This is a genomic window from Paracidobacterium acidisoli (genome assembly GCF_003428625.2).
GTDB lineage: Bacteria > Acidobacteriota > Terriglobia > Terriglobales > Acidobacteriaceae > Paracidobacterium > Paracidobacterium acidisoli.
Window position 1 is genome coordinate 1 of record NZ_QVQT02000009.1, and the last position, 57,671, is coordinate 57,671.

General features: G+C 58.5%; 48 protein-coding genes and 2 tRNA genes (1 of these 50 running past the window's edge). 28 read left to right on the forward strand and 22 right to left on the reverse strand.

All coding sequences use genetic code 11. From position 1 onward, the window contains the following. The 17 genes from D0Y96_RS19700 to D0Y96_RS19780 form a co-directional block, all read left to right on the forward strand. Positions 1–79, forward strand: a 79-nt coding sequence (locus D0Y96_RS19700) for an EF-Tu C-terminal domain-related protein (RefSeq protein WP_147325027.1), incomplete at its 5' end; no start/stop codon positions are given. Between the two features lie 92 nt (positions 80–171). Continuing rightward, positions 172–321 carry a 50S ribosomal protein L33 gene (gene rpmG, locus D0Y96_RS19705; RefSeq protein ID WP_117303514.1) on the forward strand — a complete coding sequence of 50 codons (150 nt, stop codon included), beginning with the start codon at positions 172–174 and terminating at the stop codon, positions 319–321. Positions 322–461: 140 nt separating this feature from the next. Then, positions 462–537, forward strand: a tRNA-Trp gene (locus D0Y96_RS19710). 91 nt (positions 538–628) lie between these two features. Then, the gene (gene secE, locus D0Y96_RS19715; protein ID WP_117303604.1) at positions 629–898 is read left to right on the forward strand and encodes a preprotein translocase subunit SecE; all 270 of its coding nucleotides are present in this window, start codon (positions 629–631) and stop codon (positions 896–898) included. Positions 899–1,035: 137 nt separating this feature from the next. Further along, positions 1,036–1,641: a transcription termination/antitermination protein NusG gene (gene nusG, locus D0Y96_RS19720; protein WP_117303516.1), complete on the forward strand. Its 606-nt coding sequence runs from the start codon at positions 1,036–1,038 to the stop codon at positions 1,639–1,641. Positions 1,642–1,785: 144 nt separating this feature from the next. Continuing rightward, a complete protein-coding gene (gene rplK, locus D0Y96_RS19725; RefSeq protein ID WP_117303518.1) occupies positions 1,786–2,226 on the forward strand; it encodes a 50S ribosomal protein L11 in 441 nt (146 codons plus the stop codon). Positions 2,227–2,358: 132 nt separating this feature from the next. After that, entirely contained in the window at positions 2,359–3,069 is a 711-nt protein-coding gene (gene rplA / locus D0Y96_RS19730; RefSeq protein ID WP_117303521.1) for a 50S ribosomal protein L1, read from the forward strand. Between the two features lie 105 nt (positions 3,070–3,174). After that, a complete protein-coding gene (gene rplJ / locus D0Y96_RS19735; RefSeq protein ID WP_117303523.1) occupies positions 3,175–3,720 on the forward strand; it encodes a 50S ribosomal protein L10 in 546 nt (181 codons plus the stop codon). 225 nt (positions 3,721–3,945) lie between these two features. Then, entirely contained in the window at positions 3,946–4,320 is a 375-nt protein-coding gene (gene rplL / locus D0Y96_RS19740) for a 50S ribosomal protein L7/L12 (protein WP_117303606.1), read from the forward strand. 806 nt (positions 4,321–5,126) lie between these two features. Further along, entirely contained in the window at positions 5,127–9,608 is a 4,482-nt protein-coding gene (gene rpoB, locus D0Y96_RS19745) for a DNA-directed RNA polymerase subunit beta (protein WP_117303525.1), read from the forward strand. Positions 9,609–9,780: 172 nt separating this feature from the next. After that, positions 9,781–13,974, forward strand: a complete 4,194-nt coding sequence (gene rpoC, locus D0Y96_RS19750) for a DNA-directed RNA polymerase subunit beta' (protein WP_117303527.1) — start codon at positions 9,781–9,783, stop codon at positions 13,972–13,974. A 115-nt stretch (positions 13,975–14,089) separates the two neighbouring features. Beyond that, positions 14,090–15,058 (forward strand): type I phosphomannose isomerase catalytic subunit, encoded by a 969-nt coding sequence (locus D0Y96_RS19755; RefSeq protein WP_252263981.1) that lies wholly within the window; start codon positions 14,090–14,092, stop codon positions 15,056–15,058. 42 nt (positions 15,059–15,100) lie between these two features. Next, positions 15,101–16,213 carry a mannose-1-phosphate guanylyltransferase gene (locus D0Y96_RS19760; RefSeq protein WP_117303529.1) on the forward strand — a complete coding sequence of 371 codons (1,113 nt, stop codon included), beginning with the start codon at positions 15,101–15,103 and terminating at the stop codon, positions 16,211–16,213. Positions 16,214–16,237: 24 nt separating this feature from the next. Next, entirely contained in the window at positions 16,238–17,671 is a 1,434-nt protein-coding gene (locus D0Y96_RS19765) for a phosphoglucomutase/phosphomannomutase family protein (protein ID WP_117303531.1), read from the forward strand. A 14-nt stretch (positions 17,672–17,685) separates the two neighbouring features. Further along, complete coding sequence (locus D0Y96_RS19770; RefSeq protein WP_117303533.1) at positions 17,686–18,648, forward strand: SDR family oxidoreductase; 963 nt, start codon at positions 17,686–17,688, stop codon at positions 18,646–18,648. A gap of 98 nt (positions 18,649–18,746) precedes the next feature. Continuing rightward, the gene (locus D0Y96_RS19775; protein WP_117303535.1) at positions 18,747–20,069 is read left to right on the forward strand and encodes a thymidine phosphorylase; all 1,323 of its coding nucleotides are present in this window, start codon (positions 18,747–18,749) and stop codon (positions 20,067–20,069) included. A 91-nt stretch (positions 20,070–20,160) separates the two neighbouring features. Next, a complete protein-coding gene (locus D0Y96_RS19780) occupies positions 20,161–22,494 on the forward strand; it encodes a GH92 family glycosyl hydrolase (protein WP_117303610.1) in 2,334 nt (777 codons plus the stop codon). 43 nt (positions 22,495–22,537) lie between these two features. Here the strand turns inward: D0Y96_RS19780 and D0Y96_RS19785 are convergent, their stop codons facing one another. The 3 genes from D0Y96_RS19785 to D0Y96_RS19795 all read right to left on the reverse strand — a co-directional run bounded on the left by D0Y96_RS19785 (position 22,538) and on the right by D0Y96_RS19795 (position 26,168). After that, positions 22,538–24,667, reverse strand: a complete 2,130-nt coding sequence (locus tag D0Y96_RS19785; protein WP_350449128.1) for a penicillin-binding protein 1A — start codon at positions 24,665–24,667, stop codon at positions 22,538–22,540. A 130-nt stretch (positions 24,668–24,797) separates the two neighbouring features. Next, a complete protein-coding gene (locus tag D0Y96_RS19790) occupies positions 24,798–25,922 on the reverse strand; it encodes a S41 family peptidase (RefSeq protein ID WP_350449129.1) in 1,125 nt (374 codons plus the stop codon). 169 nt (positions 25,923–26,091) lie between these two features. Further along, a tRNA-Met gene (locus D0Y96_RS19795) sits at positions 26,092–26,168 on the reverse strand. Between the two features lie 267 nt (positions 26,169–26,435). Here D0Y96_RS19795 and D0Y96_RS19800 point away from each other — a divergent pair. After that, the gene (locus D0Y96_RS19800) at positions 26,436–28,814 is read left to right on the forward strand and encodes a glycoside hydrolase family 31 protein (protein ID WP_117303612.1); all 2,379 of its coding nucleotides are present in this window, start codon (positions 26,436–26,438) and stop codon (positions 28,812–28,814) included. 149 nt (positions 28,815–28,963) lie between these two features. Here the strand turns inward: D0Y96_RS19800 and D0Y96_RS19805 are convergent, their stop codons facing one another. Together D0Y96_RS19805 and D0Y96_RS19810 are read right to left on the reverse strand one after the other, a co-directional pair. After that, the gene (locus D0Y96_RS19805; protein ID WP_117303541.1) at positions 28,964–30,376 is read right to left on the reverse strand and encodes an ATP-binding protein; all 1,413 of its coding nucleotides are present in this window, start codon (positions 30,374–30,376) and stop codon (positions 28,964–28,966) included. A gap of 2 nt (positions 30,377–30,378) precedes the next feature. Next, positions 30,379–31,104, reverse strand: coding sequence for a response regulator transcription factor (locus D0Y96_RS19810; RefSeq protein ID WP_117303543.1), 726 nt, complete (start codon positions 31,102–31,104; stop codon positions 30,379–30,381). A gap of 337 nt (positions 31,105–31,441) precedes the next feature. On the opposite strand from D0Y96_RS19810, the gene D0Y96_RS19815 reads away from it, so the two are divergent. After that, positions 31,442–33,262, forward strand: a complete 1,821-nt coding sequence (locus D0Y96_RS19815; RefSeq protein ID WP_252263982.1) for a phosphoenolpyruvate carboxykinase (GTP) — start codon at positions 31,442–31,444, stop codon at positions 33,260–33,262. Positions 33,263–33,282: 20 nt separating this feature from the next. Here the strand turns inward: D0Y96_RS19815 and D0Y96_RS19820 are convergent, their stop codons facing one another. The 3 genes from D0Y96_RS19820 to D0Y96_RS19830 form a co-directional block, all read right to left on the reverse strand. Continuing rightward, on the reverse strand, positions 33,283–34,035 hold the full coding sequence (locus D0Y96_RS19820; RefSeq protein ID WP_117303547.1) for a metallophosphoesterase family protein: 753 nt from the start codon (positions 34,033–34,035) through the stop codon (positions 33,283–33,285). A gap of 104 nt (positions 34,036–34,139) precedes the next feature. Further along, positions 34,140–35,015, reverse strand: coding sequence for an ABC transporter ATP-binding protein (locus tag D0Y96_RS19825; RefSeq protein ID WP_117303549.1), 876 nt, complete (start codon positions 35,013–35,015; stop codon positions 34,140–34,142). Positions 35,016–35,092: 77 nt separating this feature from the next. Next, positions 35,093–36,172 (reverse strand): VWA domain-containing protein, encoded by a 1,080-nt coding sequence (locus tag D0Y96_RS19830; protein WP_117303551.1) that lies wholly within the window; start codon positions 36,170–36,172, stop codon positions 35,093–35,095. A 225-nt stretch (positions 36,173–36,397) separates the two neighbouring features. On the opposite strand from D0Y96_RS19830, the gene D0Y96_RS19835 reads away from it, so the two are divergent. From D0Y96_RS19835 to D0Y96_RS19850, 4 genes are all read left to right on the forward strand, one after another. Further along, positions 36,398–37,639, forward strand: coding sequence for a VWA domain-containing protein (locus D0Y96_RS19835; RefSeq protein WP_158562508.1), 1,242 nt, complete (start codon positions 36,398–36,400; stop codon positions 37,637–37,639). Further along, a complete protein-coding gene (locus tag D0Y96_RS19840; protein ID WP_117303555.1) occupies positions 37,636–38,493 on the forward strand; it encodes an EamA family transporter in 858 nt (285 codons plus the stop codon). The genes D0Y96_RS19835 and D0Y96_RS19840 overlap by 4 nt, the downstream gene beginning before the upstream one ends. A gap of 78 nt (positions 38,494–38,571) precedes the next feature. Beyond that, entirely contained in the window at positions 38,572–38,805 is a 234-nt protein-coding gene (locus D0Y96_RS19845; RefSeq protein ID WP_117303557.1) for a hypothetical protein, read from the forward strand. Positions 38,806–38,892: 87 nt separating this feature from the next. After that, entirely contained in the window at positions 38,893–39,351 is a 459-nt protein-coding gene (locus D0Y96_RS19850; protein ID WP_117303559.1) for a GNAT family N-acetyltransferase, read from the forward strand. 721 nt (positions 39,352–40,072) lie between these two features. On the opposite strand, the gene D0Y96_RS19855 is transcribed toward D0Y96_RS19850, so the two are convergent. Further along, positions 40,073–40,606 carry a GNAT family N-acetyltransferase gene (locus D0Y96_RS19855; RefSeq protein ID WP_117303561.1) on the reverse strand — a complete coding sequence of 178 codons (534 nt, stop codon included), beginning with the start codon at positions 40,604–40,606 and terminating at the stop codon, positions 40,073–40,075. A gap of 109 nt (positions 40,607–40,715) precedes the next feature. Here D0Y96_RS19855 and D0Y96_RS19860 point away from each other — a divergent pair, with 109 nt between their 5' ends. The 4 genes from D0Y96_RS19860 (at position 40,716) to D0Y96_RS19875 (ending at position 46,666) form a co-directional block, all read left to right on the forward strand. Then, positions 40,716–42,827: a S9 family peptidase gene (locus tag D0Y96_RS19860; RefSeq protein ID WP_117303563.1), complete on the forward strand. Its 2,112-nt coding sequence runs from the start codon at positions 40,716–40,718 to the stop codon at positions 42,825–42,827. An 81-nt stretch (positions 42,828–42,908) separates the two neighbouring features. Beyond that, positions 42,909–43,262 (forward strand): four helix bundle protein, encoded by a 354-nt coding sequence (locus D0Y96_RS19865; protein WP_117303565.1) that lies wholly within the window; start codon positions 42,909–42,911, stop codon positions 43,260–43,262. Positions 43,263–43,401: 139 nt separating this feature from the next. Next, a complete protein-coding gene (locus D0Y96_RS19870; RefSeq protein WP_117303567.1) occupies positions 43,402–45,792 on the forward strand; it encodes a YncE family protein in 2,391 nt (796 codons plus the stop codon). Between the two features lie 391 nt (positions 45,793–46,183). Continuing rightward, the gene (locus tag D0Y96_RS19875) at positions 46,184–46,666 is read left to right on the forward strand and encodes a YraN family protein (RefSeq protein WP_117303614.1); all 483 of its coding nucleotides are present in this window, start codon (positions 46,184–46,186) and stop codon (positions 46,664–46,666) included. Between the two features lie 24 nt (positions 46,667–46,690). Here D0Y96_RS19875 and D0Y96_RS19880 read toward each other — a convergent pair whose 3' ends face one another. From D0Y96_RS19880 to D0Y96_RS19935, 12 genes are all read right to left on the reverse strand, one after another. After that, positions 46,691–47,431, reverse strand: coding sequence for an SDR family oxidoreductase (locus tag D0Y96_RS19880; protein WP_117303569.1), 741 nt, complete (start codon positions 47,429–47,431; stop codon positions 46,691–46,693). A 104-nt stretch (positions 47,432–47,535) separates the two neighbouring features. Continuing rightward, positions 47,536–47,754: a Fe-S cluster assembly protein IscX gene (iscX, locus tag D0Y96_RS19885; RefSeq protein ID WP_117303571.1), complete on the reverse strand. Its 219-nt coding sequence runs from the start codon at positions 47,752–47,754 to the stop codon at positions 47,536–47,538. Positions 47,755–47,798: 44 nt separating this feature from the next. After that, complete coding sequence (locus tag D0Y96_RS19890) at positions 47,799–48,230, reverse strand: 2Fe-2S iron-sulfur cluster-binding protein (RefSeq protein WP_117303573.1); 432 nt, start codon at positions 48,228–48,230, stop codon at positions 47,799–47,801. Beyond that, positions 48,227–50,296 (reverse strand): Fe-S protein assembly chaperone HscA, encoded by a 2,070-nt coding sequence (gene hscA, locus D0Y96_RS19895; RefSeq protein ID WP_117303575.1) that lies wholly within the window; start codon positions 50,294–50,296, stop codon positions 48,227–48,229. Before hscA ends, D0Y96_RS19890 begins: the two co-directional genes overlap by 4 nt. Further along, entirely contained in the window at positions 50,269–50,688 is a 420-nt protein-coding gene (locus tag D0Y96_RS19900; RefSeq protein ID WP_117303577.1) for a tautomerase family protein, read from the reverse strand. The genes hscA and D0Y96_RS19900 overlap by 28 nt, the downstream gene beginning before the upstream one ends. Before the next feature lie 11 nt (positions 50,689–50,699). Further along, positions 50,700–51,410, reverse strand: a complete 711-nt coding sequence (hscB, locus tag D0Y96_RS19905) for a Fe-S protein assembly co-chaperone HscB (protein WP_117303579.1) — start codon at positions 51,408–51,410, stop codon at positions 50,700–50,702. A gap of 33 nt (positions 51,411–51,443) precedes the next feature. Then, positions 51,444–51,827: a HesB/IscA family protein gene (locus D0Y96_RS19910; protein ID WP_117303581.1), complete on the reverse strand. Its 384-nt coding sequence runs from the start codon at positions 51,825–51,827 to the stop codon at positions 51,444–51,446. Further along, complete coding sequence (locus D0Y96_RS19915; RefSeq protein WP_117303584.1) at positions 51,824–52,027, reverse strand: hypothetical protein; 204 nt, start codon at positions 52,025–52,027, stop codon at positions 51,824–51,826. Before D0Y96_RS19915 ends, D0Y96_RS19910 begins: the two co-directional genes overlap by 4 nt. 29 nt (positions 52,028–52,056) lie before the next feature. Next, the gene (iscU, locus tag D0Y96_RS19920) at positions 52,057–52,479 is read right to left on the reverse strand and encodes a Fe-S cluster assembly scaffold IscU (protein WP_117303586.1); all 423 of its coding nucleotides are present in this window, start codon (positions 52,477–52,479) and stop codon (positions 52,057–52,059) included. A gap of 157 nt (positions 52,480–52,636) precedes the next feature. After that, a complete protein-coding gene (locus tag D0Y96_RS19925) occupies positions 52,637–53,911 on the reverse strand; it encodes an IscS subfamily cysteine desulfurase (RefSeq protein WP_117303588.1) in 1,275 nt (424 codons plus the stop codon). A 45-nt stretch (positions 53,912–53,956) separates the two neighbouring features. Next, complete coding sequence (locus tag D0Y96_RS19930) at positions 53,957–54,415, reverse strand: RrF2 family transcriptional regulator (protein ID WP_117303590.1); 459 nt, start codon at positions 54,413–54,415, stop codon at positions 53,957–53,959. 206 nt (positions 54,416–54,621) lie between these two features. Beyond that, a complete protein-coding gene (locus D0Y96_RS19935; protein ID WP_117303592.1) occupies positions 54,622–56,553 on the reverse strand; it encodes an FG-GAP-like repeat-containing protein in 1,932 nt (643 codons plus the stop codon). A 479-nt stretch (positions 56,554–57,032) separates the two neighbouring features. Between D0Y96_RS19935 and D0Y96_RS20620 the strand changes: the two genes are divergently transcribed. Next, the gene (locus tag D0Y96_RS20620; RefSeq protein WP_286676456.1) at positions 57,033–57,155 is read left to right on the forward strand and encodes a hypothetical protein; all 123 of its coding nucleotides are present in this window, start codon (positions 57,033–57,035) and stop codon (positions 57,153–57,155) included. A 6-nt stretch (positions 57,156–57,161) separates the two neighbouring features. Here the strand turns inward: D0Y96_RS20620 and D0Y96_RS19940 are convergent, their stop codons facing one another. Further along, positions 57,162–57,671: the 3' portion of a CDP-alcohol phosphatidyltransferase family protein gene (locus tag D0Y96_RS19940; RefSeq protein ID WP_117303594.1), read on the reverse strand. 57 nt of this gene lie beyond the right edge of the window; only the last 510 of its 567 coding nucleotides appear in the window; its start codon lies off the right edge, out of view; the stop codon is at positions 57,162–57,164.

Sequence of the window (57,671 nt, forward strand, 5' to 3'; positions counted from 1 at the left end):
GGAGAAGGGTCTTCGGTTCGCGATCCGCGAAGGCGGACGCACCGTAGGCGCCGGCACCATCACCGAAATTATTCAGTAAACGAGGGGTGGCAGCGCTGGTCTTCGGATCCGCGTTACGCTCCGGTTGAAAAACACAAGGAAAAGCCGAGTAAAATCGGTTAGGATAAAAAGATGCGCGAAATTGTGACATTGCAGTGTGGAGTGTGCAGGGAGCGGAATTACTCGACGACAAAGAACAAGAAGACGACCACGGGCCGCCTCGAGTTCGCGAAGTTCTGTAAGCGCTGCCGCAAGCACACCGACCACAAGGAAACAAAGTAGAAACTGGCCGGGCGGACGCATACTGCTGTGCCGTTCGGGTGATAGTGGAGAGCGCTGGATAGGCGCGAGCAGGACCGGAAGACTTTGCCGAGTGCTGGGGTGGTGAGCCGCAGGCGCGAAGACAAAATCCCCCGGAATGCAGGGGCGTAAGCTCAACGGTTAAACTGTCGGTCTCCAAAACCGAACTTGGGGGTTCGAATCCCTCCGCCCCTGCCAGGTTTACGAAAATGAAGATGCGGATACTCCGGAAGGCTGACGGATACCGCGAAAGTGGGGCAGGATGCCCGTCACGGAAGAGAAGAAGGTTATGCCCAAGGCAGTTACAGCAATCACGAATGAAACCGGCGGCGAGAATCGCATTGTGGGGTTCTTTAATCGCAGCCGTGATTTTCTGAAGGAAGTGCGCAGTGAAATGCGTAAAGTGGTCACGCCGACGCGCGCGGATGTGCAGTCGACGACCATCATCGTGATTGTGGCAGTATTTGCCTTTGCCGGCTTTTTCTATGTGATTGATACGGTGCTGGGACGGGCGCTGCAGATGTTGTTGCATGCGTTAGGTGCGGGCCCGGTAGGATGACCATCCTGGCTGCGCGCGATATTGCGCCGGCAAAAGGGTGTGATGATCTCGCGATGCGGGCGCTACTGGTGTGAGCAGCACGAGGGGATCTGATTCGAGCGAAAGGCGAGAAATCGGAGCCTCAGGACAGAGGAATCATGGCGGAAGAAATTCAACAGGTGACTCACGAGGAGGGCGCAGCAGAGCAGCAGCTCCAGCCTCCTGCAAATGAGCGCTTTAAGTGGTACATCATTCATGCGTATTCGGGATTTGAGCGCAAGGTACGCGAATCTCTCGAAAGCCGTGTGCAGGCCTTCGGTCTGCAGAACAAAATTGGTCGAGTGATGATTCCAACTGAACCAGTTACGGAAATTATCAATGGCAAGAAGCGGACAGTGGAGCGAGTCTTCCTGCCGGGGTACGTGCTGGTCGAGATGGATCTCGACAATGACCTGTGGCATGTCATCAAGAACACGCCCCGGGTGACCGGCTTTCTGGGTACCGGTGACAAGCCCGTAGCATTGAGCGAAGCGGAGGTCAGTTCGATTCTGTTTCGGACGGATGTATCCAAGGATAAGCCCAGGCTCAGGATCAAGTTCGAGAAGAATGAATCGGTGCGGATCACGGAGGGGCCCTTTGCCAATTTCAATGGCGTGGTCGATGAGGTGAACGAAGACCGCGAGACGCTAAAGGTCATGGTGACGATCTTCGGGCGCTCCACGCCGGTTGAGCTCGATTTCAGCAAGGTCGAGAAGATTGAGTAAAGACAGCCGTTAGCTCCCGGCTTTCAGCTGGGGCATTGGCTGTATAGCGGTTTGCGATTGCGCCGCATGGTTTGGGCTTAAAGAAATCCGGCTAAGGACCAGTAGCTAAAGGCTAATGGCTGCCGTTAAAGAGGTTCAAAGGAAATGGCTGCACCGACAAAGAAAGTACAGACGCAGGTTAAGCTTCAGATTGAGGCAGGCAAGGCGACGCCTGCACCGCCGGTAGGTCCGGCCCTGGGCCAGGCTCAGGTCAATATCATGGAGTTCTGCAAGCAGTTTAACGCGCGTACACAGAACAAGGAGATGGCCGGCCTGATTATCCCGGTCGTCATCACCGTTTACGTGGACCGCAGCTTCACATTCGTCACCAAGACGCCTCCGGCAGCCATTCTGCTGAAGAAGGCGGCGGGTCTGGCGAAGGGATCGGGCGTTCCGAACAAGACCAAGGTTGGGACAGTTACCGAAGCGCAGGTTCTGGATATCGCGAAGCAGAAGATGCCTGACCTGAATGCCGCATCGGTCGAAGCGGCGGTGAAGAGCATTAAGGGCACGGCGCGCTCCATGGGAATTGACGTCACCGCGTAAGACAGCGCGGGTTTTGAATACCCCGTGAAGTTGTGGCATACTTAAAGATGCGTCTGCAGTGAGTTTCGGGCGCATGTCAACAGGACCACGGCCGGCAGGCAGCATCGACCGAGCGGTGGGAGACGAGGAAGAATGTCGAGAAAAGTCAGTAAGAATGTCGCGAAGGCGCGCGCGCTGGTCGAAAATCGCCCTTACGCGCTGCAGGAAGCGGTTCCGCTTCTGCAAAAAGCAAAGTTTGCAAAGTTTGACGAGACGGTTGATCTGACGCTGCGTCTGGGCGTCGATCCTCGCCATGCGGATCAGATGGTGCGCGGCACTGTCGTTCTGCCGCACGGCCTGGGCAAGACCAAGAAGGTCGCGGTGATCACTTCGGGCGATAAGTTGCGTGAAGCCGAAGCGGCCGGAGCGGATATCGTCGGCGGCGAGGATCTCGTCGAGAAGATTCAGAAGGAAAGCTGGACGGATTTCGATGCGCTGATCGCCACGCCGGACATGATGCGTTCGGTCGGACGTCTGGGCAAGGTGCTCGGGCCCCGCGGTCTGATGCCGAACCCTAAGACGGGTACGGTGACCGCTGATGTTGCGTCTGCGATTAAAGAAATCAAGGCCGGCAAGATCGAGTTCCGCACCGACAAGACGGCTCTGATCCACGTTCCGGTGGGCAAGATCTCGTTTACGCCGGACAAGCTGGTCGAGAACGCGATGACGGTCATTACCAGCATCGTGCGCGCCAAGCCTTCGGCAGCCAAGGGCAAGTACATCAAGGGCATTACGCTCAGCTCGACGATGGGCCCAGGCATTGCACTGGACAACTCGCTGGCGGATACCGCCGCAAAGGCGTAAAAAATCAGCTTCCAGCTGCCAGCTTCTAGCCACTGGCCAGCCAAGCGGAGCGACTTTACGGGTTTTTCAGCTAAGGGCTAGTAGCTAGAACCCAGAGGCTTTCTTATGGCATTAAGCAGGGAAAAAAAAGCGGAAAAAGTCGGTCAGCTCGCGAAAGAGCTGGAGACCTCGACGAGCGCCATTATCGGTACGTTCGCAAAGCTGACGGTCTCACAGGATTTTGAGCTGCGCAAAACGGTCCGTGCGGCGGGCGGGCGTTATCGCGTTCTGAAGAACAAGCTGGCGGCGCGCGCGGCGAAGGGCACCAAAATCGAAGAGGCGCTGCAGGGGCTGAAGGGCGTTTCGTCGGTGGCCTACACCAGCGGTGATCCGGTCGCGCTGGCGAAGGCGCTTTCGACCTGGGTATCGGACAACGCGGAGTTCACCTTCAAGCTGGGCATTGTCGACGGCAAGGTGATTAACGTCGAGGAGGTAAAGGCTCTGGCCACCATGCCGGGCAGGGAAGAGATCTTTGCAAAGCTGCTCTTCCTCATTAACTCCCCGGCGCAGCGTCTGGCCACGGTGATCAATGCGACTGGCCGCGATCTGGCGGTCGTGATCAACCAGGCGGTCGAGAAGAGCAAGTTTGGCGGCGAACAGGCCTCGGCCTAGTTCGCGCGTGGGTGAATCGCGGAGCGAGCGCTGAGATCGCGCGAGCAAAGCGAGAGGGCGAGAGTGGAATTACTGCGAAGCCCTCGAACATAGAATTCGCCGCTTTCCCGGCATGAGGGGTGCCAGTCTGGGCACATCGGAAACCTCAGGATCGGCGGGCGGCAACCGGGCGGAGAAATCCTTCCCGGCAGGCAAAATAAATTTTAGTTTCAGATGGAGAACATCATGGCAGATTTGCAGCAGTTGGAAGATCAGATCGTTGGCCTGAGCCTGCTCGATGCAGCGGCTCTTGTGAAGAAACTTGAAGAGCGTCTCGGCGTTTCGGCCGCGGCAGCAGCCCCGGTAGTTGTGGCGGGCGGCGGTGCGGCGGCAGCTCCGGAAGTAGTCGAGCAGACCGAGTTCACTGTCATCCTGAAGGATGCCGGCGCGAACAAGATCGGCACCATCAAGGCAGTGCGCGAAGTCACCTCGCTGGGTCTGAAAGAAGCCAAGGATTTGGTGGACGGCGCTCCCAAGCCTCTGAAGGAAAACATCAGCAAGGAAGACGCCGAGGCGATCAAGAAGAAGTTTGAAGGCGTCGCCACGGTCGAAATCAAGTAATTGCGGGACGATCTTCGGATCGGATTTGTCCTAAAAGCAAGTTGCATGCCAAAGCGGAACGCGCTATCATAATTTTTGTGCGTTCCGCTCGGTTTTCTTCTGGCAATCCGGTCTGGAGCGCGACCTCTGTCTTTCACACACAGAAAAGCCGTGAGGGCCATCTTCATCTGCAGGGGCGGATGAGAGGCTGATGCGCGGCGTTCAGTCGTTTGGGGCGCAGAGGGGCGGCAAGGGATCGATCCGGCAGTGATGCCGGCATGTCAATGGGTTCAGCGGCGGACTCGGAGATATGAGAGAAGTATCGGCAGCGGGCGGCGCAAAAGCAGTCAGGAAGCGGCGGGAATCGGACATTCTGTTACAGTTCAGTGCACAATTCGGTTGTGGCGCTCGTGAGACTCGCTGTCTCTGCGGGCCTTTTGCGTTTTATCGGCATTTTTTGATTCCGGCTTCTGCTTTTCGCGGTCCTCTTTTTTCTGTTCCCCGCCGTACACGTCCTGCGATCGCCTTTTCGTGATTGCGGGCATAGCGGCATCCGGTGTGACGAACGACTGACACCTTCGGGTTGCCCTGAGCAAAGCGGAAGATTACGCCCCCTGAGGCTTCCGCGCAACAGGAAACGGTCCACGCACTCCGGTTCGTGCTGCCGTAACAAATTGTGGAGCGCCGTGTTTGGCCCGCGCGAGGCGGACTGAACATGAGCGTGGCAGCGGAGTGAGCATCGCTGCAAACGATACAGGGAGCACCGTTCGATCCGGGCGGACCGCTCTTCGTTCTACCTCGCGTTTCCGGGTCCTGAGGAGTGAAGCATGTCAAACGAGAACCGCGCGATCCGCAGCCGTCTCGATTTTTCCAAAATTCCCACATCGATCAAGATTCCCAACCTGATTGAAGTGCAGCGCCGCTCCTATGAGCGTTTTCTGCAGATGGACAAGCTGCCCTCGGAGCGCGAAGACAACGGTCTGCAGTCCGTTTTTGTTTCCGTATTTCCGATTACCGATTTCCGCAATATCTCCCAGCTCGACTTCGTCGATTTTTCCATCGGCAACTGGGAGTGCAAGTGCGGACACCTGAAGGGCCTGCATCACCTGCGTACCGCCTGTTCGCATTGCGGCGCGATGGTGATTACCGATCCGTTTCATCCCGGCGATGTGCTTTGCCACAAGTGCGGAACGTACAACAAGAACACCCCCGACTTTTGCAACAAGTGCGGCGACCCGGTTGGTCTGCAGCTGAAATATGACCAGGCAGAGTGTGAAGAGCGCGGCATGACGTATTCCGCCCCGCTCAAGGTCACGGTCCGGCTGACTATCTACGACAAGGATGCCGAGACTGGCGCGAAGACCATTCGCGACATTAAAGAGCAGGAAGTCTTCTTCGGCGATATTCCGCTGATGACGCAGAACGGCACGTTCATCGTCAACGGTACCGAGCGCGTGATCGTTTCGCAGCTGCACCGCTCGCCTGGCGTCTTCTTCGAGACGGCGAACAACCGCACCTATTTCCTCGGCAAGATCATTCCCTATCGCGGATCGTGGGTGGAGTTCGAGTACGACCAGAAGAACACGCTGTATGTCCGCATCGACCGCAAGCGCAAGTTCCTCGGCACGATCTTCCTGCGCGCTCTGGGTCTGAAGTCGGACGAAGAGATTCTCAAGACCTTCTACACCGTCGATAAGATCGCGGTGAAGGACGGCAAGCTCTTCTGGACTCTCGATGAGACTGGCGAGAAGGCCACGCATCTGCTGGGCGCAAAGCCCGCGCACGCGGTCATCGTGAAGGGTGAGGAGATCGCGCACAGCGGCCGCAAGGTCACTCCGTCGATCCTGAAGGCGCTGCGCGCCGCGAAGATCTCTGAAGTCGAGATTGAGTCTGCTGAGCTGGATGGCGCGGTGACGGCTGCCGATGTGGTCGACACCACCACGGGCGAGGTCCTGCTCGAGGCCAACCACGAGCTGACCAGCGACAAGCTGCACAAGATCATCGAAAGCGGTGTCACCTCCATTGAGCTCTTCTTTCCCGAACGCGACGATGTGGGCAACATTATCACCAACACGCTGCGTCGCGACTCGGTCCGCAAGCCGGAAGAGGCGCTGATCGAGATCTACCGCAAGCTGCGTCCGGGCGATCCGCCGACGCTCGACACGGCGACTGCGCTCTTCGAAGGCATGTTCTTCGACGCGCGCAAGTACGACTTCTCGCGCGTGGGCCGTCTGAAGTTCAACATCAAGCTGTACGAGAACCAGGACGCCAGCCAGCTCGATCACCGCACGCTGACGCCGGAAGACTTTTACGCGACCATCCGCTACCTGCTCAAGCTGCGCCGCAACATCGGCGTGGTCGATGACATCGATCACCTCGGCAACCGCCGCGTGCGCGCAGTCGGCGAGCTGATGGAGAACCAGTTCCGCATCGGCCTTGTGCGTATGGAGCGCGCCATTAAGGAAAAGATGAGCGTGTATCAGGAGATGTCGACGGCTATGCCGCACGACCTGATCAACGCCAAGCCGGTGATGGCGGCGATCCGCGAGTTTTTCGGCTCTTCGCAGCTCTCGCAGTTCATGGACCAGACCAACCCGCTGTCGGAGATCACGCACAAGCGTCGTCTCTCCGCACTTGGGCCGGGCGGTCTGTCACGCGAGCGCGCCGGATTTGAAGTCCGCGACGTTCACCCCACGCACTACGGCCGTATCTGCCCGATTGAGACGCCGGAAGGTCCGAACATTGGTCTGATCAGCTCGCTGTCGTGCTTCGCGCGTATCAACGAGTACGGCTTTATCGAGTCGCCGTATCGCCGCGTGCGCGATCACCGCGTGCAGGATTACGTACAGATCACCAACGCCGGTGAGAGCGGTCTGCGTGTCGGCGATCCGCTGGAGAAGCAGGAAGCCCTCAAACTGAATGCCCAGCTGAAGAAGGACAAGAAGCGGCCAGTCGAGTACGAGCCGTATTCGTTCTATCTCTCCGCATGGGAAGAGGATCGCTACACCATCGCCCAGGCGAACATCGAGCTCGACGAGAACGGGAACATCGTCGAAGAGCTGGTGAACGCGCGGCGTCAGGGCAACTTCGTACTCGTCAACCGCTCGGAGGTCGACTACGTCGACGTCAGCCCGAAGCAGCTCGTTTCGGTCGCCGCATCGCTGGTGCCGTTCCTCGAGCATGACGATGCGAACCGCGCTCTGATGGGCGCGAACATGCAGAGGCAGTCGGTGCCGCTGCTCGTTTCGGAAGCGCCGTTCGTCGGCACTGGAATGGAAGGCGTCACCGCGCGCGACTCGGGCGCAGTCATCATTGCCCGCCGCAACGGTATCGTCGATTCGGTCGATTCGGAGCGCATCATCATCCGTGTGGAAGGCGAGCATCATCCCACGCAGCTTTCGCGTGAGGTGGGTTCGGATATCTACACGCTGATCAAGTTCAAGCGGTCGAACCAGAACACCTGCATCAACCAGAAGCCGATTGTCCGTCAGGGCGACCGCGTGATTAAGGGGCAGGTGATCGCGGACGGTCCGTGCACCGAGCAGGGCGAGCTCGGCCTCGGCCGCAACGTGCTGGTGGCCTTCATGCCGTGGCGCGGTTACAACTTCGAGGACGCGATCCTGATCTCGGAAAAGCTGGTGCGAGAGGACTATTACACCTCGGTGCACATTGAAGAGTTCGAGATCGAGGCGCGCGACACGAAGCTGGGGCCGGAAGAGATCACGCGCGACATTCCCAACGTGAGCGAGCATGCGCTGCGCGATCTGGACGAAAGCGGCGTGATCCGCATCGGCGCCAAGATCAAGCACAATGACATCCTCGTCGGTAAGGTCACGCCCAAGGGCGAGACCCAGCTGACGCCGGAAGAGAAGCTGCTGCGCGCGATCTTTGGTGAAAAAGCCGGCGACGTTCGCGACGCTTCGCTGACCTGCCCTCCGGGTATCGAGGGAACGGTCGTCGACGTTCGCATCTTCTCGCGCAAGGGACAGGAAAAGGACGAGCGCGCCAAGCTGATCGAAGCCGAACAGGTGGCGAAGCTCGAAAAGAACCTGGCGGACGAGATCCGAATCCTGACCGATGAGCGCCTCAAACGTCTCGAAGGGATTCTGGGCGGCAAAGAAGTGCTGGCCGATCTGCACGACGAGCGCACCAACAAGCGTCTGCTAGTGAAGGGAGCCATTCTCGACCGCGACACTATCGAGCGGATTTCGACGAGAAACCTGAAGCGCATCCGCTACAACGACAAGGATCCGCGGGTGAACGAGCAGATCGACGAGATCGAGGAAATGACCTCGCGTCAGATCGATGTGCTGCGCAAGATCACCAACGAGAAGATCGGCAAGCTGCAGAAGGGCGACGAACTCTCTCCGGGCGTCATCAAGCTGGTCAAGGTCTACATCGCCATGAAGCGCAAGCTCTCTGTCGGTGACAAGATGGCCGGACGCCACGGCAACAAGGGTGTGATCGCACGCATTCTTCCTGAGGAAGACATGCCGTATCTGCCCGATGGAACTCCGGTGGAGATCGTTCTCAATCCGCTCGGCGTGCCTTCGCGTATGAACGTCGGTCAGATTCTCGAGACGCATCTTGGATGGGCGGCGCACGAGCTGGGCAGGCAGGTTGCCGAGATCGTGAAGCAGCACCAGGAGGCGGGTGCCATTCGCGAAGTGTTCAGGGAGCGCTTTGCGAACACGGCGACGCTGCGTCAGCTGCTTGAGCTCGACGACGAGCAGGTGGTTCGCGTCGGCCTCGGCATGAAGCGCGGCATCTGGTTCGGCACGGCGGTCTTTGACGGTGCGAGAGAGACTGAGATCAAGGCGCTGCTTGCAGCGGCTGGTCTGCCCTCCTCGGGCAAGACGCACCTCTTCGACGGCATGACGGGCGAGCAGTTCGAGCAGCCGGCAACGGTGGGCTACATCTATATGCTCAAGCTCTCGCATCTGGTCGATGACAAGATCCACGCTCGCTCGATCGGACCGTACTCGCTGATCACCCAGCAGCCGCTGGGCGGCAAGGCGCAGTTCGGCGGACAGCGCTTCGGTGAGATGGAAGTGTGGGCGCTGGAAGCATACGGCGCTGCTTACATCCTGCAGGAACTGCTCACCGCCAAGTCCGATGACGTCTATGGCCGTACGAAGATCTACGAGGCCATCGTCAAAGGCGAAGCAGCGATCGAGCCGGGTGTGCCGGAATCGTTCAACGTGCTGATCCGCGAGCTGCAGTCGCTCTGCCTCGATGTGGAACTGATCAAGCAGATCGGACACGACGCGAAGAAGCAGCCGGCCCCGGTATTTGCGGCAGCCGATTAAGAGCAGCTTTCAGCCGTCAGCCCTTGGCTTTTAGCTAAGGGCTGCGGCTGGAAGCGGTGCCAGGTTTTGAAGCGGTTCTTGTTTCGATGAGAGCCGCGAGCAGAAATAGCAGGAAACAAGGCTAAGGCTAATAGCCAAGAGCTAATAGCTGGCAAAGCCGAGGAGGAACACCTTGTACCGTTCCAGTCCATTTGAACTGACGAGCCCGATTACCGATTTCGACGCAATCCGCATCCAGCTTGCGTCCCCGGAAAAAATCCGCAGCTGGTCTCACGGTGAAGTGACCAAACCGGAGACCATCAACTACCGCACCTTCAAGCCGGAGCGCGATGGTCTTTTCTGCGCCCGCATCTTTGGTCCGGTCACCGACTGGGAGTGCCTCTGCGGCAAGTACAAGCGCATGAAGCACCGCGGTGTGATCTGCGACAAGTGCGGTGTGGAAGTCACCGTATCGAAGGTTCGCCGCGAGCGCCTCGGTCATATCGAGCTGGCCTCGCCCTGCTCGCATGTGTGGTTCTTTAAGGGGCTGCCGTCGCGTATCGGCCACCTGCTCGACATCTCGCTGCGCGACCTCGAGAGTGTGCTGTACTTCGAGAGCTATGTCGTTGTCGATCCTGGCGACTCGCCCACTCGTGAGCGCGAGATCATCAAGGACGAGACGAAGTTCCGCGAGCTCGACCAGCAGTACCGCCCCACCGGCTTCAAGGCCATGATGGGGGCCGAGGCCATTAAGGAACTGCTGAAGCGCGTCAATGTCGACGAGCTGTCGATCGAGCTGCGCGAGCGCATGAAGGCCGAAACTTCATTGCAGAAGCGCCTTAAGTATTCAAAGCGCCTCAAAGTTGTCGAAGCCTTCCGCAAGTCCGGTAATAAGCCTCAGTGGATGATCCTCGACGTGATCCCGGTCATTCCGCCTGAGCTGCGCCCGCTGGTGCCGCTCGATGGCGGCCGCTTTGCGACCTCCGATCTGAACGATCTGTACCGCCGCGTGATCAACCGCAACAACCGCCTCAAGAAGCTCATGGATCTTCATGCGCCTGAGGTGATCGTTCGCAACGAGAAGCGCATGCTGCAGGAAGCTGTCGATGCGCTCTTTGACAACGGCCGCCGCGGCCGCGTTCTGCGTGGCGCAAATAACCGCCCGCTGAAGTCGCTTTCCGATACGCTGAAGGGCAAGCAGGGCCGCTTCCGCCAGAACCTGTTGGGCAAACGCGTGGACTACTCGGGCCGTTCGGTCATCGTGGTAGGTCCGGAGCTGAAGCTGCACCAGTGCGGTCTGCCCAAGAAGATGGCGCTCGAGCTCTTCAAGCCGTTCATTTATCACCGCCTCGAGCAGACAGGCCACTGCACGACCATCAAGCAGGCAAAAGAAATGGTCGAGCTGCAGGAGCCGATCGTGTGGGACATCCTTGAGGAAGTCATCAAGGACCACCCGGTGCTGCTGAACCGCGCTCCTACGCTGCATCGTCTGGGCATCCAGGCGTTCGAGCCGGTGCTGGTCGAAGGCAAGGCCATCAAGATACATCCGCTGGTCTGCACCGCGTTCAACGCGGACTTCGACGGTGACCAGATGGCGGTGCACATTCCGCTGTCGCCTGAAGCGCAGGTGGAAGCCAGTGTGCTGATGCTTGCTTCGCATAACATCCTCTCGCCGGCCTCGGGCCAGCCGATCACCGTGCCGACGCAGGACATGGTGCTTGGTCTTTACTACCTGACCAAGGCGAAGAAGGGTGCGAAGGGGGAAGGCCGCGTTTTTGCCAATATTGAAGAAGTGCTGATGGCACTTGACGCGAAGGAAGTTGAGACGCTGAGCCCGATCCGTCTGCGCTACTCCGGTCCTGTCCTCGACATGACTACGGCGTATGACGATCAGGACATCACGCACACAGAGCCGGTACAGTACGAGCGTCAGTACATCTCCACTACGGTGGGCCGTGCCATTCTGAACGATGCACTCCCTGCGGATATGCCTTATGTCAACGGATTGCTGAAGAAGAAGGGCATCGGGCAGCTGGTGAATTATTGCTATCTGAATCTCGGTCTTGAGACGACGGTTCGCATGCTGGACCGCATCAAGGAGCTGGGCTTCCAGTTTGCGACTCGTTCGGGTCTTTCGGTCGGTCTGGATGACATGGTCATCCCCGATTCGAAGTACACGACGGTGCGCGATGCGGAAAAGCAGGCGATCGTGGTGCAGCAGCAGTACCTGGACGGTGCGATCACCAACGGCGAGCGCAATAACAAAGTCATTCAGATCTGGTCGGCGGTGACGGAAAAGGTTGCCGACGAGATGTTCGACAACATGAAGCAGGCCGACAAGGCCGGCACCATGAACCCGATTTACATCATGGCCGACTCCGGCGCTCGTGGATCGAAGCAGCAGATTCGCCAGCTCTCCGGCATGCGCGGATTGATGGCGAAGCCCTCGGGCGAAATCATCGAAACCCCCATCACGGCGAACTTCCGTGAAGGGCTGACGGTGCTCGAGTACTTCATCTCGACCCACGGTGCGCGTAAGGGCCTTGCGGATACCGCACTCAAGACGGCAGATTCAGGCTATCTGACCCGCCGTCTGGTGGACGTGGCGCAGGATGTGATTGTGACCGAGAAGGACTGCAAAACGGTCGAAGGCATCTACGTTGGTCCTATCGTCGAATCAGGCGAAATTATCGAACCGCTCCGTGATCGTATTGTCGGCCGCGTATCGCTCGAAAAGATCAAGGACTACGAAGGCAATGTAATCGTCGACGTAAACCAGGAGATCACCGAAGACCTTGCTTCGGCCATTCAGGCTGCGGGCATTGAAAAGGTCAGGATTCGCTCGGTGCTTACCTGCGAGTCTCGCCGCGGCGTCTGCGTACTTTGCTACGGCCGCAACCTCGGTTCCGGTCGCATGGTGGAGCTGGGTGAGGCAGTCGGCGTGATCGGCGCTCAGTCGATCGGCGAGCCCGGAACGCAGCTTACGATGCGTACCTTCCACATCGGCGGCACGGCTTCGCGCGTTTCCGAACAGTCGCGTCTCGACGCCCGAAACAACGGTACAGTGCGCTTCATCAACCTTGCCACGGTTCGCAGCAAGGCAGGCGATCTGGTTGCCATGAACCGCTCAGGCTCGATTGCTGTAGTGGATGATCGCGGCCGCGAGAAGGAGCGTTATCAGGTTGTCTACGGTGCCAGACTGAAGGTGGAAGACGGCGCCCAGGTGCAGCTTGGTCAGGTCATGGTGGAATGGGATCCGTATACCTTCGCCATCCTTACCGAAATCGGCGGTCCGGTTCAGTTCAAGGATCTGCAGGAAGGCATCACGCTGCATGAGGAAGTAGACGAGGTTACAGGACTGTCACGTCTTGTGGTCGGTGAGGCTGCTGATGAAAAGCGTCAGCCGGCGATCATCATCAAGGGAGCAAAGGCCAATAAACGGTACCTGATGCCGAGCCGCGCTCACCTGATGGTGCAGGATGGCGATGAAGTGCATCCGGGCGATATCCTTGCCAAGATTCCACGCGAAACCACGCGTACCAAGGACATCACGGGTGGTCTGCCTCGTGTGCAGGAGCTCTTTGAGGCGCGTAAGCCGCGCGAGACCGCTATCATTTCCGAGATCGACGGCGTGGTGCGGTTTGGCGAAGTCTCGAAGGGGCAGCGTCGTATTTATGTCACCGCTGATAACGGCGAGGAGAAGGAATACTCCGTGCCGCGCGGTGTGCACATCAACGTGCAGGAAGGTGAGCGCCTGCGCGCTGGTGAACCGCTGATGGACGGTCCTCTCAACCCGCACGACATTCTGGCCGTGCTGGGCGAAAAGGAGCTGCAGGCCTATCTGGTGAACGAAATCCAGGAAGTCTACCGGCTCCAGGGTGTGGCCATCTCAGACAAGCACATCGAGACCATCGTGCGTCAGATGCTGCGCTGGGTGAAGATCGAGGAAGTCGGTGACACGACCTTCCTGCTGGAACAGCAGGTGGACAAGTTCCGCTTCCGCGAAGAAAACGACCGTGTGATCGCCAACGGTGGCCGTCCGGCAATTGGCCGTCCTCTGCTGCTCGGCATCACGAAAGCTTCGCTTTCGACAGACAGCTTTATCTCCGCGGCATCGTTCCAGGAGACCACGCGTGTGCTGACGGAGGCGTCAATCAATGGCGCAATCGACAATCTGCGCGGGCTGAAGGAGAACGTCATCGTGGGCCGTCTGATTCCGGCAGGTACGGGCATGGAGTACTACCGCAACATTCAGCTCTCACCAGAGCTGGAGGAAGCGGCAGCTCGTGTGCAGCAGGAAGTGCAGACCGCTTACGAAGAGGCTGAGCGCGAGCTGGAGATGATGCGCCAGGAGGGCGAAGCCGAAGAAATGGCTGCATCAGAGTAAGATCTGATCGGAAAAGAGCCTCAAATCAATCCAGTCACTCAAAGCCCGGCAGCTGTGCCGGGCTTTTCTTTCTCTGACAGGGCTTCCAGAAGAACGCATTCATGATGAGCGACAAATGCGGCATACTAAGGACAAGATGCCAATTTGTCCCCCTTTCCGTCTTGCGCCATATTTTCGAACTCGAGTCTGGGGTTTTCACGATCTTTCTCCCTGGTATCAATACAAAACCGATGGAGAGCCAATCGGGGAAGTCTGGCTGACAGGAGAAATGTGTAATGTCTCTACGGGCCCGCTTGCTGGCCTGTCGTTGACAGATGCAACACGGCAGCACTCGGCTGATATTTTAGGATCGGCCCTCGCGGGTCAGGAGTTTCCGCTCCTGATTAAGATATTGTTTCCAAAAGAAAAGTTAAGCGTGCAGGTACATCCCGATGATGTACTGGCGCAGAAGTATGGCGAACCGCGCGGCAAAACGGAATGTTGGTATGCCCTGGACGCGCAGCCGGGAGCAGAGGTAGCGCTGGGCATTCGATCAGGAGTAACTCCGGAGCAGGTTCGCAGATCTATCTATGATGCGACTCTTGAGAACATGCTGGAAATGATGCCCGTGCACAAAGGAGACATGCTTTTTGTGGATGCGGGCACGGTGCATGCGATGGGGCCGGGAGTTGTCATCCTGGAGACGCAGCAGACAAGCGATCTGACCTATCGCATGTATGATTATGGCCGCCCCCGTGAGCTTCATCTCGAGAAGTCTTTCGAAGCAATGCAGTTTTCCACCAGAGCGGGTAAGATCGCCTCTCAGATCGCCAGTGATCATTCTGTGCTGATCGATCAGCACTATTTCCATATTGAGAAATGGAAGATAACTACCGGGAAGATTCCGTCTGCTCTGACAGCGCCGTTTGATCATGTGCAGATTCTGTTCATCTCTGAAGGCGATGTTGTGATTTCGGGAGATAGCTTCGAGTCATTTTCTGTGGCCCGGCTTCAGGTTGTGGTTGTCCCGGTTCATTCTCCTTACTGGAATATGGAAACGAATGGTCCGGCAGAGATCATTCGTATCTGGCCTCCCGCGGTTTAGTTTTTTACCCATTCAATACATTATTCTGTAGTTCTGGACAGCATGGCTCCCGAGACAGACTTTCGCCCCATCATTCTTGCAGGCGGCAGCGGCACACGATTCTGGCCGCGCAGCCGTCGCGCTCGCGCCAAGCAGGTACTCGCTCTTGATGGCGAACGTACAATGATTCAACGCACGGTGGACAGGCTGGCTCCATTGGCAGGACCCGAGCGGGTTTGGGTAATCACCAATGATCTGCTTTCTGGAACCATCTGTGGGCAGCTCGATTGTGTGCCGGAAAAGCAGATTGTATGTGAGCCTGCTGCGCGCAACACAGCGCCAGCCGCCGGTCTTGCCGCGTTTCTTCTTGAGCGAATTGCGCCGAACTCCGTGCTTGGAATCTTTCCTTCCGATCACGTCATTGCGAATGAATCGGCCTTTCTTTCGACCATCCGGCAAGCGGTTGAACTGGCTGCCGCTGGTGAGAATATGGTAGTGCTCGGTATTGCACCCACAAGAGCCGAGACTGGCTATGGCTACATTGAGACTGGTGATGCATTCGGCGAAAATGCACTGCGTGTCCGGCGTTTCACGGAGAAGCCAAATCAGGAGCGTGCAGAAGAATTCATCGCCGCAGGCAATTATTTCTGGAACAGCGGCATGTTTATCTGGAGCGCCAGAACACTCGCCAATGCTGTACGCGAGCATCTTCCGGAAACAGCGCCGCTGCTGGAAAAGATAGCCGCTTCATGGGAAACGCCTGATTTTCGTCGCGTCTTTACGGAGTTATATCCAAAGTGCGAGAACATCAGCGTGGACTACGCGGTTCTTGAACCACGTTCTTCCAAAGGTGAGCACCACTCAAACCTCTTCTGCCTGCCGGCAAATTTTGGCTGGAATGATCTGGGCTCCTGGGCCGCGCTTTATGAACATCATCTCGATCAGGGCAATGCAGACTCCAGCAAAAACGTAACAGAAAGCAATGGCGGCCTGGCATATCACGCAGGCGGAAATTATGTCTTCAGCCCGAAGAAGTTCGTCGCACTGGTCGGTGTCGAAGATATTGTTGTGGTAGAGACCGAAGATGCGCTGCTGATCACCACACGTCATCATTCGCAGGACGTGGGCAAGGTCGTAAAGGAATTGGCAGCGAAACACCGTGAAGACCTGATCTGAAGCGATTTCACAATCAAGGATGACATGGGCTCAGCAACCAGAATCAAGTTTGGTACCGATGGCTGGCGTGGAGTAATCGCCGACGACTTTACTTTCGATAATGTGCGAACCGCTGCGGCAGCAATTGCCAGCTATGTGCTGGCGAAAGAAGACCCTGCGAAGGGAGTTTGCATCGGTTATGACACGCGTTTTGGATCTCCTGCATTTGCCGCCGCTGTGGCGGAGGTTATCGCTTCAGCAGGAATACCAGTCGATCTGGCCACTGGTATCACGCCTACTCCTGCGCTCTCCTTCGGCGTGAAAGAACGTGGGGCTGCGGGCGGAATCATGATTACATCAAGCCATAATCCGGCACAGTGGAATGGCGTGAAATATAAAGCCTGGTACGGCGGGTCAGGCAAGCCCTCGATTATGGCGGATATCGAGAGCCGGCTCGAGCAGTCACTGCCTGTGGCGGCACCTGCGACGATCCGGAAAGTCGACTTCCTGCCAGCTTACATTGAGGCCATCAAGCGCTTTGTCGATCTTGATCTGATTGCGAAGTCCGGCTACAAATTCGGTATTGACTGCATGTATGGAGCGGGACGCGGCATACTGGCCGGAATTTTCCGGGAGATCGGTGTTGATTTTATCGAGATCCGCGCAAATCACGATCCGCTTTTTCCGGGCATCAATCCTGAGCCTATAGAGCCGCATATTCGCGCAATGCAGGAGACTGTCATTTCAGAGAAATGCCAGGCCGGCCTGATTACAGATGGTGATGCCGATCGCATCGGTGCCGTGGATGAAAATGGCAACTTTGTGGATCCGCACAAAATATATTCGGTATTGCTGCAGTGGCTGCTGGAGCGAAAGAAGTGGCCGGGAGACGTGACGCGCGCTTTTAATACCACCTGCATGCTGGATCGTATCTGCGCGCGCTATGGGCGCACACTGCACGAGCATGGCATCGGTTTTAAGTATGTCTGCGATCTGATGCTGGACAAAGACATCCTGATAGGCGGTGAAGAGTCGGGAGGAATCGGTATCAGCCGCCACCTTCCCGAGCGCGATGGTTTGCTGAATTCACTGCTTCTGGCGAATGTAATGGCCGAAGAGAAAAAAACGCTCGGCGAACTCGTGGAATGGCTGCAGAAAGAATACGGTGAACATCAGTACGGTCGAATTGATCTGCACATTCCCGATGCGCTTAAGAATGCTGCTATTGCTCGAGCCAGAGCCGGCGTAAAGGAATTCGCTGGTATGCCGGTTGTAAAAGTGGAAACGCTCGATGGCATTAAGTTTTTCCTCGACAATCCCGAGGCAAAAAGCAAACCCAATGCCGCCAGGACCTGGCTTCTTCTGCGCGCTTCGGGGACTGAGCCGTTAATGCGGATTTATTCCGAATCATGCTCGAAGGAATCGGTAAAAAGATTGCTCGATGCAGCGCGTGAGTTCGCAATGAGCAGCCTTAACTGAGGTAACGGACGTTTATGGCTCAATATCTGGTGACAGGCTGTGCGGGATTTATTGGCTCGTGGGTAACAGAGACCCTGATCGGGCGTGGAGAATGTGTTCGCGGTCTGGATAACTTTGAGACCGGGCGCAGAGAAAATCTGGCACATCTGGCGGGAAAATTCGAATTTGTCGAATGTGACCTGCGCGATGCTGACGGTGTCGCGAAAGCCTGCGAGGGCATGGACTATATCCTGCATCAGGGAGCATTGCCGAGCGTACCTCGCTCCGTGAGGGAGCCCCGGACGAGCCACACTGCAAATATTGATGGGACATTCAATCTGCTTGAAGGAGCGCGAGCCGCTAAAGTCAAGCGCATCATATATGCTGCATCGTCCTCAGCTTATGGGAATCAGCCTGGTTTCCCGCGTGTTGAGAGCATGGTGCCCATGCCAATCGCGCCATACCCGGTGCAGAAGCTGGCCGGTGAGCTGTATATGAAAAGCTACTGGCAGGTATATGGGCTGGAGACGGTCTGTCTGCGCTACTTCAATATTTTTGGGCCGCGTCAGGTGCCGGATTCTCCGTACAGCGGAGTAATGGCAAAATTCACTCTGCAGATGATGAATAGTGAAAGGCCGACGATCTTCGGCGATGGAGAGCAGGGGCGCGATTTTACCTACATTGAAAACGCTGTATCGGCAAATTTGCTGGCTCTGGAGGCCCCTGCGGAAAAGGTGGCTGGGCAAACTTTCAACGTCGCCTGCGGGGAACGGCATACACTGAACAAAACCTTTCGCATTCTGGCAGAATTGCTCGATTTTAAAAGTCCGCCAATCTACGGTCCGCCGCGAATGGGAGATATTCAGGATTCGCTTGCGGATATTTCTGCCGCAGGAAAGGCTTTCGGCTACGAGCCACAGGTGAGTTTTGAAGAAGGTTTGCGCCGGACGGTGGCATGGTACCGGAAAGAGTGGGTGAAACAGCGAACGGTCTCTTAATCCGGACCAAAGCATGAAGACAAAGGCGTGCCTGAGCACGCCTTTTGTAGTCTGAGTAATATTATGACTGCCGAAGTCTAAAAGGTGAGTTCGAACAGATGCTGATGCCAGAGTTAATTGCGCGCAAAAAAGCCGGATTGGCTCTAAGTGATGAAGAAATCGCATGGTGGGTTAATAGTTATGTAAAGGGAGTAATCCCTGATTACCAGGTTGCTGCGCTGCTGATGGCGATCTGTTTTCGCGGCATGTCTTCCAGGGAAACGACAGCGTTAACGATGGCGATGGCGCACTCCGGTGATATGGTCGATCTCAGTACGATTGAAGGCTTTAAGGTCGATAAACATTCCACTGGTGGTGTAGCGGATACGACAACGCTGATTGCGACTCCAATTGCTGCAGCATGTGGGGTGAAAGTTGCGAAGATGTCCGGCCGCGGTCTTGGGCATACAGGTGGCACAGTCGATAAGCTGGAATCAATCCCCGGATTTGATGCTGCTCTTTCGCCGGAAAGATTTGTAGGGATTGTCAACCGTGTCGGACTTGCGGTCACGGGACAGTCTGGCAATCTGGTACCTGCAGACAAGGCATTGTATGCTCTGCGGGATGTCACTGCGACAGTGGATTCGATTCCTTTAATTGCTTCCAGCGTGATGAGCAAAAAAATTGCTGCAGGAGCCGACGCTATTGTGCTGGACGTCAAAACTGGTGATGGTGCATTCATGCGTGATCTGCAGGATGCTTTTGAGCTGGCAAGGGTGATGGTAGAGATTGGGAGCGCGGTCGGAAAGAGAACAGTCGCACTTGTAACGGATATGGATCAGCCATTAGGAATGGCCGTTGGCAACAGCCTCGAAGTACAGGAAGCTCTGGAAGTACTAAAGGGAAAAACTGGCGGCGCGTTACGTGATCTGTCTATATTGCTGGCCGCGGAGATGCTCGCAGTCAGTATGTATCCTGATCGTCCAAAGGCTCGGCGAGCAGCAGAAGATGCTTTGATTTCAGGCAGGGCTCTGGAGCGTTTTCGCATGATGATTGAAGCGCAGGGAGGCAACTCTGCAATCATGGATGATCCGGAACTGCTGCCCCAGCCAAAGAAAAAAATCCTCGTTTTAAGCAACCGGGATGGATTTGTAACCGGCTTTGATACGGAAGCAGTGGGCCGTGCCGCAGTGTACCTTGGAGCAGGCCGAGCTGCAAAAGAAGATGAGCTTGATTATGCGGCAGGCATCATGCTGAACAAGCGTGCCGGAGACCGGGTCATTCATGGTGAAATGCTCGCTGTCATGCACGCGGGAGATCGATCGGATGTCGCAGAAGCGGAGCACACTCTGCGAAGCGCCATTCATATCGGTTCCGAAGCCGTTATGCAAAGGCCTCTGGTATTTGGAAGGGTAACGTCCACAGAAACAGAGATTTTCTGATCCAGTGGCTGGGTTGATCGTCTTCCAGCTTAAGGGAGAAGGCCTGAAGGTATCGGCATCGAGATACCCTGTGCAGTACGATGGGGGCAGGATGATTACTCGCCGCCGCTTTCTGGAAACACTCTCCGCGCTTTCTGCCAGCAGCCTGCTTCCCTCACGCGCGAAAGCTGAATCGACAGGCACATCTGCACTGTCTGCTCCTGTAAGCAAGTCACCTGACGATTTAACGCAACACGTCAATATTGCCATCGGCACCGGCGGCCATGGGCATACCTATCCTGGAGCGACGATGCCTTTTGGCATGGTTCAGCTCAGTCCTGACACGTATAACGATGGATGGGACTGGTGCTCGGGATATCACTATTCCGATACCTCGATTATGGGTTTCAGTCACACGCATCTGAGCGGTACCGGTTGTGGCGATTTGCTCGATTTTTTATTGATGCCCGGCACAGGACAAGTAAAGCTCGATCCGGGAAGCCGTGAAAATCCGGAAGAAGGTTATCGTTCGCGTTTCTCACACGACGATGAGATCGCGCATCCTGGATACTATTCGGTCCTTCTGAAGGATTATGGAATTCACGCTGAATTGAGCGCGACGGAGCGCGCTGGAATTCACAAATATACATTCCCGGAGAGCGATTCAGCCCATTTCATTCTTGATCTTGCACATGTTGATCAGAAAGATCCCGGGGTCCTTTGGTCTGAACTGAAGTTGTTAAACGATACGACAATTATCGGTGGTCGAAGCACATCGCTGTGGGCCAATGGTCGTCAGGTATATTTCGCGATGCAGTTCTCGAAACCATTCACTTCTGCAGAAATATTTTCTGAAGGAAAATCACTTGGCGAAACTTGGCAGGCCTCACAAAGCAAGTCGCTGAAATGCGTGCTGCATCATAAAGCAACGGCCGGTGAAGTGATTCTGGTCAAAGTGGGAATCTCTGGTGTCAGCGCTGACGGCGCTTTGAAAAATCTTCGCGCGGAGATTCCGGGCTGGGATTTTTGCAAGGTAAGCGAAGATGCGAAAGCGGCGTGGCAAAAGCATCTTGCAAAGATTCGCATCGAAACCGGCAATAATGCACACAAGACGATCTTCTACACCGCGCTGTATCACATGATGGTCGCGCCGACGCTCTTCGATGATGTGGACGGCCAGTATCGTGGCATGGACGGTCAGATTCATCAGCTTCCTGCGGGTATGCACAACTACAGCACCTATTCGCTGTGGGACACCTATCGCGCAGTCCATCCGATGTACACGTTGTTTCTGCCAGAGCGGGTTCCGGATCTTGTAAACTGTCTGATCCGTATGGCAAATGAGAGCCCTGCCGGAATGCCGGTCTGGCCGCTTTATGCGAAAGAAACAGGCACGATGACGGGTTATCATTCCGCTGCGGTCATTGCCGAGGCTGCAATAAAAGGCTTTCCAGGGTTGAATCTCAGCGATGCATGGAAGCCAATGAATCAGCGCGCCATGGTCGATGATTACCGCGGACTGGGTTACTATCGCAGTCTTGGTTATATTCCGTGCGACAAAGTGGATGAATCGGTCAGCAAGACCCTGGAATACACCTATGATGACTGGGCTGTCGGGCATGTAGCTCGTTTGCTGAACAGGCCGAAAGAGGCGCAGGCGCTCTTTAAACGATCACGGAACTATCGAAACGTTTTTGATGCCGAGGATCGTTTTATGCGTCCGCGGCTTGAGAGCGGAGACTGGGCAGAGCCATTCGATCCGATCGAGATGGGGCACTCGAAGCAGTGGCGCGACTTCACTGAGTCCAACTCATGGCAGACCACCTTTGCGATTCAGCATGATCCAAAGGGGTATATCAACATTTTTGGCGGGCGTGAGGCATTCGTGACGAAGCTTGATGCACTGTTTAACCAGAGTTCGAAGCTGCCTCCGGATGCACCGCCCGACATTGCAGGGCTTGTGGGACAGTATGCACACGGCAATGAGCCCAGTCATCACATCGCATATCTCTATAACTACGCCGGTGCTCCCTGGAAGACCCAGGCGCGGGTGCGCAGTCTGCTGGAGACGATGTATCGCAATGATCCGGACGGGATGGCTGGCAATGAAGACTGCGGGCAGATGTCTGCCTGGTATGTAATCAGCGCGCTGGGCTTTTATGCTGTCGATCCGGTGAGTGGCAATTACGTTTTTGGCACGCCGCTTTTCGATCACGCGACGATTCAGCTCGCTGATGATAAGAAACTGGTGATTGAGGTAAAGCGTGAGTCACCGGAGCAGCAATATATTCAGTCGATCCTGTTTAATGGGAAGAATTACGAAAAGACATGGTTCTCCCATGCTGATATCCGTGAAGGCGGCACGATCGTGTTCACGATGGGGGGCCAGCCGAATCGGGAGTTTGGTGTGACCGAATCAGCCGCTCCGCCATCGCTGACGGACTAATGGTCCTGAATTCACTTTCAGGCGTGCTCTTTGTATCGATAATTCAGGGAAGACGCGGTGTTCCTGTAGGCCCTGTGGAAGAAGCATCGCCAGGAAAGCTTTCGTTCGGTTTGTCGGCGATGGCGACTTTCATGAAGTCTGTCCAGATGGGCAGAGCGGCTTTTGCGCCTGTTTCCCGGTCTCCCAGAGAGCGTCGATCATCATAACCTGTCCAGACGCCACAGGTAATCGAGGGAGAAAAGCCGATAAACCAGGCATCCGTAAAATCATTGGTTGTGCCTGTTTTGCCGCCCAGTGGATGATGGAGTGCTGCTGCGGCGGCTCCTGTGCCGGAATGCGTTACATCGCGAAGCATAATCATCATCGTACGTGCTGTTTTCGCAGAGACAACTTCGGAAACTTCAGGAGCATCCTCAAACAGCGGCAGACCTTCGGCACTGGTGACACGGCGGATGAGATGTGGTGCGATGCGGAGCCCGTCATTGGGGAAAACCGAATAGGCAGCCACTTGCTGCTCAAGCGTCACTTCAGCAGATCCGAGGGCTATGGGCAGATATGGTGGGATGTTGGTTGTAATGCCAAATTTATGGGCGATCGCGATAACGTTTCGGATACCGGCATGTTCCGCCAGCCTGATGGCGGGGATGTTCCGTGAATCAGCGAAAGCTTCGAGTAGCGAGATGCGCCCCTTGAACTGGCCATCGTAGTTATGCGGCGTCCAGGAGCCAAAGGAAACAGGAGTGTCCTCGACCGTATCTGAAGGGGTCAATCCCTGTTCAACGGCTGCTGTGTAGACGTAGGCTTTGAACGATGAACCTGTTTGACGCTCAGCCTGGGTGGCGCGGTCGAACTGTGAGAGATTGAAATCACGTCCGCCGACCAGAGCAAGCACGTCTCCGGTTGTGTTGTCCATGGCCAGCAACGCTGCCTGAGTACCGGAATCTTCTTCAAGGGTGCCGCGCAACAGGCTACCCGCCTGACCGGTGATCCTTACATAAATGAGATCACCAGGGTGCAGAAACTGATCTGCGGTATGAAAACCGGTCCATGCCCAGTCTTCGGGAGTGAGCAGGAGCTGGTGCTCACCGACTCGCGCTGTGACCTGGTAGGGCAGCACTCCAGTGACCAGCGCGTGAATATACGTGCCGGGAGAAGTGGCCATCGACCAGTCCGGATGTTTGAAAGTATTGACGTCGAGTCCGCCGGCGATGACGTTGAGCAGGCCGCCTCGCCAGCCGTGTCGATGTTCATAGGCGGCCAGTCCGTCGAGAACTGCCTGGCTGGCCGTGTGCTGAAGGTCAAGGTCGAGCGTCGTATAAACGCGAAGGCCGGCTTCATGTACCTCTGTCGTGCCAAATCTGCGTTCGAGTTCACGCCGAACCTCTTCGATAAACCATGGCGCAACGCTGTTGGGTGGTGTCTCAGGATGCAGGCCCAGAGGTGCAGAGCGCGCGGCCGAAGCCTGCGCGGCGGTGATGACTCCGTCTTCGAGCATGGCATTAATTACTGTGTTGCGCCGGCGCAGGGCTCGATCGGGGTTGAGAACAGGTGAGAATTCTACGGGGCCTTTAGGCAGGCCTGCTAGCAGAGCAGCTTCGGGCAGTGTGAGGTCATCGGCATGCTTCGAGAAGTAATATTCAGCACCGGCCTCGAAGCCATATACGCCACTGCCAAGATAGATCTGGTTGCCGTAGAGGGTAAAGATTTGCTGCTTGGTAAAAGCATGTTCAATCTGCAGAGAGAGGAATATTTCCTGCAGCTTACGGCTCAGCGTGCGCGCGTCGGAAAGGAAGAGATTGCGCGCCAGCTGCATCGTCAGTGTCGAAGCTCCTTGTGCACGGCCCTTCGACGTCAGATCATGCCAGGCTGCACCGAAAACACGAAAAAGATTAATGCCCCAGTGACTTTCAAAATTCTTGTCTTCAATCGAGATGACAGCTTGGCGCAGAAGAGGCGAAAAGCCGCTATAGCCGACGACAACCCTGCGTTCGAGGGCAAAAGAGCCGAAGCTGCGTCCGTGAATATCATAGAGTTCTGTGGTAGTCATGGGCTGGTAATGTTCCAGATCATTGATCTGGGGCAGGTTTACGGAGTAAACCAGCATCAGCCCGCCCAGCGAGCCAACAGCACCAGCAAGTAAGATGAGGGCCAGTAACGCGACATTTCCGGCCACTTTCCGCCGACCGGAAGCTGGTCGAAAACCAGTAGCCGGACGCACCGGAGTGGGAGAGTTTTCAGGCGGTGCCCATGGGCCGCGTGCATTCAATCGCGTTTCCCGGTGTTTCGTTCAGATCGTGTGAAATTCAGGCGCTCTTCTGTTTCAGAATATCAAGAGCCTTGTTGAGCTGATCGTCAGTATGTCCGGCAGCCTTCTCTTCAGCCGGAGTGCTCTCGCCCTCTTCTGCCAGGATCTCATCGATGCTTTCAGCGACGACTACGTTCGGCACAATCGCCTGATCTTCGATTTTCTTGCCTGACGGAGACTCATAATTCGCCACCGTAAGCAGCAGGGCTGCTCCGTCCGGCAGATTGATGGTCTTCTGCACTGCGCCTTCACCAAACGTCCGGTCGCCAACCAGATCGCCGCGCTTGTTATCGAGAATAGCGCCGGCTACCAGCTCAGCCGGACCAGCTGTGCCATGATTGACCAATACGACGAGGGGAGCAGATGTAATGTATTTCGAAGGATCGGCAGTGAATTTCTGTTCCGGTATGGTTTGTCCCTGCAGAGTCGCAATGGTTCCGGATTGCAGAAAAGCATTGGCCAGGCGGAAGGCCTGATGGTCATCGCCTCCGGCAACATCGCGAAGATCAAGCAGGACCTTCTTATTGCCGTCCTTCTGCATCTCTTTCAGCCGGGCAATGATGGCGTCAACCCGCTCATGGGTGAGCACGATCGGCTTCAGATAAAGGATCGTTGAGTTCTCGTATTGCTCTTCATCCATTGCTGGAGGAAGGACAGCTGTGCGTGTAAGCGTAATCTGATCGGGCTCCTGCCTCTGAGGGCGTACCACGCCGATGGTCACGCTGGTGCCGGGCTTACCTTCAAGCATCAGTCGCAACATCGCCACGGAAATCTCGCGGGTAGATTGCCCCTCGATCGACTCGATGATGTCCCCGTCATGAATACTTTCGTGGTCCGCCGGACTGCCGGGGACAACAGAAATGACGCTGGCGTATCCGAAGCGCTTGGAAACATTCAGCCCTACCTGTGAAACGCCTTCATGCTGATGAGCAAGATACAAAGCATATTCAGAAGGAGTCAGATAAGCGGAATCTGTATCGAGTGACTCAAGCAGGCCGTGCAGTGCGCCGGTGGTCACTTTCTGAACATTCGGCTCAGTCACATAATCGCTCTGGATCTTGTGCAGAACCTCCTCATAGACACCCATCTGACGATACGCGCCGTCGGTCTGGGTGGCGCTCACTCCGGCAGGACCAAAACCGCCGAGAAAGACAATGAGGATTAAGGCAACAGATATGCCAAGGACTGAGTGCTTAAAACTTTTCGACATGATGGAGACCGGCCGACAAAGATGAATAGGACCATGATACTCCAGCCAGAGCAGGAAGGTGCGAATTGTCCGCTTTGACGTCTGGTGGCGGCGGGTGGGATCGAACCACCGACCTTAGGGTTATGAATCCTACGCTCTAACCATCTGAGCTACGCCGCCATATGCAGAGGAGAGGCTGTACCGAACGATACAGCCACTTTTCATCATACGGAGCCTTGCCATATGGGTCAAACAATGGCGAAACCGGTCTTCGCGGGACGGATTCGGTATTTGAGCCGAAGTGCCCTATCTGAGCTGAAGTCGATGCCATCTGGAGATGATTTTCCGCCTGCATGCAGTAGCGCTGAAGAATACTTTCATTGCAGCTAAAATGTTTTAGCTCATGACAGGAAGCAGTGGAAGTGAGCAGGAGCGGAATAACAGATGATGCGGAAATTTTCTCTGGCAGTCGGCATTCTTTTTTTCTCACTTCTCCCGGTCAGCGGCCAGGCGCAGCAGTCCGGATCGCAGGTGGTTCTTCATCGTGGCGACGCCACGGTGGTGCTTGAACCGTATGCGCCCAATATCATTCGCGTCACGCTGAGCATGCAGAAGGATGAGGCGCTTGCCCCTCCCGGATACGGTATTACCGCTCAACCCGCCGCAGAGGGGTGGAGCTATGAACATACGGACAGCGACGATACATACCGTTCTTCTCAGATGGTAGTGGTGCTGCCGATTCCGCACTCAACCGGCAAAAAGCCGATGCAGACTCAGGAAGACATCAGTAAGTATTTCAATGGCTCGACGCCCTGGGTGCGTGTAAAAGTTTCCACCCCGGACGGGACGGCTCTTTCCGATCTTGAGGGCTGGTCGCAGTCGGTATTGAATCATAAAGATGGCAATGCTCAACTCGTCCACGACGAGCGGCCGTCGGACGAGACGTTCTATCAGGTGGGAGCGACCTTTGCCTCACCGGATGATGAGCATTATTACGGCTTGGGCGAAAATCAGGAAGGCTATCTCGATCATCGCGGTCACGCCATCAATTGCTGGAACAACTACACAGCTCCGGCCGGTCCCACCTTCTGTGTTCCGTTCCTTGTTACCAATAAAGGCTATGGCCTGTTGTGGGATAACCCATCACAAACCACCATCGAACCAGGCTTTAACGAGCACACCCGGTGGACTTCGCAGGTTGGCAATCGAGTTTCATATTTTGTGGTTGCCGGAAAAAATACGGACGAGATTTATTCAGGCTATAAGCTGCTGACCGGATCGACGCCGATGTTGCCTAAAGCTGCTTATGGTTATATCCAGTGCAAGCAGCGCTACAGTTCTCAGGCTGAAGTGATGGCGGTTGCCGATGGTTACCGGGAAAGGCATTTGCCAGCAGACGTAATCGTTGTGGACTGGTTTTATTACACGAAGATGGGACAGATGGATTTCGTCCCGAGCCTGTGGCCCGATCCGGCGGAGATGAACAAAAAGCTGCACCAGATGGGCTTTCAAACAATGATCAGCGTCTGGCCGCGCTTCGTCCCGGGCTCGCGTTATTACGACACGCTGCTGAAAAATGGCTGGTTCGAGCACCTGGAGGATGGCACTCCGACAAATGGGCTTCCCTATGACCGTGCAGGATCGGATATTGATACCACCAATCCCGCGGCAGCACGCTGGTACTGGGATACGATCCGGGACAATATCATCAGCAAGGGTTTCAACTCCATCTGGGCCGATGAAACCGAACCGGATCTCCCTCCCAACGGCAGCTATTTTCATATCGGACCCGGAACACGTTACTTCAATGTGTACCCGCTCTTCCATACTGCCTCGATCTATGACGGATTCCGGCGTGATGAAAAAGATCGTGCGCTGATCCTTTCGCGCGATGGCTACCTTGGGGTTCAGCACAACGGCACCATCGTCTGGTCATCGGATATCGCTCCGACCTGGGATACTCTGCGGCGACAGATTCCGACCGGTCTGGATGTGACAGCCTCGGGCCTTGCCTATTGGAGCAACGACACCGGGGGCTGGCAATATCTGCCTGCAGTGCATCATCCGAAACACACCCCTCTCCTTGATCCCTCGGACGCGCGCGCCAATGTAGGCGGCTATGACGACTATCCGGAGCTGTACACGAGGTGGTTTGAATACGCGACGTTTGAGCCCGTTTTTCGCACGCATGGTAGCCGCCGCTACAACGAGGTCTGGAGTTATGGCAGGCAGGCTGAGCCGATTCTCGAGAAGTATCTGCGGCTGCGCTACCAGTTGATGCCATACATCTATTCGCTTGGCTACTTCACACACCAGACGGGCGCACCCTTTATGCGGGCCCTGTTTATGGACTTTCCCGACGATCCCACGGTGGCAGAAATCGGGGATGAATATATGTTCGGTCCGGCCTTTCTGGTAGCTCCGGTGACGTCGCAGGGAATGACCACGAAGCAGGTTTATCTGCCTGCCGGAACGGACTGGTACAACTACTGGACAAATGAGCGAGTAAAAGGCGGTCAGACGATCACGGTGCAGGCTCCGATAGACAGGATTCCGCTGTTTATCCGTGCAGGATCAATTATTCCCATAGGGGGGCCTGTCGAGAGCACGATGCAAAAGCAGAAAATCGCGAAAGTGCTGATCTATCCGGGACGCGATGCCGATTTCACGTTATACCAGGACGACGGTGTGACGTATGACTACGAAAAGGGCAATTCCGAAATTACGCATCTGCACTGGGACGACGCTTCTCGCAGTCTGACACATACGGGAGCCGAAGCCTGGACCGTTCCTGATTCGGAAATAATTGAGATTAAGGGCCGATAGACAACATCCCGGAGATGCGTTGTATGCAGAGTGCAACGCTTCTCCGCGCCGCCTGCATTCCGGTAATTGTTACAGCCCCTGCACTGTTCGTCAGAGGGCAGACGGATAGCTGGTTAGTAGTGGCTACGCAGAATAGCCGCGCCTGATGTCTAAAAATGACTCGTCACAACATTGCAGGCATGCACAGAAGCTGCAGGCAGACGCATCTGAATCATCGCGCCGCCTTCAGCTCGATTGGAAGCTCTGAGTTCGCCGTGGTGGAGCTTCACTGCACGATCGGCTATGGCCAGACCCACTCCAAACCCACCTGTATCGCGGCTGCGCGCGTGGTCGACTCGGTAGAAAGGTCGAAAAATGGTCTTGAGTTGTTCCTCGGGTATGCCCGGGCCGTTATCGTGAATTTCCAGGAGTGCAATTTCGCCTGTCGCATTGGATTCAGTAGTCAGTCTGATGTCGACGGGGCAGCCCGCTTCGGTGTAACGGATTGCGTTGCGGACGATATTTTCCACTGCCCGATAGATCAGTTCCGGATTGCCGCGAATCATGCATTCGCATTCGAGCGAAGCCCGTATCTCGCAGTTACGCTGTCGTGCTTCATATTCTGCATCGGGAATGACCTGCTCGATGACATCGTTTAAAGAAAAAGGCTCTGGCTTTTCCGAGCTTTCCATGGACTCCATGGAAGAAAGTGTAAGAAGCTGCCCGATGAGTGAATTGAGCCGTGCCGCCTCGCGTTCGATACGCTCCAGATGCGTTGCCATGCGTGGCTGATTTTCTTCTCTTGCCAGCTCCAGAGCTACGCTGAGCCGCGCCAGCGGGGATCGCAGCTCGTGCGATACATCGCGCAAAAGCATTTGCTGGGCATCCACAAGCGATTCGAGCCTTTCAGCCATGTGGTTGAAATCGTGGACCAGCGCCTGAATTTCGTCTTCCTGAAAGATGCGGCCCTTCGGCCCCGGCCATGCCACACGGGCTTTCAGGTTCCCAAGAGCCAGTTCGCTGGCGGCGGCGCGGAGTCGCGCGATAGGGCGCGTAAGCAGGAGTACCAGAATAAAAGTGGTAATGCCGCAGACCACAATAGCGACAGGAAGCTGCGGAGATGAAAAATGAAGGAGATCGCGATACCAGCTGATGTGGTCGGGCCTGTGGGGTCTGCTGATGAAAAAATAGAAGCGAGTGCCTTTGGAGGATGTAACCGGAACGCTCCAGACATACTTATTCCCCACCTGCTTGCCGGTAATCCTCCCCGGATTGACGGCATAGATTGTTCTTGCTGTGGCAGCATCGACTCCGTCTGCTCCGCACACAGGCTGAAAAGACGCATCGTTGAGCTGAACATCCTGTTGCAGCGTTTCAACGTAAAAATGAAGCGATTTACAGCCGCTGAGATCGTAAGCATCAGCGGCTCCGAGAGCCTCATTTCGCAGCGAATGATACAGAGTGTCAAAGAAAACATCCGGTCCGACGTAACGATGACTCAGAATAAGCGCCGTGGAGATAACAAAGATAAAGCTCTGCGCGATCCAGAAGATGACGAATATTTTGAGAAACAGACCACGCATGGTTATTCTCCGGCGATCTTTTGCATAGTGCGAACTGCAAGCTGATAGCCCACGCCGCGGATGGTCTTCACCTGATCCCCCGGCCTGCCGGAGTCGTCGAGCTTGCGGCGCAGGCGGCTTACATGCATGTCCAGACTGCGATCAAAGGGATGAAACTTTCGACCGAGAACAGAGACAGCCAGCTCTTCGCGTGTCACCACATCGCCCGGCGAACGCATCAGTGCTTCCAGAAGGGAAAATTCTATATCCGTGAGTTCCAGATCAGCTCCGTCGCAGCAAACACTGCGTGCCGCGGTATCGAGTTCTATACCATCCACACGCAGCAGCTTTCCCGAAGTCCCCGATTTGGCCGATGAGTTTTCCGCAGTCGAGCTTCTGCGGAGAATGGCGCGAATGCGAGCCAGCAGCTCGCGCGGATTGAATGGTTTTGCGAGATAGTCATCGGCTCCTGTTTCGAGCCCGACAATTCGGTCATCATCTTCTCCGCGAGCAGTGAGCAGAAGCACACTGACCGTCGATACGGCGCGCAGCCGTCGGAGGACCTCAAAGCCATTGATGCCCGGCAGCATTACATCGAGCAGGACAAGTGAAGCAGACTTCTCTATTGCTACACGCAGCCCCGTTTCCCCATGGTGTACTGCTATCGCCCGAAACCCATGCCTGTTCAGATAGTCCGTAAGCATCGCACAAAGTTCAACATCGTCGTCGATAAGCAGGATGGTTTCCATGTAGCGTCTGCTGCTTTGAGAGTAAGACGTTTCCGGCCGGATAAAGCGCACGAAGTGTAACAAATTGTCACCTCGTTATCATCACGCCGCTTCGTTGACCCGGTTTCGTCAACTGGCATATCGCGTGTTATGAATCCGTTTTCACTTGCATGCCATTGTTTACCGCCACAGAGAAGTGGACTCCGTCGCGTAAAATTGATACTGGTTCGGCAAATAGTGCATATGTCTGCCCTCCTGCCGGACAGATTTACGTGATGGAAGCCAGGCATAATCCATGTTGGTGTGCTGGCTGGTCTTTGGTACGCGAGACTCTCGTATTCGGTGTCTGGAGGCATTCTTGAAAAAGCAATCATCCACTCAGGTTCCGACGAGCAATAAGCACCTTATCCGCTGGGTTGAGAAGATGGCAGATCTGACCCAGCCGGACTTTATCCATTGGGTAGACGGATCGAAGGCGGAATACGATTTTCTCTGCGATCAGTTGGTCAGTGCGAGTACTTTTACCCGTCTCAATCAGGAACTGTGGCCAGGCTGCTTTTATGCCCGCTCCGATGCCCGTGATGTGGCCAGGGTCGAGGAGCGAACGTTTATCTGTTCATTGTCAAAAGACAATGCCGGGCCGACAAATAACTGGGAAGATCCGTTTGTGATGCGGCGCAGGCTGAAGCAGCTGTTCCGTGGCTGCATGCGCGGCAGAACCATGTATGTGCTTCCCTTCAGCATGGGACCGATCGGCTCTCCCATGTCACAGATAGGCGTGCAGCTCACTGACTCGCCATATGTGGTCGTCAATATGCGTATCATGGCGCGCATCGGGCGCCAGGTTTTTGCCGAAATCGATAAGGATGAGAAGCGCGTCGTGCCCTGCATGCATTCCGTAGGCATGCCGCTTGCAGCGGGCCAGAAGGATGTTCCCTGGCCCTGCAATGACGAGAAGTACATCGTGCATTTTCCGGAGACACGGGAAATCTGGAGTTATGGCTCGGGATACGGGGGCAATGCACTGTTGGGAAAGAAGTGCTTTGCCTTGCGTATCGCTTCGAATATAGCCCGGGACGAAGGCTGGATGGCCGAACACATGCTGATCGTGGGTGTGGAGAGCCCAAAGGGCGAAAAGACCTACGTCGCAGCAGCGTTCCCCTCGGCCTGCGGTAAAACCAATTTCGCGATGATGATTCCGCCGGCCGGTTTTGAGGGCTGGAAGGTCTGGACAGTCGGTGACGACATCGCATGGATTCGCCCGGATGCAGGCGGTCAGCTGCGAGCTATTAATCCTGAAGCAGGTTTCTTTGGCGTGGCACCCGGTACATCTGCGAAAACAAATCCAAATGCGATGGCCACGCTCGCAAAAAACAGCATTTTTACTAACGTCGCGCTCACGCCGGAAGGCGGAGTGTGGTGGGAGGGGATGACCGACGAACCACCGGCTGAGTGTCTGGACTGGCGCGGGCAGAAGTGGACTCCCGAAATCGGTAAAAAGACCGGTGCTCCGGCGGCACATCCAAATGGCAGATTCACGGCTCCGGCATCGCAGTGCCCAACGATCGATTCAGATTGGGAATCGCCGGAAGGCGTTCCTGTCGCGGCTATCATCTTCGGCGGTCGCAGATCTTCGACGATTCCACTGGTCTATCAGGCCTTCAACTGGAGCGCCGGAGTTTATATGGGCGCAACCATGGGCTCGGAGACCACTGCTGCGGCTGCGGGAGCAACCGGCAAAGTGCGTCGTGATCCCATGGCCATGCTGCCTTTCTGCGGCTACCACATGGGCGACTACTTCCGCCACTGGATCAAAATGCAGCGGACGCTCTCAGTCACGCCCCGGATTTTTCATGTGAACTGGTTCCGCAGAGACGAAAACGGTAAATTTCTCTGGCCGGGCTTCGGCGAGAACATGCGCGTGTTGAAGTGGATCGTGGATCGGGTACATGGACGGGCGCAGGGGAAAGAGTCGCCGATTGGCTGGACCCCTCATTATGAGGACATTAACTGGAAGGGGTTGGACTTTCCGCGCGAGAAGTTTGAAGAACTGCAGAAAGTCGATCGTCTGGCCTGGCGGCGTGAAGTGATTGACCATGAGGAGCTTTTCATTGCACTCCATGATCATCTGCCGCCGGAGATGATTTATGAGCGGGAACTGCTGATCTGCCGGCTTTAGTTTGAATCGTGCCGCGCTGTCTAACGTCCTTCGCGAAGCCTTGAGGCGAGCCGGTCAGGAAGTCCGGCTCGCAGAATCCTGGCCTGTGCCTCGCGCAGGTTATAGGGAACACGGTGAAAGGTGATGGTCTTTGCATCCTCATCGTAGAGAGCAAAGGCCGCCCGCCAGTCTCCATCGCGCGGCTGTCCTGCCGATCCTGGATTGAGCAGATAACGTGCGCCGTCCCGCAGCAAAATCTCGTACTCTTCGGCTTCGTCGCGTGTTTCATACTGCGGCGTAAGCCGGAACCATTCGTCTCCATTGGTTGCAAAGCCGCCCTGCACGTGTGTGTGACCGAAGAACGTCAAACGCGTCGGAGCTTCCTGCAAAGGGCGCCAGGCATCACGAACGGTGAGTATGTACTGGTCTTCATCCAGAAGTGAGCCATGTACGCAGCTCACCTGGGGGCCGTTCGGCATAATCGGGCCCGAAGCAAGTTGCCGCAGCCAGCCAGTGTGTTCGTCAGTCAGGACGCACTGCGTCCAGCGCGCAGCGCGCCCGGCGATGGGGTTGAAATCCTCGATTCCGGTAAGCCCGCTGCAGGCACGGTCATGGTTGCCGCGCACGAAGGTTTTGCCCAGTTCCCGCGCCCGGTCAATTACCTCATTGGGGTTGGCGCCGTATCCGACCACATCGCCAAGATTCCACACCACGTCATATGACGGAGCGGCAGCAATGACGGCGTCCAGTGCTTCGAGGTTGGCGTGAATATCAGAAAGGATGAGTGCGCGCATGAGCAGGGGCCGATTCCCAATGTATCGCCCGATTCATTGGATGAAAAGCATGCCCGGTTTGATTCCTGCCGCATTCGGGTTGCCGGATGCATTCACGCGAGTGATCAGGAACCGATGCGGGCCCAATGCCGCGGTTCACACTCCCGCAGAGGAATAGAGGAATCTTCGGCCGAGCGAGAGAGGGTTGCAAGCGGTTTGTTGATCTCGGTCTGCATGGTTGGAACCGCGCCCAGCAAACTGCGTGTATAGGGGTGCAGTGGATTATGGAACAATGACTCCCGCGAAGCGACTTCCAGCAGCAGGCCATGACGCATGACAGCGACTCGGTCCGTGACTTGCGAAACGACAGCCAGATCATGGGAGATGAAGAGCATGGCAAGCCCGAACCGTTCGCGCAGATCGGCGAGCAGTTCAAGAATCTGCGCCTGTACTGTGACATCAAGGGCAGTCGTCGGTTCGTCGGCAATCAGCAGACGAGGCTGGTTGACGATGGCCATGGCAATCAGAATGCGTTGCCGCTGGCCTCCGGAAAACTGATGCGGATAATCACCATACCGTGCGACCGGGTCAGGCAGTGCGACGGAGTTCATCGCCTCCAGTACAGTTTCCCGAACCTGCCGTCGGGATAATTCGTGGTGATGAACACGCACTGATTCGGCGATCTGCTCGCCGACGGTCATGACAGGATTGAGTGCTGTCATAGGTTCCTGGAAGATCATGGCGATCTCCCTGCCACGCAGACGCCGCATGGGGTCCGGAGCAAGGTCCAGGAGATTCTGCCCGTCGAACCGAATCACGCCATGCAGCCGTGCGATGGGGTCGAGCAGGCCCAGGACTGCGAGTGCCGTTACCGACTTGCCGGAGCCGGACTCGCCAACAAGGCCAAGCGATTCGCCCGGAGCGATTTCCAGAGAAAGCTCACGGACCGCAGGGGTCGAACCGAAAGCAATCTCAAGATTTTCAATGGAGAGTAAAGCCACGTGTTCAGGTTATCGAAAGAAAGCTCTTCAGGATCATCTGTCACTGGTCAAATGAAAGACGTTGTCTGGAGCAGGTGCTATTGCGCGTCATCCTCGGTGTTGCCCACGGCATAGTAGCCCTTGCGTGACTGCACCTTCAGCCCGTCGCCTTTACAGAAGATGTCGACCTTGCGGTAGCTGCCGTCGAGGGCCTTATTGGTCGGCGTATAGCTGGCAAGGTACTGAGTGCGAAGCTCTTCTTCTATCTGGGCGAAAGCATCTTCCATCTTTTTGCCGTTGTTTCCTACGTTGATCACCCGCCCGCCGGTATCTTCGGCCAGTTTGCGCATCTGCGCATCCCCGGTATAGAAGCCGCCGTAATTGAAGTAGGCGCCGCGGTCGGCTATGAGGAGCACATATACGATGGCGTTCGATTTCTGTGCGGCCTCAATTGCCTTGCCGGGCTTTGTTTCGCTTCCCTGATCCTCGCCATCAGTTAACAGAATCAGTGCTTTGCGTCCGGTTTCTGAGCGAAGTTTGTCGTTTGAAGCCAGATCAACAGCATCGTACAGCAGGGTTCCCTTGGGGGTGCCGTGCACTGGAACAGGCCCTGTACCGATTCCGGGAACTCCGGCGGCGCCATTCCCTCCGGCCGTATTGATCTCCGTATGATCAATCGCTCTGGCCAGGAGGCTGGGGCTGTTGGTGAAGTCCTGCTCAAGATTCACGTTTACGTCGAAGGTAACGAGAAAGGCTTCGTCCTTTTTCCGCAGAACCTGTTTCAGGAAATTGTCCGCAGCCTGCTGCTCCATCTGCAGGACATTCTGCTGGCTGCCGCTGGTATCAAGCAGGATGCCGAGCGTCAGCGGGAGGTCTGTCTCGGCGGTGAAGTTCTTAACGGTCTGGGGCTGCTTATCCTCGAAGATGTTGCAGTCGTCCTTGATCAGGTTGGCGACCAGCCCATTATGTTTGTCGCGGACAGTGAAGTATAAGCTCACCAGGTTGACGTTCACCTTCAGGGTTTCGCTGGGATTTGCCTCCTGATCGGTGCTGGTATTCGGAAAGTTGCTGACCGGGGGCGCATCGGGCGATGGGGGAAGCTGGCCAAATGCTGCAGGGACGGCGAGACCTGTCAGCAGAGGGAGCACGAGCGCAAAACATGGCCAGCGAAAAGACATATGCAATTAGACGTAAAGCTTTCCGGAAAGGTCAGTCTCGCATAAGAGGCTGCTTGAAATGAGATGCTGCTGTGGATTCTGGTATCCTCGGGAGTACGCAGCGGGGGTTCCGGTTGGGACGTTAGCTGCATCTAAACATGTATTTGCAGCGGCTTCTCTCACTGACAGATGGAGAAAGATGCCGGCAGTAAGTGGTTCGGGGGTTTGAAGTCGATGCAAGGTGCCTTGCCATTCGCACTTGCGCTTTTGATGATGGGCGCTCAGGCGCAGGCGCAGCAACAGCCGCAGCAGACAATTCCGGATGCTCCTGCTCCGCAGCAGTCTTCCGGGCTGGGGGATCTGACAAAGCAGGTAACCCCGGGCAGGGGTACCGCACCCGAGACCCAGCAGCAGACGACGACCGCTCCACCGGTGCAGCTGCCGCCCGATAACTTCCAAAAGCAGGCTCCCGAGATGGCCCCGCAGGGGCAGGGAAATACGCTCGTGATCCACGTGCCGGTGAATTACGTGGATGTTCCGGTGACGGTTCGCGACAAGAAGGGGCAACTGGTGGCGGGATTGCGCTGGCAGCAGTTCCGTATCTATGAAGACGGGCAGCGGCAGAGGATCGTGACGTTCAGCGCCGATGCTTATCCGCTCTCAGTCGCTTTTGTGATCGACGATACTCTGCCGGCCGACATCATGCAGCGGGTGAACCAGAGCCTTGCGGCTGTAACCGGGGCCTTTACGCCCTCCGACAGCATCGCGGTCGTTACGTACAACAGCTCTCCGGAGCTCATCACGGACTTTACCGGCGCGCAGGGCGCACGGCTGCCGGCGGCGCTGGAGATGGCCAAAAAGCCGGGCCGCGAGATGGGTGTTCCGATCGTCAGCGGCCCTCTTGCGGAGGGGCCGGTGATCAATGGCCAGCAGGTCGATCCCAATCTCTCCCCGCAGCGCGGGAATACCGGCGTTCTGTTCGTGCCGCGGGAGGTGCATCCGCTGAATGACGCTATTCTCTATGCCGCGGAGCAGCTTGCCGCACAGCCGAAGGGCCGCCGGCGTGTGATTTACGTGATCAGCGACGGCAAGAACGTGCGCAGCAAAGCTTCCTACAAGGAAGTCGTTCAGTATCTGCTTACCAACAACATCTCGGTGTTCGGCACCATGGTCGGCGATTCCTCGGTCTGGGGAATCGGCTATCTGGACAAGATGAAGCTGCCGCTGCTGCAGCCCGAGAACCTGCTGCCGCGTTACGCGATGGCGACAGGCGGATCGGTGGACTCCGAGTTCAGCGAAAACGGCATCCAGGCAAGCTTTGCCCGCCTGGCCGATTCGGTGCGCACGCAGTACACACTGGGCTACATCAGCCATCAGCCGGTCATCAGCGGCAAATACCACGGAATCGAAGTGCGTATCGAGGGAGTCTCCGGGCTGGATATCAACTCCAAGGCCGGATATTACCCGACTGCCAACAACCTCCAGTGATCCTGAGCTCGACTGCTGAGGCCGTAACGCTCGGCCTCAGCGCTGCCGCCGTCTGGGGTGCTTCGGACTTCTCCGGCGGCTTTGTCACGCGGCGCAGCTCTCCTGCCTATATCGTCGCCATTGCGCACGGCGTCAGCCTGCTGTTCATTCTGGCGCTGGTGCCGCTGCTGCATCCGGCGATGCCCAACCGGCTGACGGTGGTTTCCGCACTGGTGGGCGGAGGCGCGGGCGGCATCGGTCTGCTGCTGCTCTACGAGGCGCTTTCCGTGGGCTCGATGGGGCTGACTTCCTCGGTGGCGGGAGTGGTGACGGCGATTCTGCCGGTGATCGCATCCTTCTTCCGTGATGGACGGCCGACGCCTTTGCGCCTGGCGGGCTTCGCCGTGGCGATGACGGCAATCTGGCTGATCTCCTGGAGTCCGGGGAGTAAGAGCCATCCGCGCGGCATCGGACTGGCGGTGCTGGCGGGGATCGGGTTCGGCGTGCTGCTGATTCTGCTGCGCACGGCCGGTTCGGGCAGCGTGCTGTGGGCGATGGCGTTCTCCCGCTGCGGGGGCGTGGGGTGCGCTCTGGTGGCCAGTGTGTTCGTGCGGCTGCGTCCGGGAGCGGTGAGGATTCCGTGGCGCGGGATTGTGCCGCTGGCCATACTGGCGGGCGCGCTCGATACGCTGGGGAATCTGCTCTACACGCTTTCGGCGCTGTACGGGCGGCTGGATGTGGCGGCCGTACTCTCCTCGCTTTACCCGGCGGGGACGATTCTGCTGGCGGTGTGGCTGCTGCGGGAGCGGGCGACGCGCACGCAGACGGCGGGCATGGCGCTGGCGCTGGCGGCGGTGGTGCTGATCTCGCTGTAAGCGGTCTTCTTTCTCCTCGTGTACATCACTTCTTCACATTGCCTGGATAGGCTGTGTCCTCCTGAGGGGGAAAGCACGATGGGAACGACTACATCCGATCTTGATGAACTGCAGAGCGAATACAGGACAGCGGTTGAGGCGTGGATCGCCGCGATTCGCGAGGAAGAGGCGCTGGCCTCAGTGAACCATACGGTGGCGGAGATCGATCTGTGGGAGCAGGCCGATCTGCGTGAGGACGAGGCGCGCAGCCGGGCCAAGGCTGCCAAGAAGGCCTACGAGGATGCGCTGCGCGAGAAGTTCTTCCAGTTCTGACCGGCAGGATCTGCTTCTGACTGACAGGATCTGCCGCCGGGTCCGGCATGCGGGGCTTTGAGAAGATAGGGTCACGGAGTGCGTGCCATGCGTGACCTGACGATTCGCGAAGCCTCGGAAGAGGATGTTGCGGCGATTCTCGAACTGTATGCGGCGAGCGGCGTGGAGAGCGCGGCTCCGGGGGCGGAGCGCTTTACGCCCGAGGAGGCTCGCAAGCATCTGGCGCTGCTGCGGCGGTATCCGTCGTACCGGGTCTTTGTGGCCGTGCTTGATGGCAGGATCGCCGGTACCTATGAGCTGCTCATCATGGACAACCTGGCCAAGCGGGGCAGGCGGTCCGGGGTGGTGGAGGACGTGGCCGTCGCTCCCGAGTGCCAGGGGCAGGGCATAGGGCGGGCGATGATGCTGCATGCGCGCGAGGCGTGCCGCGCGGCCGGCTGCTATAAACTGACGCTCTCAAGCAATCTGCGGCGCGAGGAGGCGCACCGGTTTTACGAGTCGGTGGGCTTCGAGCGTCACGGGTACAGCTTCCGGATCGATCTCTGATCCGTACCGGAGAGCGGTACGCTCCGGCCGTCTGACGTCTTCAAAAAAAGTGCGATCTGTTAAATGCCCTGTTTTCAATACGCCGCTGGTGGATTCTCGGCCGTGATGGGTGTATGTGAGTGAAAACAGAGCACCTGCGATACGTCCGTCTGTGCGGCATCCCGTCCGTCATTGCTGCATACCCGGCTGTCTTTGCCGCATACGTGGCCATGTATTCCTGCAAGCCGCTGAAAATGAGGTATTTCACTGACGGCCATCATTGCCGCATTCGCGGCCGTATGCGAAGCGATTTGCGGGAAAAATCACCCTCAGGGGCTGAAGCCCCTTGTTTCCGGATTCTTTTCGGCACAGCTGAAGCCGTGCCCTGATACAAAACATGACTATACGGGCCGAACAGACGGATCGGCCTCCCACCTTAGCTGCCAACCACAGGCGGCGAAGGTGGGCACCGGGGGTTTATTCTCTCTCTCACTTCAAACGGACCGGCTCTTCTGTTGTTCAGAATCTGCCGTTCTGAATCTGTCGTTCAGATTCCTTGTTTGGGGAGCTGTTCCAGTCCTTTCCCTCTTTCCCGATGGGATCGTCTGCTTTTATCGTAGCCGGGCCGGGGAAATTTCATGCCAGAAGGTATGTGTTGTAAGCGCTGTACTGTCTGTCAGTCAGAGCGCGTCATGACAGGCCGGGGATTGACAGGCAGGGGCAGCCCTGACGGCCCTGACCGCTACGAGGCGAGCAGATCGAGGCGCAGATAAGCCACTCCGGGCCCGCCGGCGGTTTCGCGCAGGACCGGGTTGCGGGTATACCGCTCGACGGGGACGAATCCAAGGGCGATGTAGAGCGCGCTGGCGGCCTGCATGGTGGAGGGCATGGTGTCGAGGTACATGGCGGTGTATTCGGCAGAGCGGGCGCGGCGGATGGCCTCTGTGGCGAGGAGACGGCCCAGCCCCTGGCCCTGAAATGCGGGGCGGACCCAGAGGCGCTTCATCTCGCAGGCCCGTTCGCCGGTAAGGATGGGCTGCAGAGGTTTGAGGGCGACGCATCCGGCTGGCCGGTCCTCGACAAAGGCGAGCAGGATGAGGCCGTCGGGCTCAGCGTATGGGCCGGGAAGGCCCTCGAGCTCGGCTTCGAGGCTGTCGATGCAGATGTGCTCGTCGCCGACGGAGCGATTGAGGTAAGCGGCGTATTCGCGCATCAGCGTGCGGCAGAGCGGAAGATCGTCTTCGGGACGCGCCGCACGCACGAGGGCATGTGCCATGCGAAGAGGGTAGCAGTACAGGGCGCAGGGCGCAGGTGAGTAAGATGCAGATCGCGAAGGCAAAGAGAAAAGTCGTGTCCGGAATGCGAAACAGGGTATAACAACCTCCATGAAAACCCTCCGCTCCCGGTGCTTTCACAGGCTGGCAGGGCTGTTTGTATCCGGTCTTGCTCTCACCCTCTTCGGGTCTCCTTTTACCTTTGCCGCAGCGGGCGCTGCTGCCGCCGCCGGATCGGGTCCGGAAGCGACTCCGAAAGCAGCAGTGGAGAAGACGGTTCAGGTACATGATCCGAGAATCGGCACGCTGATCCAGGCGCTGGGCGAGGCGCGCGCGGTGCGCGAGACGGCGATTTCGCCGGACGGGCAGCAGATTGTCTGGACGGTGAGTGGGAGGCAGGGCGGCGAGGAGATCGAGCTGGCGCCGGTGGCGAACCCTTCGGAAAGCCGGAGGATCACGGCGTGCGGCGAGGCTGTGGGCAGCGAGCACGATGCCGCGTGGTCGCCGGATTCGCAGCATATCGCCTTCTTTTCGACGTGCGAGGCCGGGCAGGGGATGGCGATCTATGTGGCCGAGGCGTCGGGCGGCGCGGCTCCGCGGCTGCTGGCGAAGCTGAACGGGTATGCGAAGAGCCTGGAGTGGTCGCCGGACGGGAAGCTGCTGAGCCTGCTTTACGTGGAGGGCGCGACGCGGCCCTCGGGCGCGCTGGCGGCGATGAAGCCGCCCTCCGGAGTGATTGGCGTGGAGGGGCTGGAGGTGCAGCGGATTGCGGTGGTGGATGCGGCGAGCGGGGAGCTGCGCCAGGTTTCGCCGGCCGGGCTGCACGTGTATGAGTTCGACTGGTCGCCGGATGCGCGGAGGCTGGCATATGTGGCTGCTCCGCCGCCGGGAGAGAACAACTGGTGGGTGGCGAAGCTGTATACCCAGGACGTGGACGGGCAGCCGGCGGCGATTCTGGACCCGCCGACGGTGGAGGGATCGCTGCACGGGCTGCAGATTGCGGTGCCGCGCTGGTCGCCGGACGGGAAGCAGATCGCTTTCATCGGCGGGCTGATGAGCGATCAGGGGTCGACGGGTGGGGATATTTATGTGATTCCGGCTGCGGGCGGCGCGCCCAGGGACATTACGCCGGAGACGAAGGTGACGAACGCGTGGATTCGCTGGATCAGCGACAGCGAGCTGGGCGCGTCTCAGGTCGTAAGCGGTGCGATGGTCTACCGAACGGTTCGGGCGGACGGCTCCCAGGGCGATACGCTGAGCCCGGCGCTGCTGCGGGTTCCGGCTTCGGCGGGGGACGGACGGCTGGAGCTGAGCCTTTCCTTCGCCTCAAATGGTTATGTCGCTTTTACCTCCAGCTCGTTTGCGTCCGCTCCGGAGGTGTATGTGGCGAAGCCGGGGGAAGAGCCGCGTGCGGTGACCCACTACAACGACGGGCTGAAGCCGTCGTGGGGCCGGGCGGAGTCGATGGAGTGGACCAATGAGGGCTTCCATGTGCAGGGCTGGCTGCTGCTGCCGGCGAACTACGATCCGGCGAAGACGTATCCGATGATCGTGATGGTGCACGGGGGGCCGTCTTCGGCGGTTCTGCCGCGGTGGCCGGGCGCGGGGTATGGCGGCGTGCCGTTTTCCGCGCTGGGGTATTTTGTGCTGATGCCGAATCCGCGAGGCAGCTACGGAGAGGGCGAAAAGTTTACCCAGGCCAACCGGAAGGACTTCGGCTACGGCGATCTGCGCGACATTCTGGCCGGGGTGGATGCGGTCGAGAAGAGGTATCCGGTGGACGATAAGCGGATCGGGCTGACGGGATGGAGCTACGGCGGCTTTATGACCATGTTTGCGGTGACGCAGACGCGCCGCTTCCACGCCGCTGTCGCGGGGGCGGGGATTTCGAACTGGCAGAGCTATTACGGGGAGAACTCGATCGACCAGTGGATGATTCCGTTCTTCGGAGCGTCGGTGTATGACGATCCGGCGGTGTATGCGAAGAGCTCGGCGATCGACTTTATCAAAAACGTGAAGACGCCGACGCTGGAGGTGGTGGGCGACCGAGACGGGGAGTGTCCGGCGCCGCAGTCGTTCGAGTTCTGGCACGCTCTGCATGATCTGGGCGATACGACGGAGCTGGTGGTGTATCCCAACGAAGGGCATGGATTCGTGAATCCCGATCACCGGAGGGATGTGCTGGAGCGGGCGCTGGCGTGGTTCGAGGAGTACATGCCGTAAACAGGGTGCAGGGTGCAGGGTGCAGGGCACAGGGCACAGGGCGCAGGGCGCCGACTGAAGTCCAGGATAAGATGGCCGGCTATGGGCGATTCTTCTTTTCGCGATTTGAAGGTATGGCAGCGCGCGATTGAACTCAGCGTTGCCATCTACAGGATGACGGGCGCCTTTCCGCGTGAAGAAATGTATGGTTTGACGGCGCAGTTGCGACGCGCAGATGTGTCGATTGCCAGCAATATTGCGGAAGGATATGGGCGAATGTCGGCGAAAGAGTACACATATTTTCTCGGAATCGCCCGCGGATCGACACTGGAGGTACAGACTCACCTTGTGATTGCGAAGGAACTCGGCTTTGCGGATGAGGCGAATCTCCAGAGAACAGAAGGTCTGGCGCACGAGGTTGGCAAAATGCTGTGGGCCATGCTGAACAAGCTCTGATCGGACGATGCGTTGCGGGGCCGGCGCCTGTGCCCTGCGACCTGTGACCTTCGGCCTGTTCCCTGTTATCCTGAAGGGCAATCACGATTTTCGGGTGTAAGGACCGTCCGGGCGGGTGAAGCGCGGACGGGGAGGTTGCATGCAGCGGTTTTTTGCCCTTGTAGTGTTATTTGCGTTTTCCATTCCGGTCGGCATGTCCATCGCGGGATGCGGCCACAATCAGAACAACTACTGCACCAAGAATGGACACGCTTACGGCGTGACGACCAGTCAGGTGGTTTACGTGTCGCTGCAGCCGCAGGCCACGGGCATCTCCCTGACATGGGGACAGACTCAGCAGCTGGGGACTCCGTCCGCCTTTAACTGCAACGGCGACACCGAGAGCGTGAGCAGCTACACATACGGCACCAGCAATAAGTTTCTTGCCGATGTCTCGCCCACGGGTCTGGTATGCGGCGGTACGTGGAACCGGAACAGTCCGGGCGGAATTGCCGATTACACGATCTGCACGCCACCCTCCGGGGCCTCGGTCACGAGCTTTTCCACGACGGGCTGCACGGCGAGCACGTGCGGGGTGTCGCAGCTGACGGCGACGGGCGCGGCGGTGACCAGTAATCCGGTGAATGTCTACGTGCACCCCCCTGTCACCGCGATTACCCTGAATTCGAATATCGAGCCGAGCGGCTGCGTTTCGCAGGGGACGACGCTGCCGTCGTCGCTGCTGAGCTCGACCCAGGTCTTCGGGCCGGATGGGGCGGCGCTTCCGATCAGCGATGTGGGAACGATCCAGTACACCGCGGTGAATGCCAGCGTGGTGAACATCAACAACACGGAGAATCCCACCAATACGAATCCGGTGACGGGGACGACGACGCTGACGAACCCGAACGGCATTGCGACGGCCAACCTGCCGGGATCGACGGTGATCAACGCGACAGCATCGGCGACGGCAACCTCTTCGGCGGCCGGCTACTTCTACACCTGCCCGCCGGCGAGCATCGTGAACAGGATCAACAACTCGACCACGGCGACGGTGACGACGAGCTCTCCGCAGACGATTACGTCGACGGTGAAGGATACGAACGGGGTCTCGATCAACGGAATTGCGCTCGATTACGAGTCGACGGAGCCGCAGAACCTGACCGTGAGCAGCGCGGGCGTGATTTCGACGACCTTTCCGAGCCAGGCGACGATTACGGCCATCTGCCAGCCCGGGACGTGTAATCCGGCGCCGATCGAGAAGCTGGGCGTTTACGGGAACGGCACGCCGATCACGGCGAACAACCTGAAGGTGACTTCGGGCGGACGCAGCAGCAACCTGCTGTGGATGTCCTCGTCGCAGTCGCAGTACTTCAGCGAGGTGGATCTGACGACGGGGGCGATCGGCGCTCCGATCAAGCTGCCGTATATGCCGAACTCGATGGTGGTGGACGGCACGGGCAGCTCGATCTACTTCGGAAGCTGGCGGGAGCTGATGGTCTACAACACCAGCAACAACAGCCTGGCCAAGGAGAATCCGGCGGTTCCTGGCGTGGTGCTGGCGGCGGCGCCGGATAACTCGTCGTTGATCATCAACGATCAGATTCGCCATGCGATTTACTTTTACTCGACCTCGGCGGGCACGTACGTGAGCACGAACGGGGTGGCGACGCGCGCGATGTACTCGCCGGATGGCAAGAATGTGTATGTGGTAGGGCCGGACGCGCTCTACGTGCACAACCTCACCACGGGCTGGAGCACGTACAACATTTCCAGCCAGCCGAGCTACAGCTGCACGCTGAACAACAATACAACGGGCTCAACGGGGTACGATCCGTTCTGCGGTCCGGATCTGACGCTTACGGTGCCGAGCGTGGCGGCGTTCCTTTCGGGCAATACGACGGACGCGTACGGATTCTGCCCGGATACCTCGGTCGATCCGGTGGTTTATTACCCGAAGTCGGGCAGCGCGGGCGCGGTCACGAACCGCGTGACGGCGACGGCGGACGGCAACCACATTCTGGGCGCGACGACGACGGACCTGTCCGATATCTGGCTGACTTCGGCCAGCGGCGCGAACGGCAGCACGGGTGTTCCGACGGGCGGATGTCCGCTGACGAACAACAACACGGTTTCGCTGCCGCTGACGATCGACAACGAGGTGGCTCCGGCGGTTCCGCTGACCGGGTTGACTCCGTCGGAGATTACAGCGGTGGTCGCGTCGCCGGATTCGTCGGTGGCGTTCGTCACGTATCGAGCGGCGTCGGCCAGCGGCCTGCTGCCGGCGTATACCTTCTCGGACTCGGCAGGCGCGGCGGGAACGCTGGCCAACGTGCAGCTTTCCGGCAGCGCGGGGGCGCCGATCTCGGGCATCTTCAGCCCGGACGGCACGATCTTCTTTGTCGGAACCGGCGGAGACAGTTTGGTGCACGAGGTGAGCCCGTCGAGCCTGACCGATACGGGGACGACGATCAACCCGAAGCTCACGGACACGAACGGCAATCCCGTGGCTCCGGAGTTTCTGGCGGTCAAGTCGCGGTCGACGACCTAAACAAAGACCGCGATTGCGGAACGAGAAAAAGCCCGTCCGATTCGGACGGGCTTTTCTTTATCAGAAGCGCTGCAGTCCCCCACTCCAGAGCTTCCGATCCTTTAAAAACCTGTGTCAGGTTGCCGGTACAGACTTCCATCATTCGGCGGCGCCTGTTGTTTTTCAGCTCGCTCCTGACAGTCAAAGAATCTCGCATTTCCGGTTTGAGTTGAATAGCACTTCCTGCCAGGCGGAAGCTCCAGGCGTGGGAGCCGCTCTGCCCCAACCGTGTTATCCGGACGGGGGCCCGGCCGAGGACGGCTTTTTCGCGGCTGCCACGGAAGCGGAGGCTGCAACGCAGGTGACGGAAGTGCGTTGGCAGCGCCGAGGCGGGGGAGAGAGAATCGCAGCCATGGCACTGCTCTCCTCCATTCGCCTGCGGCTGTTTGAATCGTTCGTGAACGCCGCGGCGGGACGGCGAAGCAGAGGCGCTGCGCACCTGGATACGGGCGAGCGCGGCGAGCGAGCTGCATACTTCCGGCTGCGGCGGATGGGATACACCGTGGTGGCGCGAGGGTGGCGCACGGGACGCGCTCCGGGCGACCTGGACCTGATTGCGTGGGAGGGTGAGACGCTCTGCTTTATCGAGGTGAAGACGCGCACGACGCGGGAGGTGGCCACGGCGGAGTCCGCGGTGGATGAGCATAAACGCAAAACGCTGCGCAGGCTGGCGAGGCATTATCTGCGGCGGCTGCCCGGAGAAGAGATGCGGGAGGAGACGCCGGTGCGCTTCGATGTTCTGTCGATTTACTTCGAAGAGGGAAAGACGGCGGAGTTCGAGCTGTTTCGCGGGGCCTTCGGATGGGAAGAGCACCGGGCGCGCCGGTGGGAGTGAAGGCGCGGCTGAATGAAAAAACGATCAGCCGCGGCCGATGAAAGGCATCTTCGTGGCCATGACCGTCATGAACTGGACGTTGGCGCTGAGCGGCAGACCGGCCATGTAGAGCACCGCGCCGGCGACGTCCTGGACATCCATTTTCGGCTCCTGGCCGGGAACCAGAGCCTTCGACTGATCGGCGAGGCCGGTGTTGGCGTTGCCGATGTCGATCTGGCCGCAGGCGATGTCGTATTCGCGGCCGTCTAGCGAGATGGATCTGGTAAGGCCGGTGATGGCGTGCTTGGTCGCCGTATACGGAGCCGAGTGCGGGCGGGGCGCGTGCGCGGAGATGGAGCCGTTATTGATGATGCGGCCGCCGCGGGGCTGCTGCTGCTTCATGAGCCGGACGGCGTGCTGCGCGCAGAGAAAGGCTCCGGTAAGGTTGACGCCGACGATGCGGTTCCAGAGCTCGAAGGTGACGTCTTCGAGAGGCACCGCCGGAATATTGATGCCGGCATTGTTGAAGAGCAGATCGAGGCGGCCGTATTCGCCGCGGATGCGGCCGAAGAGATGCTCCACGCTCTCAGGCCGGCTGACATCGGTGGAAACCGGCAGCATGGGGTGAGAGGATGCGCCGCCGAGAGAGGCGGTTTGCTCGAGATCCGCAGCGCGGCGGCCTGCGAGGACCACGCGCCAGCCCGCGCCGTGCAAAGCAAGGCTGACCGCGCGGCCGATGCCGCTGCCGGCTCCGGTGACGAGAGCGATCTTCGGCGTTTCCGTCATGCGTGCGCCTCCTTTAGCGAGCGGCGGCATAATTTGTAACAGGTACGGTGACGATCAGCAGAAAGGAGCGGCGGAACGGCGAAAAGAGCGGCCGGACGCAGGCTTTATCCGTTGGCGTCCTTGTGTTCTTCGTACCAGGCCATCTGAATGGCTTCGAGCTTCGACTCATTCGACTTCGCGGCGTCGTCGGAGAAGCCTTCGAGCTCAGTGACATAACGGTGCAGATCGGTGAAGCGGACGGTCAGCGGGTCAGTGTCGGGGAACTTCTCCTGCAGCAGGATGCCGATCTCCTCGGCATCATTCCAGGTGATTTCGCGGGCCATGTGTTCTCTCTCTGCTTTCTGTATCTGTTGCCGTTACTTTTACGCTATTTGTCTTCGGCGAGAGACAGGGGCTTGCCCTCGGAGACGTAGTTGCGATTCCATTTGGGGATCTCGACGACGTAGGTCCCGGGGCCGGTGATGACGGCCTGGCAGCCGAGACGCGAGTTGAGCTGAAGATCGGCGGCCATGTCGAGGCGGTCGAGCTCGTCGTCGTCGGCTTCGCTCAGCCCCGAAGCGCCCTCTTTGATCCAGAGATGGCAGGTGGTGCAGGCGCAGGAGCCGCCGCAGGCGTGATCGAGGAAGATGCCGTAGTTCTCCGCGACATCGAGGAAGGACATCGGCTTGCCGTGATGGTCGTACGGCATGGAGCCGTATTCAAATTCGACGGTGCGCCCTTCGGGCATGAAGGTGATGCGCACCATGTTGGGCGCGGGCGGTTGGCTGAGATCGATTTCCTGCTGCTTTGTGTCGCTCATCGTGACTGTCTTTCGTCCCTGTCTGCCGAAGTTCTTTCGTTCGTTTCTGCCGAATCGTTTCCTTCGGTTCCTGTTGCTCTTCCGTTGTTGATCTCCGCGGGCGCGAAGGGATGCGGCGCGGTGGGGCCCTGTCCCAGTTTCTCACCGGCGGTGGCCATGGTTTCTCCGTGCAGCGCGGAGGAGACGGCGGCGTCCATCATGAGCTCGGCGAGGCGGTGCGTGGCCTTGTCGAGGGATTCGATGGCGGCGCGGACGGCCTTTGCGTCATCGCCCTGCTTTGCACTCTGCAGCTCCTGCTCGCGGAGAGCGATCTGCGCGCGCTCGTCTTCGGTGAGCCGCTGCCAGGCGGGGTTCTTCGCGGCCTTTTCGACTTTATCGAGGATGTTTTCGGCCTCGTTGCGGGCTTCGATGAGCAGACGCTGATGGAAGTCAGCCTCGGCGTAGTCGAAGGACTCGAGGATCATCGATTCCACCTGCTCGTCGGTGAGGCCGTAGGTGGGTTTGACCTCGATCTCGGCCTCTTTGCCGGAGCGCTGCTCGCGCGCCGAGACATGCAGGATGCCGTTGGCGTCGATGAGGAAGCGGACCTCGATGCGCGGCAGACCGGCGGTCATGGGCGGGATGCCTTTGAGGTCGAAGCGGGCGAGGGAGCGGCAGTCTTTTGCCAGCTCGCGCTCGCCCTGCACGACGTGGATGGCGACACTGGTCTGGCCGTCGACGCCGGTGGTGAAGTGCTCGGTGGCGGAGGCGGGGATGGTGGAGTTGCGCTGGATGATCTTCGCCACGACTCCGCCGAGGGCCTCGATGCCGAGGGAGAGGGGCGTGACGTCGAGCAGCAGCATGTCTTCCGTGGCTTTGCTGCCGCCTTCGAGAATGTGCGCCTGCACCGCCGCGCCGAGGGCGACGACTTCGTCGGGGTTGAGATCGGTGTGGGGCTTTTTGCCGCGCGCGCTGAGGTGAAAGACCTGATCGGTGAGGCGGCGTACGGCGGGAATGCGCGTGGAGCCGCCGACGAGCACGGCCTCGTCGATCTGCCCGGGAGCGATGCCGGCATCTTTCATGGCCTGCAGGCAGGGGCCGAGGGTGCGCTGGAGGATGGGCTGGATAATCTGCTCGAACTGCTCGCGGGTGATCTCGCGGCGGTAGGACCGGCCATCGGGCAGGGTTACGTCGAGGCGCGCCGCGTCGGAGGCAGAGAGCGCGATCTTGGCTTCGATGACGGCTTTGCGGATGGCCTGAATGGCCTCGGCGCTGGTGGTGAGGTCTCCACTTTGAAAATCAGGGCCCAGCTCGCCGCGGATATCGTCGAGCGCGATGGCGATGAGGAGATTGTCGATGTCATCGCCGCCGAGATGCGTGTCGCCGTTGGTGGCGATGACCTCGAAGATGCCCTCGTGCAGCTTGAGGATGGAGATATCGAAGGTGCCGCCGCCGAGATCGTAGACGGCGACGATGCCGGCCTTTTCGCGGTCGAGGCCGTAGGCGAGCGCCGCTGCGGTGGGCTCGTTGACGAGGCGCAGGACTTCGAGTCCGGCCATGCGTCCGGCGTCTTTGGTGGCCTGGCGCTGCGCGTCGTTGAAGTACGCGGGAACGGTGATGACGGCCTTTGTAACCGGTGTGCCGAAGTAGCGCTCGGCGTTCTTTTTAAGCTGGCGCAGGACGTAGGCGGAGATTTCGGGCGGGGTGAACTGCTGGCCACCCAGATCGAGACGGAGGACTTCGCCGGGCTGAATGCCGGAGGCGAGGTGGAAGGGGAAGAGCTTCAGCTCCTCCTGCACATCTTCGACGCCGCGGCCCATGAGGCGCTTGGCCGAGTAGATGACGCGGCCGGGCGTGCTGACGAGCCAGGCGCGGGCGGGGTTGCCGACGATGACCCTGCGCTGCTCCTGCCCGGCTTCGGGGATGGCGACGACGGAGGGCACGAGGTTCGAGCCGTCTTCTCCGGGGATGACGACGGGATGATCGCCCTGCATGAACGCGACGAGCGAGTTGGTGGTGCCGAGGTCGATGCCGACGATGCGGTCCTGTTTTGCTTCGCTCACTGAGAGTCCTGCTTCCGCGCCCATGCCGGAGGGTTGAGCACATACTGCGCTTCGCCTTTACCGAAGGACCAGTCGTCGAATCCGTTTTCAGACAGCACGACCATCACGTCGTCGGAGGCGATCTTTGCCCGCTCGCCGAGGAGACGGGCGAGCTCGGCATAGAGCGCCTGCTTTTTCTCGGTGGTGCGGCCTTTGCTGAGGGTGATGTGCACGAGCACGTAGTCGTCGCTGCGCTGCATGCCCATAAAGCCCGGGTCGACGATCAGCTCTTCTTCGGTGTGCGTGCTGAGCACGATAAAACGGTCGCCTTCAGGGATGCCGACGGTAGCGCGCATGGCGTCGTAGACGGCCGTGGCAATGGCCTTGCGGCGCTCGGTGGTGGTTCTGTTGCGCAGGGAGATGCGAACCAGGGGCATTGTCTTTCCTCTCAGTTGCCCAGCGCGTCGTTGACGTCGCGGACGAGGTTGCGGAGATAGCGGCGGCGGTCGAGCAGGGCGACCATGCTGTCTTTGACCGGCTTCGTCTCGGCCGCGGGAGCGTGGTTGTCGAGGGCCGCGTCCCAGGCGGACCAGAGCGACTGCAGATCGGCGTCGACGGCGGCGAGCTGCGCTTCGAACTGCGTCTTCGCCTTTTCGAGGTCGGCGCGCAGGGCGGGATCGTCGTCGCCCATTTTGCGGTTCATGCGCATCTCTTCAAGCTGCATGTTCAGCTCGAAGACCTCTTCGAGGAGGTCGGCGGGAACGCGGGACTCCTTCGCTTTGCCGTCTTCGGCGCGCTCGCTCTCTACTTGTACACCCTCAACCCTGAGGAGATATTCGGTGCGGCTGACGGGGTTCTTCAGCGTGCGCCAGGCGTCGTTGAGCAGCGAGGTCTGATCGAGGCTCCACTGCTGCTCGTTTGCCGAGGCGCGGGCGTAGACATCGGGGTGCAGTTTGCGGCTGAGCCTGTAGAAGACGCGCTCGAGGGCGGCGGTGTCGATGGCGAGGCGGCGGGGAAGGCCGAAGACGGTGAAGTAGTCGGCGTCGGGCGAAGGCGGCTGGACCTTGCCGCAGGCGTCGCAGAAGGCTCTGGCGCCGGCCAGCGGCGCCCCGCACGACCAGCAGGCCGTGGAAACGGATTGGTGCTCAGCAGTCTGCATCGTTCAGGGTGAAACCGCCCGCGGGCGCGGACGTCAGGAAGAGAATGACGAGCCGCAGCCGCAGGATTTGCTCGAATTGGGATTGATGAAGTTGAAGCCCTGCCGCATCAGCGTTTCCTCGTAGTCGAGCACCATGCCGCTGAGATAGAGGAACGATTTCGGATCGACGAAGACGCGCACATCGTCGAAGGTAAAGATACGGTCGCGCTCGCGAGGCTGCGTGTCGAAGCGGATGTTGTAGGACAGACCGGAGCAGCCGCCGCCCATCACGCCGAGGCGCAGTCCGCCTTCGGCGGGCGAGATGCCTTCCTTCGCCATCGCGACGCGGATGCGCTTCACGGCGCGCTCCGTCACCTCAATGCCCTTGGGCTGAGGCGCGGCGCTTTCCGTATTCAGCACGGCCAATCTGGTCGTCATACAAACTCCAAATCGTTCTCTTGCTTGCCGATACGAGCCTCGAGATGAGAGACACGGTCGGTGAGCTCGATCACTTTCCCTGTGAGCATGTCGATCCTTCCCCCTAAATCAGAGCGAATCGCGCTCGCATCCTGTCGGTTCATCAAAATCCCCACGAGAATAACCAGCACAGGGATTCCAATTGTCAGCACGTCGTGCATTGTCCTCAGCGGCTCCCGCCGCGCACTCCCTATCGCGCTGTCGGCTGCGCCACTTCCGCGCCTTCGGCAACGCCATTTTTCTTCTTCCAGTCGCCGATGGCGGCGCGGATGGCGTCCTCGGCCAGCACGGAGCAGTGAATCTTGACCGGAGGCAGCGAGAGCTCCTTCACGATGTCGGTGTTCTGAATCTTCAGCGCTTCGTCGACGGTTCTGCCCTTGACCCACTCGGTCGCCAGCGACGAGGAGGCAATGGCTGAGCCGCAGCCGAAGGTCTTGAACTTCGCTTCCTCGATGACCTGGGTCTCGGGATTGACACGAATCTGCAGGCGCATGACGTCACCGCACTCCGGCGCGCCGACGAGGCCGGTGCCGACCTCGGAACTCGCTTTATCGAGCTGGCCTACGTTGCGCGGATTGTTGTAGTGGTCGATGACCTTGTCGCTGTATGCCATTTCGTTTCTCCTCTTTGAAACTTACTTTACAGGGCTGAAGCCCCTTTTTCTCTATGCCGTTGCGGCACGGCTGAAGCCGTGCCCTGATACAAAGCTTTCGTCTCTCTTCCGCCGACGGCTGATGCTGCTTTCTGACGAAATACCGTCTCTCCCCCGATCAATGCGCCTGCCACTCGATCTTCGAAATGTCGATGCCTTCCTTCACCATCTCGTAAAGCGGTGAAAGCTCACGCAGCTTCTGCACCACATCGATGACCTTGTCGGCCACGTAGTCGACCTCGGCTTCGGAATTGAAGCGTCCGAGGCCGAAACGGATCGAGCTGTGGGCCACGTCATCGCCGAGACCGAGAGCCTTCAGTACATAAGATGGCTCAAGCGTCGCGGAGGTGCAGGCAGAACCGCTGGAAACCGCTACATCGTTGATTCCCATGAGTAAAGATTCGCCTTCGACATAGACAAAGCTCATGTTGAGGCTGCCGGGAAGGCGATGCTCCATGGAGCCGTTGACGTGGATGTAGTCGAGGCTGCCTTCGAGCTTGTGCTTCAGCTTGTCGCGCAGGGCGATGAGGCGCTTCGATTCGGCTTCCATCTCCTCGCCGGCGATCTCGCAGGCCCTGCCCAGGCCGACGATGCCGGGGACGTTGAGCGTGCCGGAGCGCATGCCGCGCTCATGGCCGCCACCGTTGATCTGCTCGGAGATCTGCACGCGGGGATTGCGGCGGCGCACGTAGAGTGCCCCCACGCCCTTGGGGCCGTAGAGCTTGTGGCCGGAGAGCGAGAGGAGGTCGATGTTCATTTTGTTCACATCGACGGGGATCTTGCCGACGGCCTGTACGGCGTCGGTGTGGAAGATCACGTTGCGCTCGCGGCAGATCTTTCCGATCTCGGCGACGGGCTGAACGACGCCGATCTCATTGTTCGCGAACATGATCGTGACCAGGATGGTCTTGTCGTCGATGGCGCGCTTCAGATCCTCGAGATCGACGAGACCGTCGGCCTTCACCGGCAGATAGGTAACGCGATAGCCGGCCTTCTCGAGGCGCTTGCAGGTATCCAGAATGGCCTTGTGCTCGGTGACCTGGGTGATGATGTGATTGCCGCGCTCGCGGTACATCTCGGCCACGCCCTTGATGGCGAGGTTGTCGGACTCCGTCGCGCCGGAGGTGAAGATGATCTCCTTCGCGGAGGCTCCGATGAGCTTTGCGATCTGTTCGCGCGCGGTCTCGACGGCCTGCTCGGCGACCCAGCCGAACTGGTGATTGCGGCTGGCGGCATTGCCGTAGATGGTCGTCAGATAGGGCATCATCGCTTCGAGCACGCGCGGATCGAGCTGCGTGGTCGCGTGATTATCCATATAGATCGGCAGCTTTACGCCCGCGGGGGCGGTGACACTTCCGTTTCCATTGCCGTTGCCATTTACTGTCGCACTCATATTCGATTCTCTCTCCGAGGTTTTCGGCTCTGCGCTGCGGCTGCGTTAAATCCGTATGGATATCAGGTCGGGTACGCTGTTTCCTTTGCCCGGGCCCTGTCCGGCTTCGACCAGGTCGGAGATCCGGATGTTTTTCAGCAGGTCTGAAATGCTGTCATTGACGCGCGCCAGTGGTTCTTTGATGGTGCAGCTGTCGGTCAGGTCGCAGGAACCGGTGCTGGTTCTGCAGGAGGTGATGAACAGCGGCCCGTCAATGGCGCGGATCACCTCAAACGCCGTAATCTCATGCGGCTTCTTTTCGAGCGAATAGCCCCCGTTCATGCCTGCGTGCGAGCGCAGAATGCCCACCCGGGCCAGACGCTGGAGGATCTTCGCCAGCAGCTGCTGGGGAATGTGGTAAGCCTCGGCTATGTCTTTGGCGCTTAGAGACATATCTTCCCCGTGCTCAGCGAGATACTTGAGCGCCATCAGACCATAATCGGCTTTTTTGGTCAGCCTCAGCATAGGTGGGTTGCTTTGAGGGGGTTCTTCGGCCTCGTAGCAAGTATACGACCAAAAACATCCTGGTTCAATCAGGGGCCGGCATTTGGGTGATGGGGAGTTTGGCCGGGAACTCAGCCTGACGGAGGCTCTGCCACCGCGCGGAATGGCGGTGGCGAGAGTCTCTGTCAGGGATGGGGGTTGAGGGTGATTCTCTGCCGGCGGCGTGCTTACTTTTTCGCCGTGGCAGCCTTCTGCGTGTGTCCTTTTTCTCCGGAGTGCGGCTTGCCCCAGAAGATGAAGGTGCCGAAGCGGGTGGAGGTTACGACATCCATAGCGCCGTCGTGGTTGAGGTCCACGGCGAGGACGTCGGAGCCGACTCCGCTGTGGTTGTCGATGAGATGGGGCACCAGCTTTGCTCCTCCCGGCGCGCTCTTGTCGTGAACGGTCTCATACCAGTAGAGGACCGGCGCTCCGCGAGGATCGGGATCGATGTTGGTGTCGAGGTGGGAGAAGTAGCGTTTGCCGACGATGAAGTCGGTAAGGCCGTCACCGTTGACATCGGCAAAGGTTGAGCCGTGGAGCTCGGAGAAGACGACGCCTCCGGCGTTGTGGAAGGAGGGATCGTCCATGACCTTGTGCTCGACGAAGGAGATGTTGCCCTGGGCGTCGCGCTTCTGCTCGAACCAGGCCAGGCCCCAGCCGTGGGCGTCGAGCGAGGTGACGACGTCGTTGAGGCCGTCGCCGTTTACGTCATAGATGGCCATGACGCTGCCGCCGAAGATGCCGCGGGTGTACTGTGCGAAGGCCTGCGGATGATATTTCCAGCTGGTCTGGTTGCTGCCGGGCGCGGGCTGCTCCCACCAGCCGTAGGCGTTGACAACATCCATGCGGCCATCGCCGTTGATGTCTCCGACACCGATGCCGTGAGCGACGGCATAGCCCTTCTCGGAGATGTTGTGCGTGATCCATGGACCGGTGGGGTTGTTCGGGTCGGGCTTGGCGTAACGGACATAGCCGTCGCCGCAGTAGACCAGCTCAGGCTTGCCGTCGCCGTCGACATCGCGCAGCACGGCGATTTCGCTCGAGACGTGATCGATGACGGGGTATTTATCCCAGCGGCGGTGCTCGCCTTTGGGGTTGACGTAGAGGAAGGCGTCGGGACCGCCTCCGAAGTTGACGGTGAGGACGTCGGGCCATCCGTCGCCGGTGAAGTCGGCGGCGAACTCCATGGTGGCGTTGCCGGCGAACTCGGTGGTGGGGTTGGTGGCCTGGGCGAGCCAGATCTCGCGGGACTTGAGGTAGTCGGGACCGTAATAGATATAAGGACCGGAGACGACGTCGAGCTTGCCGTCGTGGTTAAAGTCGGCGGCGGCGGTTCCCCATGAGTAATAGAAGTCGCTCAGACGCTGGCGGCGGAAGTCGGGCGAGGTGACGTGGGGCACGCGCACCTTGAGGCCCATATCGCCATACGCCAGGCCTTTGAAGGAGACGCTGCCGCTGCCGCCGATGTAGAGGGCGATGGGCCCGTAGCCTTCGTCGGCGACGGAGCCATGCTCACGACCGGTGTTGCGCTGGGCGCGGATGATGTTGGCATCGAAGAAGATCTCGATGGAGTTCCAGTCGCCGGGGCGAAGGCTGTCGTCGGGCGGATGGATGGGCAGGTCGGCCGGCATGGGCGGACGATGGAATTCAAACGGGCGCTCGTTCGCTGACGGCGGCGGCGCCACGCGGACGAGTCCGCCGCCACGGCGCAGCGGCTCACGCGAGGTGATCTTTCCCTGGGCATCGATGGTGACGGCCCAGGCGCCGAGCTCAGGATCGCTGAGCTCGATGTAGTCGCCCTTCATGCCGCCGTCGGAGGTCTTTTCCGCGCGCAGGAGCACGCCGGTGGCGCAGCCTGCGGAGCAACGAAACTGCGTGTAGAAATTGATGTCCTGGAGTGAGTCGTTGAGGACGAGCCAGCCGCCTCCGCCGGACTGCGGGGTGCCGACGATCTCTCCGTTGCCGGCATGCCAGCTGGCCTGGCCAAAGGTGTGCCAGCCGTCGAGACTGGTTCCGCTCATGGTGACGTCAGGATGAAAAGTAGGACCGGAGGCGAAAACCGGCATGGTGCCGAGGGACAGAAATACGGCAATCAGCAGAGAATTTCGTTTCAACATTATTTTCCTCATTTAAGGTGCACGCTGCGGATTTGCCCGGCGCAGCTGTTCCGGAGCAGGGAATTGCTGTGGTTTTAAAAGCTGGCCTGAACCGCGCTGGAAACGATACCAGATTTTCGTAACGCTCCGCAGTGGCCGCCGGAGGCGCGGGGATCGATGAGATCGTTTTCATGGCTGCTGGAAGCGGCTGAAAAAAATTTGCAGAAGGCATGGAGAATACCGCTGCGGAGCGTACCGGAGAGCGGTCCGGGAGAAAGGCCGCCTTTCTGCGGCAGGCGGGAAAGCCTTTACCGGACGCACGCCGGCGGGCGGCAGCCGGTTGGAGGTGTGCGGATTCCATTGTGGAGCGGAAGCTCGCCGCTCATCACATTCCGGTTTGACAGAACCAATAGCCTGGATACAATTTTGCCGAGATAACCTGATTCCTCACGGCCAATACCCCAATGGATACCCCATGCAAGCACCCTAAAGTACGCGTCGTGGCACGCGAAGAGGACGTGGAATATGTCGAGTGCCAGGAATGCGGCGAAGTGTTCGACGCGGGTGAGTTCCGCGACATGGCAATCGAAGAGTCCGTCGACGGCGATGACGATGAAGAATAGAGGACGTTAACCGGTAGCTGCCACGCCAGGCGATCCAAGCTGACGGGCCACCTTCCATGCGTAATGAAATCCTGACAGAACCGTTAAGACAACGGTCGCCATGAGCGACCAGTGCCGGATGAAGAGAACCCATTCGGGCCCATAGAACTGGCTGAGCAGCACGGTCAGCAGGGCGATGATCTGCGCCAGGGTGTTGGCCTTGCCGATGATGCTGGGCCGGAAGTTGCGCATGCCCATGCCTGCGTAAAGGATGGCAGCGACGATGAGGATGCCGAGATCGCGCGCGAAGACCAGAACGGTGACGCGGCGGGAGATGAGGGCCTCATGGTGCAGGACGAGAAAGAGCGTGCTCAGCAGCAGTTTGTCGGCGACGGGGTCGAGATACTGTCCCAGAATGGTGCGCTGTTTGAGCACGCGGGCGAGCAGGCCGTCGAGGCCGTCGGTGATTCCGGCGAGGATGAAGAGACCGAAGGCGGTGCGGAAGTGGCCGTCGAGAATGGCCAGGACCAGAAAGGG

What these genes read in the sequence shown, in the direction of transcription:
- D0Y96_RS19875 (WP_117303614.1), top strand. Translation starts at nt 46,184, where the DNA reads ATGGCACTGCTCTCCTCCATTCGCCTGCGGCTGTTTGAATCGTTCGTG.
- D0Y96_RS19880 (WP_117303569.1), bottom strand. Translation starts at nt 47,431, where the DNA reads ATGACGGAAACGCCGAAGATCGCTCTCGTCACCGGAGCCGGCAGCGGC.
- D0Y96_RS19890 (WP_117303573.1), bottom strand. Translation starts at nt 48,230, where the DNA reads ATGAGCGACACAAAGCAGCAGGAAATCGATCTCAGCCAACCGCCCGCG.
- D0Y96_RS19800 (WP_117303612.1), top strand. Translation starts at nt 26,436, where the DNA reads ATGCGGAAATTTTCTCTGGCAGTCGGCATTCTTTTTTTCTCACTTCTC.
- D0Y96_RS19915 (WP_117303584.1), bottom strand. Translation starts at nt 52,027, where the DNA reads ATGCACGACGTGCTGACAATTGGAATCCCTGTGCTGGTTATTCTCGTG.
- D0Y96_RS19765 (WP_117303531.1), top strand. Translation starts at nt 16,238, where the DNA reads ATGGGCTCAGCAACCAGAATCAAGTTTGGTACCGATGGCTGGCGTGGA.
- iscX (WP_117303571.1), bottom strand. Translation starts at nt 47,754, where the DNA reads ATGGCCCGCGAAATCACCTGGAATGATGCCGAGGAGATCGGCATCCTG.
- secE (WP_117303604.1), top strand. Translation starts at nt 629, where the DNA reads ATGCCCAAGGCAGTTACAGCAATCACGAATGAAACCGGCGGCGAGAAT.
- D0Y96_RS19845 (WP_117303557.1), top strand. Translation starts at nt 38,572, where the DNA reads ATGGGAACGACTACATCCGATCTTGATGAACTGCAGAGCGAATACAGG.
- D0Y96_RS19770 (WP_117303533.1), top strand. Translation starts at nt 17,686, where the DNA reads ATGGCTCAATATCTGGTGACAGGCTGTGCGGGATTTATTGGCTCGTGG.
- D0Y96_RS19760 (WP_117303529.1), top strand. Translation starts at nt 15,101, where the DNA reads ATGGCTCCCGAGACAGACTTTCGCCCCATCATTCTTGCAGGCGGCAGC.
- D0Y96_RS19900 (WP_117303577.1), bottom strand. Translation starts at nt 50,688, where the DNA reads ATGCCCCTGGTTCGCATCTCCCTGCGCAACAGAACCACCACCGAGCGC.
- D0Y96_RS19850 (WP_117303559.1), top strand. Translation starts at nt 38,893, where the DNA reads ATGCGTGACCTGACGATTCGCGAAGCCTCGGAAGAGGATGTTGCGGCG.
- D0Y96_RS19855 (WP_117303561.1), bottom strand. Translation starts at nt 40,606, where the DNA reads ATGGCACATGCCCTCGTGCGTGCGGCGCGTCCCGAAGACGATCTTCCG.
- rplK (WP_117303518.1), top strand. Translation starts at nt 1,786, where the DNA reads ATGGCTGCACCGACAAAGAAAGTACAGACGCAGGTTAAGCTTCAGATT.
- D0Y96_RS19755 (WP_252263981.1), top strand. Translation starts at nt 14,090, where the DNA reads ATGCGGCATACTAAGGACAAGATGCCAATTTGTCCCCCTTTCCGTCTT.
- hscB (WP_117303579.1), bottom strand. Translation starts at nt 51,410, where the DNA reads ATGCAGACTGCTGAGCACCAATCCGTTTCCACGGCCTGCTGGTCGTGC.
- rpmG (WP_117303514.1), top strand. Translation starts at nt 172, where the DNA reads ATGCGCGAAATTGTGACATTGCAGTGTGGAGTGTGCAGGGAGCGGAAT.
- D0Y96_RS19935 (WP_117303592.1), bottom strand. Translation starts at nt 56,553, where the DNA reads ATGTTGAAACGAAATTCTCTGCTGATTGCCGTATTTCTGTCCCTCGGC.
- D0Y96_RS19930 (WP_117303590.1), bottom strand. Translation starts at nt 54,415, where the DNA reads ATGCTGAGGCTGACCAAAAAAGCCGATTATGGTCTGATGGCGCTCAAG.
- D0Y96_RS19860 (WP_117303563.1), top strand. Translation starts at nt 40,716, where the DNA reads ATGAAAACCCTCCGCTCCCGGTGCTTTCACAGGCTGGCAGGGCTGTTT.
- nusG (WP_117303516.1), top strand. Translation starts at nt 1,036, where the DNA reads ATGGCGGAAGAAATTCAACAGGTGACTCACGAGGAGGGCGCAGCAGAG.
- D0Y96_RS19830 (WP_117303551.1), bottom strand. Translation starts at nt 36,172, where the DNA reads ATGTCTTTTCGCTGGCCATGTTTTGCGCTCGTGCTCCCTCTGCTGACA.
- iscU (WP_117303586.1), bottom strand. Translation starts at nt 52,479, where the DNA reads ATGGCATACAGCGACAAGGTCATCGACCACTACAACAATCCGCGCAAC.
- rplA (WP_117303521.1), top strand. Translation starts at nt 2,359, where the DNA reads ATGTCGAGAAAAGTCAGTAAGAATGTCGCGAAGGCGCGCGCGCTGGTC.
- D0Y96_RS19820 (WP_117303547.1), bottom strand. Translation starts at nt 34,035, where the DNA reads ATGCGCGCACTCATCCTTTCTGATATTCACGCCAACCTCGAAGCACTG.
- rpoB (WP_117303525.1), top strand. Translation starts at nt 5,127, where the DNA reads ATGTCAAACGAGAACCGCGCGATCCGCAGCCGTCTCGATTTTTCCAAA.
- D0Y96_RS19805 (WP_117303541.1), bottom strand. Translation starts at nt 30,376, where the DNA reads ATGCGTGGTCTGTTTCTCAAAATATTCGTCATCTTCTGGATCGCGCAG.
- rplJ (WP_117303523.1), top strand. Translation starts at nt 3,175, where the DNA reads ATGGCATTAAGCAGGGAAAAAAAAGCGGAAAAAGTCGGTCAGCTCGCG.
- D0Y96_RS19910 (WP_117303581.1), bottom strand. Translation starts at nt 51,827, where the DNA reads ATGACGACCAGATTGGCCGTGCTGAATACGGAAAGCGCCGCGCCTCAG.
- D0Y96_RS19810 (WP_117303543.1), bottom strand. Translation starts at nt 31,104, where the DNA reads ATGGAAACCATCCTGCTTATCGACGACGATGTTGAACTTTGTGCGATG.
- D0Y96_RS19870 (WP_117303567.1), top strand. Translation starts at nt 43,402, where the DNA reads ATGCAGCGGTTTTTTGCCCTTGTAGTGTTATTTGCGTTTTCCATTCCG.
- hscA (WP_117303575.1), bottom strand. Translation starts at nt 50,296, where the DNA reads ATGGGCGCGGAAGCAGGACTCTCAGTGAGCGAAGCAAAACAGGACCGC.
- D0Y96_RS19925 (WP_117303588.1), bottom strand. Translation starts at nt 53,911, where the DNA reads ATGAGTGCGACAGTAAATGGCAACGGCAATGGAAACGGAAGTGTCACC.
- D0Y96_RS19775 (WP_117303535.1), top strand. Translation starts at nt 18,747, where the DNA reads ATGCTGATGCCAGAGTTAATTGCGCGCAAAAAAGCCGGATTGGCTCTA.
- D0Y96_RS19865 (WP_117303565.1), top strand. Translation starts at nt 42,909, where the DNA reads ATGGGCGATTCTTCTTTTCGCGATTTGAAGGTATGGCAGCGCGCGATT.
- rplL (WP_117303606.1), top strand. Translation starts at nt 3,946, where the DNA reads ATGGCAGATTTGCAGCAGTTGGAAGATCAGATCGTTGGCCTGAGCCTG.
- D0Y96_RS19780 (WP_117303610.1), top strand. Translation starts at nt 20,161, where the DNA reads ATGATTACTCGCCGCCGCTTTCTGGAAACACTCTCCGCGCTTTCTGCC.